General features: G+C 74.5%; 47 protein-coding genes, 2 pseudogenes and 1 riboswitch. Of the genes and pseudogenes, 25 read left to right on the top strand and 24 right to left on the bottom strand.

All coding sequences use genetic code 11. The annotated features are described in order from the left end of the window. Window positions 1–203: 203 nt before the first annotated feature. Window positions 204–1,139 (bottom strand): annotated as a pseudogene (locus ACLIYP_RS07235) (LysR family transcriptional regulator); the annotation flags it as partial. A gap of 362 nt (window positions 1,140–1,501) precedes the next feature. On the opposite strand from ACLIYP_RS07235, the gene snpA reads away from it, so the two are divergent. Next, on the top strand, window positions 1,502–2,158 hold the full coding sequence (snpA, locus tag ACLIYP_RS07240) for a snapalysin (protein ID WP_412712306.1): 657 nt from the start codon (window positions 1,502–1,504) through the stop codon (window positions 2,156–2,158). Between the two features lie 243 nt (window positions 2,159–2,401). Here the strand turns inward: snpA and ACLIYP_RS07245 are convergent, their stop codons facing one another. The 4 genes from ACLIYP_RS07245 to ACLIYP_RS07260 all read right to left on the bottom strand — a co-directional run bounded on the left by ACLIYP_RS07245 (window position 2,402) and on the right by ACLIYP_RS07260 (window position 6,664). After that, window positions 2,402–3,412, bottom strand: a complete 1,011-nt coding sequence (locus ACLIYP_RS07245) for a zinc-binding dehydrogenase (RefSeq protein ID WP_412712307.1) — start codon at window positions 3,410–3,412, stop codon at window positions 2,402–2,404. Between the two features lie 87 nt (window positions 3,413–3,499). Further along, window positions 3,500–4,549 (bottom strand): glutathione S-transferase family protein, encoded by a 1,050-nt coding sequence (locus ACLIYP_RS07250; RefSeq protein ID WP_412712308.1) that lies wholly within the window; start codon window positions 4,547–4,549, stop codon window positions 3,500–3,502. Between the two features lie 227 nt (window positions 4,550–4,776). Then, on the bottom strand, window positions 4,777–5,460 hold the full coding sequence (locus ACLIYP_RS07255) for an FMN reductase (RefSeq protein WP_412712309.1): 684 nt from the start codon (window positions 5,458–5,460) through the stop codon (window positions 4,777–4,779). Between the two features lie 94 nt (window positions 5,461–5,554). Continuing rightward, window positions 5,555–6,664 carry an LLM class flavin-dependent oxidoreductase gene (locus tag ACLIYP_RS07260; RefSeq protein WP_412712347.1) on the bottom strand — a complete coding sequence of 370 codons (1,110 nt, stop codon included), beginning with the start codon at window positions 6,662–6,664 and terminating at the stop codon, window positions 5,555–5,557. Window positions 6,665–6,926: 262 nt separating this feature from the next. On the opposite strand from ACLIYP_RS07260, the gene ACLIYP_RS07265 reads away from it, so the two are divergent. Further along, window positions 6,927–7,115, top strand: a complete 189-nt coding sequence (locus tag ACLIYP_RS07265; protein ID WP_093656357.1) for a hypothetical protein — start codon at window positions 6,927–6,929, stop codon at window positions 7,113–7,115. Between the two features lie 58 nt (window positions 7,116–7,173). Here ACLIYP_RS07265 and ACLIYP_RS07270 read toward each other — a convergent pair whose 3' ends face one another. Further along, a complete protein-coding gene (locus ACLIYP_RS07270) occupies window positions 7,174–7,488 on the bottom strand; it encodes a DMT family transporter (protein WP_093656359.1) in 315 nt (104 codons plus the stop codon). Between the two features lie 41 nt (window positions 7,489–7,529). Then, a riboswitch (guanidine-III (ykkC-III) riboswitch) is annotated at window positions 7,530–7,593 on the bottom strand. A gap of 86 nt (window positions 7,594–7,679) precedes the next feature. On the opposite strand from ACLIYP_RS07270, the gene ACLIYP_RS07275 reads away from it, so the two are divergent. The 3 genes from ACLIYP_RS07275 (at window position 7,680) to ACLIYP_RS07285 (ending at window position 10,487) form a co-directional block, all read left to right on the top strand. Further along, complete coding sequence (locus ACLIYP_RS07275; protein WP_412712310.1) at window positions 7,680–8,993, top strand: endonuclease Q family protein; 1,314 nt, start codon at window positions 7,680–7,682, stop codon at window positions 8,991–8,993. 92 nt (window positions 8,994–9,085) lie between these two features. Continuing rightward, window positions 9,086–9,748, top strand: a complete 663-nt coding sequence (locus ACLIYP_RS07280) for a dienelactone hydrolase family protein (protein WP_412712311.1) — start codon at window positions 9,086–9,088, stop codon at window positions 9,746–9,748. An 85-nt stretch (window positions 9,749–9,833) separates the two neighbouring features. Beyond that, window positions 9,834–10,487: a phosphoribosyltransferase gene (locus tag ACLIYP_RS07285; RefSeq protein ID WP_412712312.1), complete on the top strand. Its 654-nt coding sequence runs from the start codon at window positions 9,834–9,836 to the stop codon at window positions 10,485–10,487. A 55-nt stretch (window positions 10,488–10,542) separates the two neighbouring features. On the opposite strand, the gene ACLIYP_RS07290 is transcribed toward ACLIYP_RS07285, so the two are convergent. The 4 genes from ACLIYP_RS07290 to ACLIYP_RS07305 form a co-directional block, all read right to left on the bottom strand. Further along, a complete protein-coding gene (locus ACLIYP_RS07290; protein WP_412712313.1) occupies window positions 10,543–11,733 on the bottom strand; it encodes a globin domain-containing protein in 1,191 nt (396 codons plus the stop codon). Between the two features lie 109 nt (window positions 11,734–11,842). Continuing rightward, a complete protein-coding gene (locus ACLIYP_RS07295; RefSeq protein WP_412712314.1) occupies window positions 11,843–12,295 on the bottom strand; it encodes an RrF2 family transcriptional regulator in 453 nt (150 codons plus the stop codon). A gap of 12 nt (window positions 12,296–12,307) precedes the next feature. Then, a complete protein-coding gene (locus ACLIYP_RS07300; RefSeq protein WP_412712315.1) occupies window positions 12,308–13,534 on the bottom strand; it encodes an anhydro-N-acetylmuramic acid kinase in 1,227 nt (408 codons plus the stop codon). Window positions 13,535–13,629: 95 nt separating this feature from the next. Continuing rightward, on the bottom strand, window positions 13,630–15,009 hold the full coding sequence (locus ACLIYP_RS07305) for an MFS transporter (RefSeq protein WP_412712316.1): 1,380 nt from the start codon (window positions 15,007–15,009) through the stop codon (window positions 13,630–13,632). 286 nt (window positions 15,010–15,295) lie between these two features. Between ACLIYP_RS07305 and ACLIYP_RS07310 the strand changes: the two genes are divergently transcribed. The 4 genes from ACLIYP_RS07310 (at window position 15,296) to ACLIYP_RS07325 (ending at window position 18,069) form a co-directional block, all read left to right on the top strand. Beyond that, window positions 15,296–15,532, top strand: a complete 237-nt coding sequence (locus tag ACLIYP_RS07310; RefSeq protein ID WP_093656373.1) for a hypothetical protein — start codon at window positions 15,296–15,298, stop codon at window positions 15,530–15,532. Between the two features lie 148 nt (window positions 15,533–15,680). Then, window positions 15,681–17,027, top strand: coding sequence for a 6-phospho-beta-glucosidase (locus ACLIYP_RS07315; protein ID WP_410539528.1), 1,347 nt, complete (start codon window positions 15,681–15,683; stop codon window positions 17,025–17,027). 101 nt (window positions 17,028–17,128) lie between these two features. Next, complete coding sequence (locus tag ACLIYP_RS07320; RefSeq protein WP_412712317.1) at window positions 17,129–17,539, top strand: SRPBCC family protein; 411 nt, start codon at window positions 17,129–17,131, stop codon at window positions 17,537–17,539. Window positions 17,540–17,667: 128 nt separating this feature from the next. Beyond that, entirely contained in the window at window positions 17,668–18,069 is a 402-nt protein-coding gene (locus ACLIYP_RS07325; RefSeq protein ID WP_412712318.1) for an OsmC family protein, read from the top strand. On the opposite strand, the gene ACLIYP_RS07330 is transcribed toward ACLIYP_RS07325, so the two are convergent. From ACLIYP_RS07330 to ACLIYP_RS07340, 3 genes are all read right to left on the bottom strand, one after another. Continuing rightward, window positions 18,038–19,612, bottom strand: coding sequence for a type 1 periplasmic-binding domain-containing protein (locus tag ACLIYP_RS07330; RefSeq protein ID WP_412712319.1), 1,575 nt, complete (start codon window positions 19,610–19,612; stop codon window positions 18,038–18,040). The genes ACLIYP_RS07325 and ACLIYP_RS07330 overlap by 32 nt on opposite strands. A 5-nt stretch (window positions 19,613–19,617) precedes the next feature. Continuing rightward, window positions 19,618–21,591 (bottom strand): hypothetical protein, encoded by a 1,974-nt coding sequence (locus ACLIYP_RS07335; protein ID WP_412712320.1) that lies wholly within the window; start codon window positions 21,589–21,591, stop codon window positions 19,618–19,620. Between the two features lie 162 nt (window positions 21,592–21,753). Further along, the gene (locus ACLIYP_RS07340) at window positions 21,754–22,611 is read right to left on the bottom strand and encodes a 3-hydroxyacyl-CoA dehydrogenase family protein (RefSeq protein ID WP_412712321.1); all 858 of its coding nucleotides are present in this window, start codon (window positions 22,609–22,611) and stop codon (window positions 21,754–21,756) included. A gap of 293 nt (window positions 22,612–22,904) precedes the next feature. On the opposite strand from ACLIYP_RS07340, the gene paaI reads away from it, so the two are divergent. The 5 genes from paaI to ACLIYP_RS07365 all read left to right on the top strand — a co-directional run bounded on the left by paaI (window position 22,905) and on the right by ACLIYP_RS07365 (window position 28,467). Beyond that, entirely contained in the window at window positions 22,905–23,366 is a 462-nt protein-coding gene (gene paaI, locus ACLIYP_RS07345; RefSeq protein WP_412712322.1) for a hydroxyphenylacetyl-CoA thioesterase PaaI, read from the top strand. After that, window positions 23,363–24,721: a phenylacetate--CoA ligase PaaK gene (gene paaK, locus ACLIYP_RS07350; RefSeq protein ID WP_412712323.1), complete on the top strand. Its 1,359-nt coding sequence runs from the start codon at window positions 23,363–23,365 to the stop codon at window positions 24,719–24,721. The genes paaI and paaK overlap by 4 nt, the downstream gene beginning before the upstream one ends. Window positions 24,722–24,868: 147 nt before the next feature. Next, window positions 24,869–25,354, top strand: coding sequence for an MSMEG_6728 family protein (locus ACLIYP_RS07355; RefSeq protein WP_412712324.1), 486 nt, complete (start codon window positions 24,869–24,871; stop codon window positions 25,352–25,354). Between the two features lie 189 nt (window positions 25,355–25,543). Then, entirely contained in the window at window positions 25,544–27,370 is a 1,827-nt protein-coding gene (locus tag ACLIYP_RS07360) for a PP2C family protein-serine/threonine phosphatase (RefSeq protein WP_412712325.1), read from the top strand. Further along, complete coding sequence (locus ACLIYP_RS07365) at window positions 27,367–28,467, top strand: cobalamin B12-binding domain-containing protein (RefSeq protein ID WP_412712326.1); 1,101 nt, start codon at window positions 27,367–27,369, stop codon at window positions 28,465–28,467. The genes ACLIYP_RS07360 and ACLIYP_RS07365 overlap by 4 nt, the downstream gene beginning before the upstream one ends. Before the next feature lie 84 nt (window positions 28,468–28,551). Here ACLIYP_RS07365 and ACLIYP_RS07370 read toward each other — a convergent pair whose 3' ends face one another. The 3 genes from ACLIYP_RS07370 to ACLIYP_RS07380 all read right to left on the bottom strand — a co-directional run bounded on the left by ACLIYP_RS07370 (window position 28,552) and on the right by ACLIYP_RS07380 (window position 33,628). After that, window positions 28,552–29,025 carry a hypothetical protein gene (locus ACLIYP_RS07370; RefSeq protein ID WP_412712327.1) on the bottom strand — a complete coding sequence of 158 codons (474 nt, stop codon included), beginning with the start codon at window positions 29,023–29,025 and terminating at the stop codon, window positions 28,552–28,554. After that, complete coding sequence (locus tag ACLIYP_RS07375) at window positions 29,025–31,553, bottom strand: molybdopterin oxidoreductase family protein (RefSeq protein WP_412712328.1); 2,529 nt, start codon at window positions 31,551–31,553, stop codon at window positions 29,025–29,027. Before ACLIYP_RS07375 ends, ACLIYP_RS07370 begins: the two co-directional genes overlap by 1 nt. 218 nt (window positions 31,554–31,771) lie before the next feature. Next, window positions 31,772–33,628, bottom strand: a complete 1,857-nt coding sequence (locus ACLIYP_RS07380; RefSeq protein ID WP_412712348.1) for a SpoIIE family protein phosphatase — start codon at window positions 33,626–33,628, stop codon at window positions 31,772–31,774. A gap of 368 nt (window positions 33,629–33,996) precedes the next feature. On the opposite strand from ACLIYP_RS07380, the gene ACLIYP_RS07385 reads away from it, so the two are divergent. Further along, the gene (locus ACLIYP_RS07385; RefSeq protein ID WP_412712329.1) at window positions 33,997–35,244 is read left to right on the top strand and encodes an FUSC family protein; all 1,248 of its coding nucleotides are present in this window, start codon (window positions 33,997–33,999) and stop codon (window positions 35,242–35,244) included. Between the two features lie 168 nt (window positions 35,245–35,412). After that, on the top strand, window positions 35,413–36,435 hold the full coding sequence (locus ACLIYP_RS07390; RefSeq protein WP_412712330.1) for a sigma-70 family RNA polymerase sigma factor: 1,023 nt from the start codon (window positions 35,413–35,415) through the stop codon (window positions 36,433–36,435). 57 nt (window positions 36,436–36,492) lie between these two features. On the opposite strand, the pseudogene ACLIYP_RS07395 reads toward ACLIYP_RS07390, so the two are convergent. Then, a pseudogene (locus ACLIYP_RS07395) lies at window positions 36,493–36,807 on the bottom strand (STAS domain-containing protein); the annotation flags it as partial. A 260-nt stretch (window positions 36,808–37,067) separates the two neighbouring features. Here ACLIYP_RS07395 and ACLIYP_RS07400 point away from each other — a divergent pair. After that, window positions 37,068–37,817, top strand: coding sequence for an SDR family oxidoreductase (locus ACLIYP_RS07400; RefSeq protein WP_412712331.1), 750 nt, complete (start codon window positions 37,068–37,070; stop codon window positions 37,815–37,817). A 75-nt stretch (window positions 37,818–37,892) separates the two neighbouring features. On the opposite strand, the gene ACLIYP_RS07405 is transcribed toward ACLIYP_RS07400, so the two are convergent. The 3 genes from ACLIYP_RS07405 to ACLIYP_RS07415 all read right to left on the bottom strand — a co-directional run bounded on the left by ACLIYP_RS07405 (window position 37,893) and on the right by ACLIYP_RS07415 (window position 40,728). Beyond that, window positions 37,893–38,717 carry a MerR family transcriptional regulator gene (locus ACLIYP_RS07405; protein ID WP_412712332.1) on the bottom strand — a complete coding sequence of 275 codons (825 nt, stop codon included), beginning with the start codon at window positions 38,715–38,717 and terminating at the stop codon, window positions 37,893–37,895. A 117-nt stretch (window positions 38,718–38,834) separates the two neighbouring features. Beyond that, window positions 38,835–39,818 carry an alpha/beta fold hydrolase gene (locus ACLIYP_RS07410; protein ID WP_412712333.1) on the bottom strand — a complete coding sequence of 328 codons (984 nt, stop codon included), beginning with the start codon at window positions 39,816–39,818 and terminating at the stop codon, window positions 38,835–38,837. 235 nt (window positions 39,819–40,053) lie between these two features. Next, complete coding sequence (locus ACLIYP_RS07415; protein WP_412712334.1) at window positions 40,054–40,728, bottom strand: DUF4230 domain-containing protein; 675 nt, start codon at window positions 40,726–40,728, stop codon at window positions 40,054–40,056. Window positions 40,729–41,707: 979 nt separating this feature from the next. Between ACLIYP_RS07415 and ACLIYP_RS07420 the strand changes: the two genes are divergently transcribed. The 6 genes from ACLIYP_RS07420 to ACLIYP_RS07445 all read left to right on the top strand — a co-directional run bounded on the left by ACLIYP_RS07420 (window position 41,708) and on the right by ACLIYP_RS07445 (window position 47,477). Next, window positions 41,708–42,358, top strand: a complete 651-nt coding sequence (locus tag ACLIYP_RS07420) for a DUF4360 domain-containing protein (RefSeq protein ID WP_412712335.1) — start codon at window positions 41,708–41,710, stop codon at window positions 42,356–42,358. Window positions 42,359–42,835: 477 nt separating this feature from the next. Then, window positions 42,836–43,510 carry a DUF4360 domain-containing protein gene (locus ACLIYP_RS07425; protein ID WP_412712336.1) on the top strand — a complete coding sequence of 225 codons (675 nt, stop codon included), beginning with the start codon at window positions 42,836–42,838 and terminating at the stop codon, window positions 43,508–43,510. Window positions 43,511–43,853: 343 nt separating this feature from the next. Continuing rightward, window positions 43,854–44,558 (top strand): nucleotidyltransferase family protein, encoded by a 705-nt coding sequence (locus ACLIYP_RS07430; RefSeq protein WP_412712337.1) that lies wholly within the window; start codon window positions 43,854–43,856, stop codon window positions 44,556–44,558. Beyond that, a complete protein-coding gene (locus ACLIYP_RS07435) occupies window positions 44,555–44,842 on the top strand; it encodes a BON domain-containing protein (RefSeq protein WP_412712338.1) in 288 nt (95 codons plus the stop codon). The genes ACLIYP_RS07430 and ACLIYP_RS07435 overlap by 4 nt, the downstream gene beginning before the upstream one ends. Next, a complete protein-coding gene (locus tag ACLIYP_RS07440; protein WP_412712339.1) occupies window positions 44,839–45,603 on the top strand; it encodes a metallophosphoesterase family protein in 765 nt (254 codons plus the stop codon). Before ACLIYP_RS07435 ends, ACLIYP_RS07440 begins: the two co-directional genes overlap by 4 nt. Before the next feature lie 68 nt (window positions 45,604–45,671). Then, window positions 45,672–47,477: a RecQ family ATP-dependent DNA helicase gene (locus tag ACLIYP_RS07445; protein WP_412712340.1), complete on the top strand. Its 1,806-nt coding sequence runs from the start codon at window positions 45,672–45,674 to the stop codon at window positions 47,475–47,477. Window positions 47,478–47,588: 111 nt separating this feature from the next. Here the strand turns inward: ACLIYP_RS07445 and ACLIYP_RS07450 are convergent, their stop codons facing one another. Together ACLIYP_RS07450 and ACLIYP_RS07455 are read right to left on the bottom strand one after the other, a co-directional pair. Continuing rightward, window positions 47,589–48,374 (bottom strand): VOC family protein, encoded by a 786-nt coding sequence (locus ACLIYP_RS07450; RefSeq protein ID WP_412712341.1) that lies wholly within the window; start codon window positions 48,372–48,374, stop codon window positions 47,589–47,591. Window positions 48,375–48,534: 160 nt separating this feature from the next. Further along, complete coding sequence (locus tag ACLIYP_RS07455; RefSeq protein ID WP_412712342.1) at window positions 48,535–49,344, bottom strand: SDR family oxidoreductase; 810 nt, start codon at window positions 49,342–49,344, stop codon at window positions 48,535–48,537. Between the two features lie 236 nt (window positions 49,345–49,580). Here ACLIYP_RS07455 and ACLIYP_RS07460 point away from each other — a divergent pair, with 236 nt between their 5' ends. Then, window positions 49,581–49,916 carry a chaplin gene (locus ACLIYP_RS07460; RefSeq protein WP_412712343.1) on the top strand — a complete coding sequence of 112 codons (336 nt, stop codon included), beginning with the start codon at window positions 49,581–49,583 and terminating at the stop codon, window positions 49,914–49,916. A 113-nt stretch (window positions 49,917–50,029) separates the two neighbouring features. Here the strand turns inward: ACLIYP_RS07460 and ACLIYP_RS07465 are convergent, their stop codons facing one another. Then, window positions 50,030–50,950, bottom strand: coding sequence for a LacI family DNA-binding transcriptional regulator (locus ACLIYP_RS07465; RefSeq protein WP_412712344.1), 921 nt, complete (start codon window positions 50,948–50,950; stop codon window positions 50,030–50,032). After that, window positions 50,951–53,449 (bottom strand): glycoside hydrolase family 2 protein, encoded by a 2,499-nt coding sequence (locus tag ACLIYP_RS07470; protein ID WP_412712345.1) that lies wholly within the window; start codon window positions 53,447–53,449, stop codon window positions 50,951–50,953. Window positions 53,450–53,692: 243 nt separating this feature from the next. Between ACLIYP_RS07470 and ACLIYP_RS07475 the strand changes: the two genes are divergently transcribed. Next, the gene (locus ACLIYP_RS07475) at window positions 53,693–55,918 is read left to right on the top strand and encodes an alpha-galactosidase (RefSeq protein WP_412712346.1); all 2,226 of its coding nucleotides are present in this window, start codon (window positions 53,693–53,695) and stop codon (window positions 55,916–55,918) included. Window positions 55,919–56,064: the final 146 nt, after the last annotated feature.

Consider the following 56,064-nt stretch of genomic DNA (forward strand, 5'->3'; position numbering starts at 1 on the left):
TGGCCCGCGCCATGACCAGCAGCCGGCTCCTTCCGCGGTCCCAGGTGCCGCGGGCGGTGCTCGCCGAGCTGGCCCGGCACCGCGGCCAGGACGTGCTCCGGCAGTCCGTCCGGCAGGTCGCCCCCGGCGCCGGTGAGGCCGGACGGCTGGGCGCCGGGCCGCTCGGCGGCGGACGGACCGGGGCCGCCCTCCGGCGGGGGAAGCAGCGGACTGCCGTGGCGCAGCAGCCACCAGCGGTAGGCGGGACTGGCCCAGGCGACCTCCGCGTAGGCGGCCATGAGGTCGGCGCACAGGCCCCCGGCCTCCGCCGCCAGCGGGCTGTCGGAGCGGCAGGCCAGTAACAGCCGTACCGCCAGCGGGTCGTCGCGCAGCGGGCGGATGACCATTCCCTGTCGCTGCTGCGAGACGGGCTGGCACACGCTCACCGCCTCGCCCCCGGCGATCAGCGCCGCGGCGGTGGTGTTGTCGGGCACGTGGACCATGCGCGGGTTCAGTCCGGCGGTCGCGAAGGCGCGGCGCGTGGCGGCCCACTCGCCGTCCGCCGTGAAGTCGACGATCCACTGGTCGTCGGCGAGGTCGGCCATGTCGACCACCCGGCGGCCCGCCTGGGGGTGGGTCTCGGGCAGGGCGATGAACTGCGGTTCCCTGGCGACCAGGACGTGCTGCTCCACTCCCGGGGGAAAGCGCAGCGGGAAACCCTCCGGCTCGTGGACGAACGCCACGTCCACCTGCCCGTCGGCGACCGTCTGGAGCAGCGAGTTGGCGGAGACGTCGATGTGGATCCCGGTCTCGGCACCGGGGTAGCGGGCCCGGAGCCTGCGCACCCACCCGGCCACGGCACGGCTGGCCGTGCTGCCGATCCGCAGCCGCGCGCCTCCGGCCAGTGCCGCCGCGCTCCTCGCCTCGCTCACCAGGGCCGCCATGTCCGCGACGATCGGACGTGCGCGGCAGAGTACGGACCGTCCCAGTGCCGTGGGCCGGCTGCCCGTGCGCTCCCGGGTGAACAGCCGTCCTCCGATGGCGTTCTCGATACGGCGCAGCTGCGTGGTCAGGGAGGGCTGGCTCATGCCCAGGCTCAGCGCCGCCTTGCGGACGCTGCCGGCGTCGGCGATGGCGCACAGCACGCGCAGATGCCTCACGTCGAGCTCCACCCCTGGAGGATAACGACGCCCCAACAGACGGCACCAGCCGTCCAAACGCCGCCGAAACGGCATGCCCGGCGTTCCCGGCGCACGACTTCGGCCGTTCTCGGACGGGGTTCCTCCGACCGGGCTCCTCCGACCGGGCTCCTGCGGCCGGCCTCCGGGGGAGCGGGCGGCGGGGGATCGAGCGGTGCGATCACGGGCGATAACGCGGCGCTATCACCGGTTGGCATCATCCCGGCGGCGCGGAGGTCGAACACAATCCTGACTGACCGAAGTTCCTCCGCCGGACCCGGCCCCCCTCAGGTTCCGCATCAGGTTCCGCGCCCGGGTTCACCGACGAGAAGGAGACCCCCCACATGAAGTCCTCCAGAGCGGCCCTGGCCGCGGCGCTCGGCCTCGGCATGTCCCTGAGCCTGGCCGCGGTGCCGGCCTCCGCGGCGCCCGCCCCGGCCGACCGGCTCCCCGCCTCGATCGCCGCGTACTCCGGCTCCCCCGCCGACCAGGCCAACACCAGGGCCTTCTTCGAGGCCGTGATGGAGTCCGCGCTCTCCAGGCAGCAGGCCACCGGGGCGCAGGCCGTCACGGTCGTCTACGACGCCAGCCGGGCGCCCTCCTTCGCCACCGAGATATCCCGCAGCGCCCAGATCTGGAACTCCTCGGTCACCAACGTGCGCCTGGTGTCGGGCAGCAACGCCGACTTCCGCTACTACGAGGGCAACGACTCGCGCGGCTCCTACGCCAGCACCGACGGCCGCGGCAACGGCTACATCTTCCTGGACTACCGGCAGAACCAGGTCTACAACTCCACCCGCGTCACCTCGCACGAGACCGGCCATGTGCTGGGCCTGCGGGACAACTACTCCGGGCCGTGCAGCGAGTTGATGTCCGGCGGCGGCCCCGGCCCGTCCTGCACCAACGCCTACCCCAACGCCGCCGAGCGCAGCCGGGTCAACCAGATCTGGGCGTACGGCCTGAGCGCCTTCCAGAAGGAGTCCGCCGCCAAGGCCCGCTGACGGCAGGGCGGTCGTTCGGTGCGCCGGCTCACCCCACGACCGCCGATCGGCGCGGCCACCCGCCGGCCCGGCGTTTTCTCCCCCCACGGACGCCGGTCCGGCGGCCTTTCCCCGGCGCCGGGCAGGAGAGTCGATACCCTGCCCGGCGCCGGCGCCCACGGTTCACCCGGCCGGCACTGCCCGCGCAGCCGGCACTGCCCGCGCAGCCGCCCGCCCCCGCCCCCGCCCCCCACCGCCGGAGCCTCAGGGCCGCAGGATCAGCCGGACCGGGTTGCCCTCCTTGCGCAGCAGCCGGTCCACCGCCTCCTGCGCCTCCGTCAGCGGCAGCACCCCGCTGACCGACCGCGAGAAGTCCAGCCGGCCCCGCCGCACCAGTTCGACGAGCTGCACCACGTGCTCGTCGGAGGAGCCGTAGTGGCCCAGCACCTGCTGCTGGAAGTAGCTGAAGGCGGTGCCGTCGCTGATGGTCAGCGACTTGTCGGTGAGGCCGACCAGGACCAGCCTGCCGCCCGGCCCCAGGCAGCGCACCGCCTGCTCCCGCACCGCCGGCACCCCGGCGAAGTCGAACGCGGCGGCCAGCCCGGCCCCGCCGGTCTCCCCCCGCACCCGGGCGGGCAGCTCGGGGTCGTCCGACGAGAAGGCCGTGTCGGCGCCGAAGGCCAGGGCCCGCTCGCGCGCCTCCGGCAGGGGGTCGACCGCGATGATCGGCGCGGCGCCGACCAGGCGCAGCAGTTGCACGCCGTGCACGCCCAGGCCGCCCGCGCCCCAGACGCCGGCCGGGCGCGCGGGCTCGGCGCGGGCGGTGGCGGTGATGGCGGCCCACGGGGTGGACACGGCGTCCGGGATGATCGCGGCCTGCTCGAAGGGCAGTTCGTCGGGGATCTCCACCAGCGTCGGCTCCGCCGCCACCGCGTACTCGGCCCAGCCGCCGTCGTAGTCCACGCCGCGGGTCCACACCACCCCGTCCCGCTCCTCCCCGGCCTGGAGCAGGACGCGCTGCCCCGGCCGCCACCGGGTCACGCCCGCGCCCGGTTCGGCGACGACGCCCGCGACCTCGTGGCCGAGGGTGACGGTGTCCCCGGGCAGGTACAGCGGGGTGAGGGTGCCGTCGATCAGATGCACGTCCGACAGGCAGACCCCCGCGGCCTCGACCTTGACCAGCACCTCTCCCGGCCCCGGCCGCGGGGTGGGCACCTCCTCCACGAGGAAGGCGCGCGTCTTCACGTTCAGCCGTCCGGCGAGCACGGTGACCACCTGTCTCCCACGTCGGTGCCTGTGATCGTCCTCCGTGCGGCCGGGGTACCCGCGCAGGGCGGGGGGAACGCGGCCCGGCGCCCGGTTTCACGCACCGCCGGTACCGGCCGCCCCGCCGGTGTCGGCCCGGCCCGGGGCCGGGATCTCCTCCGCCGCGGGCGGCGGGCCGGGCGGGGTCCCGTCGCCGAAGGGCCGCCCGCCCAGCTCCTCGCGGTGGTGCGGGGTCAGCCACCCGGACAGGTCCGGGCCGAGCGGCACGATCTGGGTGGGGTTGATGTCGGTGTGCACCTGGTAGTAGTGGCGCTTGATGTGGTCGAAGTCGACCGTGTCGCCGAAGCCGGGGGTCTGGAAGAGGTCGCGGGCGTAGGCCCACAGCACCGGGTCCTCGGTCAGCTTGTTGCGGTTGCACTTGAAGTGGTTGTGGTAGACGGCGTCGAAGCGCACCAGGGTGGTGAACAGCCGCACGTCGGCCTCGGTGATGGTCTCCCCCACCAGGTAGCGGCGGCCGGCCAGGCGCTCGGAGAGCCGGTCCCAGCAGGCGAACAGGTTCCGGTAGGCGCGCTCGTAGGCCCGCTCGCTCTTGGCGAACCCGGCCAGGTACACGCCGTTGTTCAGGTTGCGGTAGACGTCCTCCATCACCTCGTCGATCTCGTCGCGCAGCGGCTCGGGGTACAGGTCGGGCGCGCCGTCGCGGTGCAGCGCGGTCCACTCGGTGGCCAGGTCGAGCGTGATGCGCGGGTAGTCGTTGGTGACGAGCACGCCGCTGGGGACGTCGACGACCGCCGGGACGCTGACGCCGCCGTCGTAGCCGGGCTCGCGGGCGGCGTACGCCTCGCCGAGGAAGGCGATGCCCAGCACCGGGTCCCTGCCGTCCGGGTCCAGGGTGAAGCGCCAGCTCCGCTCGTCCTGCAGGGGGTCGGTGACCGCCAGGGAGATCGCGTCCTCCAGGCCGAGCAGCCGCCGCACCACCAGGGCGCGGCTCGCCCAGGGGCAGGCCCGGCTGACCACCAGCCGGTACCGTCCGGCCTCGACGGGCCAGCCGTCGGCGCCGTCGGCCGTGATGCGGTCCGTGAAGTGGCTCGGGGACCTCTTGTACTCGGCTGTCGTGCTGCCGGGGTTGCCGACGCTGGTCGTCATGGGGCCGTACTTCCTCTCGGGCTCTCGAACTCTCGACCTTCCGGGCGTCCCGGCCCTCCGGCTCCCAGCGGCGGGACACGGGGACGGGACACGGGGACGGGACACGGGGACGGGACGCCTACCCGCTCCGCGTCCCGGCACCCGTACGCCCCGCGGTCCCTGTACGCCCGGCGGCCCCCGTCAGCTCCCGCCGGCCGCGGCGGGCGGGGGCGGGGCGGCCGGCGGTGTCAGTCGAGGCCGAGGGCGGCCAGATGCCGGGCGAAGGGGACGACGGCCTCGGTCTCTCCGGCCCTTCCGGCCCCGTCGGCCTCCTCCTCCCCGTCGGCCTCACCCGTCCCGCCGGGCCCGTCACCGGGCCTCGGCCGGCCTCCGACCAGCTCGGCCAGCTCCCGCGCCGCCCGGCCGATCCGGGCGGACAGCTCGCCCACCCTCTCGTCCACGCCGCCCCAGTCCTCGGAGGCGGCGTAGACGCCGGTGGGGACGGTGACCGCCCGCAGGTAGGCGAACATCGGGCGCATGGCGTGCTCGATGACCAGGGAGTGGCGCGGTGTGCCGCCGGTGGCGGCCATCAGGACCGGCTTGCCGTGCAGCGCGGTGTTGTCGACGACGTCGAAGAAGGACTTGAACAGACCGCTGTAGGAGGCGGTGAAGACCGGGGTGACCGCTATCAGGCCGTCGGCCCCGGTCACTGCCCCGACCGCCTCGGCCAGGGCGGGGCCGGGGAAGCCGGTGACCAGGTTGTGGGCGATGTCGGTGGCCAGGTCGCGCAGTTCCACCACCCGCACCTCGACCGGGCGTTCCCCGCCTTCCAGTTGCCGCCCGGTCGCCTCCGCCAGCCGGTCGGCGAGCAGGCGGGTGGACGAGGGGCGGCCGAGGCCGGCCGAGACGGCCGTGATCCGGATGGGTTCCATGGTGCTTCTCCTGCGCGGGTGGTGTCCGGTGTGCCCGGTGGGGTCCGGGGCCTGGGGCCCGGACCCCGGGGTCGGATGGGATGTGGCGTCGGGGTCAGGCCGTGGTGCCGGGGGCTACGGCGGCGGCTCCGGCCTCGCGGCGGGCGACGAGGGAGGCGTGCGTGGGGGCGTCCGGCACCTGCGCGGGGCGCCTGGCGGCGAACTCCTCGCGCAGCACGGGCACGACCTCCTCGCCGAGCATGTCGATCTGCTCCAGCACGGTCTTCAGCGGCAGTCCGGCGTGGTCCATCAGGAAGAGCTGGCGCTGGTAGTCGCCGGCGTAGTCGCGGAAGGCGAGGGTCTTCTCGACGACCTGCTGCGGGCTGCCCACCGTCAGCGGGGTCTGCTCGGTGAAGTCCTCCAGCGACGGCCCGTGTCCGTAGACGGGCGCGTTGTCGAAGTAGGGGCGGAACTCGCGGACGGCGTCCTGGGAGTTGCGCCGCATGAACACCTGGCCGCCGAGGCCGACGATCGCCTGCTCGGCGGTGCCGTGGCCGTAGTGGGCGTAGCGCTCCCGGTACAGGGAGACCATGCGCTGGGTGTGCTCCTTGTTCCAGAAGATGTTGTTGTGGAAGAAACCGTCGCCGTAGTAGGCGGCCTGCTCGGCGATCTCCGGGGAGCGGATGGAGCCGTGCCAGACGAACGGCGGGACGCCGTCGAGCGGGCGCGGGGTGGAGGTGAAGCCCTGCAGGGGGGTGCGGAAGCGGCCCTGCCAGTCGACCACGTCCTCGCGCCACAGCTTGTGCAGCAGCGCGTAGTTCTCGATGGCCAGCGGGATGCCCTGGCGGATGTCCTGCCCGAACCAGGGGTAGACCGGCCCGGTGTTGCCGCGGCCCAGCATCACGTCCACGCGCCCGTCGGCCAGGTGCTGGAGCATCGCGAAGTCCTCCGCGATCTTGACCGGGTCGTTGGTGGTGATCAGGGTCGTGGAGGTGGACAGGACCAGGCGCTCGGTGCGGGCGGCGATCCAGCCGAGCATGGTCGTCGGCGAGGACGGCACGAAGGGCGGGTTGTGGTGCTCGCCGGTCGCGAAGACGTCCAGGCCCACCTCCTCGGCCTTGAGCGCGATGGCGGTCATGGTCTTGATGCGCTCGTGCTCGGTGGGCGTCCGGCCCGTGGTCGGGTCCGGGGTGACGTCGCCCACGGTGAAGATTCCGAACTGCACTGCGCTCACATCCAATGGTTGATTGTTCAATCACTTTGTCGAACAGGCGGATGTCCCTCCCTATTCCTGCCGCTCCCCACCGAGGAGGCATGGACACCCGCGGCGGGGGAACCGCGTAGCGCGGAATCCCACAACGGGCTTCCCGCCCGCGGTGGCCGCCGGCCACGGACGGGCGGCGGTCCGCCGCCGTCCGCGCACGCGGCCCGTACGGCCCGCACGGACAGCCCGTACACAGCCCGTACGAGGCAGGGAGCGAGGCACCATGTTCAAACGCCGTCGCAAGGAAGAGCGGCAGGAGAAGGACCAGCGGCTCAGGCAGGTCGCCAAGGAGCACGTCCGCCACCTGTCCGGCGAGACCGCCAAGGGACGGGTCGATCCGGCCACGACCGAGCGCACCGGGCAGGAGAAGGGCACCTCCGGCACCTCCGACGAGGGCGACACCTCTCGCTGAGGACTGCTCCGGCCGGACGCGGCGGGGGCCGGCCCGCACGGACCGGGCCCCGCCGCGCTCACTCCAGGATCTTCAGGCCCACGACACCGGCGACGATCAGCACCAGGCAGAGCACGCGCCCGGTGGAGACGGGATCGCCCAGCGCGGCCATCCCGTACAGCGCCGTGCAGACGGCCCCGATGCCCACCCACACCGCGTACCCGGTGCCGATGGGGATGCCGCGCATCGCGTAGGCCAGGCCGCCCATGCTCAGGGCGAGGGCGACGACGAACAGCACACTGGGCCTGAGCCTGGTCAGGCCCTGCGACGCCGAGAGCGCCGCGGCCCACACCGCTTCCAGGAGCCCGGAGACGACCAGTACGACCCACGCCATGACGCGTCCCTCCGCAGGTGATGTTGCCTTGCTGCGTATGACCTGCGCCGTCTTGTCCTGCCGGGTACGACGCGCTCGTCCGGGGCGCGGGGGCGCCACGGCCAACGTAGCACCGCCCGCACCGTGCCCCGGAACCCGCCCCGGACCGCGCCCCCGTCATGCCGCCGCGCTTCCCGGGCACGCGTGGACACATGCGCTACTACGCCGACCTGCACGTGCACTCCCGGTACAGCAGGGCGTGCAGCCGCAACAGCGATCTGCCGCACCTGGCCTGGTGGGCCCGGCGCAAGGGGATCACCGTGCTGGGCACCGGCGACTTCCTCCACCCCGTGTGGGCGGGCGTGCTGCGCGAGTCGCTGGTGCCCGCGGAGCCGGGCCTGTTCCGGCTGCGGGACGACCTCGACCGCGAGGTGCTCCAGACCCTGCCGCCGGCCTGCCGCGGCCCGCTGCGCTTCCTGCTCCAGGTGGAGGTCGCCACCAACTACCGGCGCGGCGGGCGGGGCCGCAGGATCCACCACCTGTGCTACGCGCCCGGCTTCGACGCGGCCGGGCGGCTGGCCCGCGCCCTGTCCCCGTACGGCGACCTCGCCTCGGACGGGCGGCCCGCCCTGGCGATGGACTCCCGTGATCTGCTGGAGGCCGTCCTGTCCTGCGGCGAGGGCTCCTACCTGGTGCCGGCGCACGCCTGGACGCCCTGGTTCGGCGTCCTCGGCTCGAAGTCCGGCTTCGACGGCGTGGACGAGTGCTACGGCGACCTGGCCGGGCACGTCTTCGCGCTGGAGACGGGCCTGTCCTCGGATCCGGAGATGAACTGGCGGGTCTCCTGTCTGGACCGCCTCCGGCTGGTCAGCCACTCGGACGCGCACTCCCCGCCCGTCCTGGGCCGCAACGCCACCGTGTTCGACACCGAGGTGGACTACTTCGCGATCCGCCGCGCGCTGGAGACCGGCGAGGGGTACGCCGGCACCGTGGATCTGTACCCGGAGGCGGGCAAGTACCACCTGGACGGGCACCGCGCCTGCGGAGTGCGGCTGGATCCGGCCGGGACCAGGGAGCGCGGCGGCAGGTGCCCGGTGTGCGGCAGGAAGCTGACCGTCGGGGTGCTCCACCGGGTCGAGGAGCTGGCCGACCGTCCTCCCGGGCGGAGGCCGTCCACCGGCGGCGAGGCCCTGAAGATCGTCCCGCTGCCGGAGATCGCGGGCGAGATCCTGGGCGTCGGGCCGAAGACCAAGGCCGTCGAACGCGCCCTGGAGGGCCTGACCGCCGCCCTGGGCCCGGAGCTGCCGCTGCTGCTCCAGGTGCCGGTGCGCCGGGTGCGCGAGGCGGGCGAGCCGGAGGCGGCCGAGGCGATCGGGCGGCTGCGCACCCACCGGGTGCGGCGCGAGCCCGGCTACGACGGCGAGTACGGCTCGATCTCGCTGTTCGGGCCCGAGGACGCCGGGGGGCGACCGGAGCCGGGAGGACCGGGCGAGGAGCCCGCACCGGCGGACGGGGCGGGCCGGTAGCACGCGACGGCCGCCCCGTCCGCCGACGCATACCGCCACGGCCGGCGGGTACCCCTGCGGCGCACCGATCCCCACAGCACGGGAGGTGGCCGATGCTCCCCCAGACACTGAGGATCCCGACCGACGGAGGAGCCGCCCTGACCGGGGACCTCACCATGCCCGGCGGGGCCCGCGGCGTCGTGGCCTTCGCCCACGGCAGCGGCAGTTCCCGGCACAGTCCGCGCAACCGGGCGGTGGCCGGGGTCCTGCAGGACGCCGGACTCGGCACGCTGCTGTTCGACCTGCTCACCGAGGACGAGGAGCGGACGGACACGGTCACCGCCGAGTACCGCTTCGACATCCCCCTCCTGGCGCGGCGTCTGGTGGCTGCGGTCGACTGGCTCGGCGGCCGTCCGGACACCGCCGGGGTGCCGATCGGGCTGTTCGGGGCCAGTACGGGCGCCGCCGCGGCCCTGGTGGCCGCGGCCGAGCAGCCCGACCGGGTGCGGGCCGTGGTCTCCCGGGGCGGCAGGCCCGATCTCGCGGGCGGTGCCCTGGACCGGGTCGCCGCGCCCGTCCTGCTGATCGTCGGCGGCGAGGACCGGGAGGTGCTGCGGCTGAACGAGCAGGCGGCCTCACGGCTGTCGGCCCCGTGCACGGTGCACGTGGTGCCCGGCGCCACCCATCTGTTCGAGGAGCCCGGCACCCTCGACCAGGCCGCCGCCGCGGCCCGCGACTGGTTCGTCCGCATGACCCGGGAGACGGTGCCCCGGTGACCCGTACCGCCGCCGTACCGGCGTCCGGCCACCGGGCGGCGGGCGGCGGGCGGCGGGACCGCAGGGAAGCGAAGGGAGACAGATCATGCGCTTCCACGACCGCACGCAGGCGGGCCGGATGCTCGCCGAGCCGCTGCGGGACCTCCAGCGCGCCGGAGAGATCAGGGACCCGCTGGTCCTGGCGCTCCCCCGGGGCGGCGTCCCCGTGGGCGAGGAGGTCGCCCGCGCGCTGCACGCGCCGCTGGACGTGCTGGTCGCCCGCAAGATCGGCGCGCCGTTCAACCCGGAGTTCGGCATCGGGGCCGTCGCGGGCGAGGGCCCGCCGCTGTTCGACGAGCAGTCCCTGCGGATGCTCGGCCTGACAGCCGGGGACCTGGCCGGGCAGGTCGAGCGGGAGCGTGCGGAGCTGCGCCGCCGCGAGCACCTGTACCGCGGCGGCCGTCCCGCCCTGGAACTGCGGGGCCGCACGGTGATCGTCGTCGACGACGGGCTCGCCACCGGCGTCACCGCGCGCGCCGCGCTGCACGCCGCCCGCGTCCTGGAGCCGGAGGTCCTGGTCCTGGCCGTTCCGGTCTCCTCCGTGCAGGCGGCCGCGGCGATGGAGCAGGTGGCCGACCGCCTGGTGTGCCTGGAGACCCCGCCGTCCTTCCAGGGGGTCGGGCAGTGGTACGAGGACTTCCACCAGGTGGGCGACGAGGAGGTGGTCGCCGCCCTGAGGGCCTCGGCCGCCGCGCGGTGAGGGGCGCGGCGGCCCGCGCCGGAGGAAGCCCGGCCGGTGTGCTCAGCCGATGTGCTCAGTCGGCGTCGAGGCCCAGGTCGGGGCCGAAGGACTCGTAGTGGATGCGGGAGGCGGGCACACCGCGCTCCAGCAGCTGGGTGCGCACCGAGCGCATGAACGGCACCGGCCCGCACAGGTAGGCGCGGACGTCCTCGGGGATCTCGACGCCCGACAGGTCCACCAGTCCGGTGCGCTCGGCCGGCCACTCGCCCTCGGGACGCTCGTACCAGACGTGGAGGGCGGCGTCGGGCAGCTTGGCGGTGAGCAGTTCCATCTGCTCGCGGAAGGCGTGGGAGGACTCGGTCCGGTCTCCGTGCACCACGGTCGTGCGACGCGGTGAGCCGGTGGCGGCCAGGTGGGCGAGCATGCTGACCATCGGGGTGCAGCCGATGCCCGCCGAGGCGAGCAGGACCGGGCCGTCGCCGTCGTCCAGCGCCACGTCGCCGAAGGGCGCGCCGACGGTGAGCACGTCGCCTTCGCGGACGTTCTCGTGCAGCCAGTTGGAGACCTCGCCGGCCGGGTCGCCGCCGACGCGCTTGACCGATATCCAGCGGTCGTCGCCGTCGGGGGCGCAGGAGAGGCTGTACTGGCGGATCTGCCGCGCCCCGTCGGGCAGGGCGACCTGGACGGAGACGTACTGCCCAGGCCGGAAGGGCGGCACGGGTCCGTCGTCGGCCGGGCGGAGCATGAAGGTGGCCACCTCGGCGGTCTCCTCCAGGCGGCCGACCACCTTCCAGGACCGCCACACGTCGCCGTCGCCGAGGCCGCTCGCGGCGTACAGCCGCGCCTCCATCGCGATCAGGGCCCCGGCCATCAGCCAGTACACCTCGTCCCAGGCCGCCGCCACCTCGGGGGTGACCGCCTCGCCCAGGACCTCGGCGATGGCGTCGAACAGGTGGCGGTGGACGATCGTGTACTGGTCGGCGGTGATGCCCAGGGCGGCGTGCTTGTGGGCGATGCGGGCCAGCAGCGCGTCGGGGCGCCGGTCGGGGTGCTCCAGCAGCATGGTGGCGAAGACGGCGATGGAGCCGGCCAGTGCGCGGCTCTGGGTGCCGTTGGCCTGGTTGCCCCGGTTGAACAGGTCGCGCGGCAGCTCGGGGTGGGCGGCGAACATCCTGCGGTAGAAGACCGGGGTGATGTCGCCGATGGCGGCACCGATGGCCGGCAGGGTGGCGCGTACGACGGCGGTGGACTTCTCGGACAGCATCACTGTCTCCTTAATTCGCATTCAAAATGCGAGTTTCAGGGCGCGCGGAACCACTCCACGGCACCTCGTTCGGTTCGCGGCCGGATCGGATACGGGTCGGGCCGGGCGGCTACGCGGGGGGCGGCGGGCCGGTGAGCAGGCGGAGCATCACGGGCCCCGACGGTCCGCCCACCAGGTCCCGCACCGTCAGCGGGTCGAGCGTCGCGTAGAAGGCCTCCTGGGCCTCGTACAGCGCGGACCGCAGGCGGCACGCGCCGCGCAGCGGGCACGGCGCGGACGGGTCCTCGCAGCCCACCACGTCACCGGTGCCCTCCAACTGCCGGACGAGCCGGCCCACGGAGGCCTCCCGGCCGCGGGAGGTCAGCTCCAGCCCGCCTCCCCTGCCCCGCCGCGCCTCCAGCACGCCCATGTGCTGGAGGCGGCTCACCACCTTGGACACGTGCGTGTACGGCGCGGCCACCGATTCGGCGACCTCCCGGGAGGTGGGGACCTCGCCCTCGTCCATCACCGCCAGGCGCATCACCACGCGCAGCGCCAGATCGGTGAACTTCGTCAGCCGCATGCCATGAAGGTATCAATACGCATCCGTGATGCGAATTTGGGGGTCGTGTGAAGGCCCGGTCCGGGGGCCGCCCCGGGACACCCGGAGCCGTACGGGCGCCGGACCGCCCCAGGGCCGCGGCAGCGGTCCGCCCCGGCCCGGCGTGATCGATCCCAGCACCCGGGCGTGGCGCGCGCCCGTACAGGCCGGGACCGTGCCGGGCAGGCCGAGGGCCGTGAGGAAGCCCAGCAGCGCGAAGGCGTACGCCTCCTTGGCGCCGGAGGGCAGGCCGAGTTCGCCGGAGACGCGCACCGGGATCCCGTCCAGGGCCAGGGCGAGCCGGTCCAGCAGCACGGGGTTGCGGGTGCCGCCGCCCGAGGCGATCACCTCGGTGCCGCCGGCCGCCCGTACGGCACCGGCGACGGTGCGGGCCGTCAGCTCGGTGAGGGTGGCCAGCACGTCCTCGGCCGGCAGGTGCCCGAAGCCGGCCAGGGCGGTGCGCAGATAGGCGGCGTTGAACAGTTCCCGGCCGGTGGTCTTCGGCGCGGGCCGGGCGTAGTACGGCTCGGCCAGCAGCCTGTCCAGCAGCGGCCGGCAGACGGTGCCCGCGGCGGCCAGCGCTCCGTCCGCGTCGTGGTCGGCGCGGCCCGCGGTCAGTTCCCGCACGGCGGTGTCGAGCAGCACGTTGGCGGGCCCGGTGTCGTACGCCAGCGGGCCGCTCTCCCCGTGCGCCACCGTGATGTTGGCGATGCCGCCCAGGTTGAGGGCGACGGGCGCACCCGGCCGGCCGCGCAGCCACAGCACGTCCAGGGCGCTCACCAGCGGCGCCCCCTGCCCGCCCGCGGCCACGTCGCGCGGGCGCAGGTCGGAGACGACCGTGCGGCCGGTGCGCTCGGCGATCCAGGCGGGCTGGCCGAGCTGGAGGGTGCCGCGCACCTGGCCGTCCTCCGTCCAGTGGTAGCAGGTCTGCCCGTGCGAGACGACCAACTCGGCTTCCCCTGAGCACAGTTCGCGGTCGGCGCGGTCGGCCGCCGCCGCGAGGGCCTGTCCGAGGAGGGTGTCGAGCCGGCAGACCGCCGCCATGGTGGTGGACGACGGCGGGAGCGCCGCGAGCAGTTCGCGGCGCAGCCCGCCGGGAAAGGCGCACTCGAGGTCGCCCAGCGGGGTCAGGACGACGGTGTCGCCCTCGATCCCCAGATCGGCGGCCGCCGCGTCGATCGCGTCGCAGGACGTGCCCGACATCAGCCCGATCACCCTCATGCCCGTGCCCTCCTCGCCCTCGGCTGCTTCCGCTTCTCCGGTACCGCCCGTTCCGCCCGCGCCCGTCCGCCCGCGCCCGTTCCGCCCGTACCCGGTCAGTCCCGCAGCGCGCGCCGGTGGTCGTCGCCGCGCAGTGTGAGCAGCGCCGGCAGGCCCACCGCGCAGACGACCACCACGTACAGCGCGGGGACGTCGGCGTCGCCGGTGCGCTTGATCAGCTCGGTGATGATGAGCCCGGCCGAACCGGAGAACACCGCGTTGGACAGCGAGTACGCCAGCCCCAGGCCGGTGTAGCGGACGCTGGTGGGGAACATCTCGGCGAGCATCGCCGGGCCGGGCCCGGCCAGCAGCCCCACCGCCGCGCCGGCCGTGAACACCGCCGCCGCCCTCGCCGCCGCGGAGGCGTCCGGGTCCTGGAGGAGGTTGAGCAGGGGGAAGGCGAGGACGATCAGCGCGACCGTCCCGGCCGCCATCACCGCCCGCCGTCCGATCCGGTCGCTGAGCGCCCCGGCGGGCAGGATGGCCAGCGCGAAGCCCGCGTTGGCCACGACCGTGGCCAGCAGCGCCTGCTGGAAGGAGGCCCCCAGGGTGCTCTGGAGGTAGGAGGGCATCACGACGAGGAAGGTGTACCCGGCCGCGGACCAGCCCATCAGACGGCCGATCCCCAGTCCGACGGCCCGCCAGGTCGCGGCGGCGGACGGCCCGCGCGCCGCGGCGGGCGCGAAGTCCGCTCCCCCGCCGCGCCCCTGCCCGGCGGAAGCACCGGAGGAGCGCCGGAAGGAGGGCGTCTCCTCCAGCCTCAGCCGCAGCCACAGTGCGGCCAGCCCCATCGGCACCGCCAGCAGGAACGGCAGCCGCCAGCCCCACCGCTGGAGGTCCGCCTCGCCGAGCACCGTGGCCAGCAGGGCGGCCAGGCCGGCGCCGGCGAGCAGGCCGAGCGCCACCGTGAACGACTGCCAGGCCCCGTACAGGCCGCGCCGGCCGGGCGGTGCGAACTCCGTCATCACCGACACCGCGCCGCCGAACTCCCCGCCCGCCGAGAGCCCCTGGAGGACGCGGGCGAGGGTGAGCAGCCACGGCGCGGCGGCGCCCACGGTGGCGTACGTCGGCAGCAGGCCGATGGCCGCCGTGGCGGCGGTCATCAGCAGGACCACCAGGATCAGGGTGGGGCGGCGGCCGATCCGGTCGCCGATCCGGCCGAACAGGGCCGCGCCCACCGGGCGGAAGAAGAAGGCCAGCGCGAAGGAGGCGTAGGTCTTCACCAGGGCCTCGACGTCGCTCCCGCCCTCGGGGGTGAAGAACTGCGCGGCGATGATCGTCGCGAAGTAGCCGTAGACCCCGAACTCGTACCACTCGATGAAGTTGCCGACCGATCCCGCCACCAGGGCGCGCCGCGAGGCGGGTGGCGCGTCCCCGCCGCCCCCGCCCCCTCCGCTTCCGGCCCCTGCGTCCCCGGCCTCCGCGGTAGTCGTCATCGTCCCGCCCTCCCGGTCCGTCGGTGCGCGCCCTGCCGGGCCCCGCCATGGGTGTCACGGCCAGTCATGCCCCGCCGGCGGGGAGAAGATGTCCGGAAACCGGACCTTGTTGTCGCGGGCACGTCATGCCACCCGCGCCGTGACGTCCCGGCGCGTCGGCCGGGCGGGTGGTTGCGGTGCGCCGGTCGGAGCCCGGCCGCCGCGTCACGAGGGAGGCGGCCGGGCGCCCGCCGCCATCCTTGCGGCTGACCCACCCAGCGGACGACCGGCGGAAGGGGCACATGTCATGAGCGTGTGCGAGGTGTGCGGCAACGACTACGAGATGGCGTTCGAGGTGCACGCGGCGGGCGCCGTCCACGTCTTCGACAGCCTGGAGTGCGCGGCGCACCGGATGGCGCCCATCTGCGAGAACTGCCAGTGCCGCATCCTGGGCCACGGCTCGCAGTCGGCGGACGGGCGGTTCTTCTGCTCGGCCCACTGCGCGCGGACACAGGGGCACGTGGCGCTGGTCGACCACGGCTGAGCGGCCGGACGACGGCCCCGTACCCCGGCGCGGGGCCGGTGTGAGACGGTGGCGGCGTGAGACATGACGTCGTGACGACCGTGCCCCGAACAGTGCCGCGAACAGTGCCGCGAACCGCTTCGGGAGCGGCCGCCGGAGGTGGCCGGGCATGAGGCTCACCGTGCTGGGCGGCGGCGGGTTCCGGGTGCCGCTGGTGCACCGGGCGCTGCTGGAGGACTCCGGGGACCGGGCCGGCCGCGTCACCGAACTCGTCCTGTACGACACCGACCGCACCCGGCTGGACGCGATCGGCGCGGTCCTCGCCCACCAGCGCGGGCGGCACACCGGCCCGGCCCCCGCGTTGCGCGCCACCACCGACCTGGACGACGCGCTGCGCGGCGCCGACTTCGTCTTCTCCGCCATACGGGTCGGGGGCCTGGCCGGCCGGGTGCGCGACGAGCGGATCCCGCTCGCCGAGGGGGTGCTGGGCCAGGAGACGGTGGGTGCGGGAGGCGTGCTGTACGGCCTGCGGACCCTGCCGGTGGCCGTGCGCGTCGCCGAGCGGATCGCCGAGGTCGCCCCCGGCGCGTGGACCATCAACTTCACCAACCCGGCGGGGATGGTGACCGAGGCGATGGCCGCCGTCCTGCGCGAGCGCGGCCTGGGCGAACGCGTCATCGGCATCTGCGACTCGCCCGTCGGGCTGTGCCGCCGCGCCGCGCGCGCCCTGGGCGCCGACCCGGACCGCGCCGGCTACGACTACGTGGGCCTGAACCACCTGGGCTGGCTGCGCCGCCTCACGGTGGACGGCCGCGACCGGCTGCCCGAGCTGCTGGCCGACCCGGCCGCGCTCGCCTCCTTCGAGGAGGGCAGGCTGTTCGGCGCCGACTGGCTGCGGACGCTGGGCGCGCTGCCCAACGAGTACCTGCACTACTACTACTTCAACCGCGAGGCGGTCGCCGCCGTCCGCGGGGCCGGGGAAACGCGCGGCGAGTTCCTCCACGGCCAGCAGTCCCGCTTCTACGAGCGGGCGCGGCCGGACGACCCCGCGCAGGCGTACGGCGAGTGGGAGCGCACCCGCCGCGAGCGCGAGGAGACCTATCTGGCCGAGAGCCGCGAGGCCTCCGGCGGCTGGGAGCGCGACAGCTGCGATCTGGAGGGCGGGGGCTACGACCGGGTGGCGCTGGCCCTGATGCGGGCGATCGCCCGGGACGAGCGCACCACGCTGATCCTGAACGTCCCCGGCCGCGGCGCCGTCCCCGGGCTGGACGGCGACGCGGTGGTCGAGGTGCCGTGCCTGGTCGACGCATCCGGTGCGCACCCGCTGGCGGCCGGCGCCGTGGCGGCCGACCAGCTCGGGCTGATGCTCACGCTCAAGGCCGTGGAGCGGGCCGCGATCGAGGCGGCGCTCACCGGTTCGCGCGAGGCGGCGCTGCGGGCGCTGGCGCTGCACCCGCTGGTGGACTCGGTGGGGGTGGCCGGGCGGATCCTGGACGCGGCGGGCGGGTTCGGCTGACCGTTCCGGAGGTGGGCCGGCCGGGGGACGCGGGGATGCCCGGCCCGGATGCGGGTACGCAGTGCCGGGTCCGATGCCGTACGACCCGAAAGTGGGACCCGGTGAGCGAGTACGAGCGTTCCCGCACCATGCCCGCCCTGCCCGAGCTGGTCTTCGACCAGGTCAGCGATCTGGAGCGGCTGGACCGCTGGCTTCCGTCGGACCTCCACGCCCATGTGGAGGACCCCCCGGCCGTGACCGTGCACGAGGACCGCACCGGGCACGACGTCCGGGCCCTGTTCCGCACCCGGCCCGACCAGTTCCGGGCGGAGTGGGGCACGCGCGACGAGGGCGCGTACGCCGGCTGGCTCCAGGTGGCGGGCATCGGCAGCGGCGCCAGCGAGGTGACGGTGCACCTGTCCTTCTTCGACGAGAGCCACGCGCCCTCGCGCGAGGAGATCGACGCCTCCCTCGAGCGGAGCCTGGACAGGCTGGCGGAGGAGGTGCGGATGCGCGCCGAGGACGCGGGCTGAGACGGAGTCCCTGTGCGAGGGCCTGTGCGAGGCCATGTGCGAGGGCCCCGGGAAGCCGGGCGGGGCGCCCTCGGTGCGTCACGCGTTCGGGGGCGCCTCCCGCCGGAGGGCACGGGTAGATCTCCCCCATGGCCCCAACCCAACAGGATCTGTACACCGCCCAGGCCCGCTCCCTGCACGGCACCGGCCGGGTGGACGTCTCCGGGAGGGCCGGCCTCCCGGTCGGCGCCCCCAGCGAGCTGGGCGGCAGCGGGCACGGGTACGACCCCGAGCAGCTGTACGCGGCCGCGCTGGCCACCTGTCTGCACCAGGCGCTGGTCATCGCGGCCACCGAGACCGGTGTGGACCCCTCCGGCAGCGAGGTGACCGCCCGCGTCCGGCTCAGCAACGGCGGCGCCCAGCACTACCGCTTCGACGCCACCGCCGACGTCTCGCTGCCCTCCGCCGAGGGGGAGCGGCGCAGCCGCGTCATCGAGCAGGCCCTGCGCATCTGCCCGATCAGCGACCAGCTGGACCCTCCTCCGGCATGACCTCGACGACGATCGTCTCGATGTAGTCCAGGGAGCCGTCGGCGCCCAGTTTCAGGACGGGAATCGCCTTGCTCTCCCGGTTCCCGTCGCTGTCGAACGACAGCGGGCCGGTCGCTCCCCGCACCTTCTTGGTCCCGTGCATCCTGCGGAACATGCGGCCGACGTCCCTGCCGGTCATTCCGCCGCCCCCGAAACTGGCCAGCCGTACCCCCTCGACGGCGACCAGTACCGCGTCGTGCGCCATCATCGCCTGACCGTCCTCGTGCGACTCGGGCGGGAACCATCCCCTCAGCCCGGACAGGAAGGCCTTCCGCAGTTCTCCGGGCACGGTGTCGGGCCGGTGTTCCCACATCAGGGGATGCGCCAGGGCGGTGTAGTACACGTCGATCCCGCGGTCGGCGGCCTCCTTGGCCTGCTTCCTCGTCAGGTTGGACGTGTCGTCCCCGGTCACCAGCGTGAAGTCCCACTCGTCCAGGCACGTCCGCCGGGACGCCGCCCTGAGGAAGTGGCCCAGGTGCTGTCCGCGGCCGGCGAAGTAGACCACGTCGGATCGGTGGAGGCACAGCTGGTCCATCATCAGGTGCAGTTCGTTCCGCCAGCTTCCGGGAACCGACGAGTCGAACTCCTGGGGCCGGGCGACCAGCCCGTACCCCTCGTCGTCCTCGGGGAACTCCCTGGAGAAGGCCTTGCCCAGGGTCCTGGCGTACAGGTTCCCCTTCGCCGTGTCCTGGACCACCAGGGCGTCGAGGGACTCCTCCTCCCCGCCCTTTTGCGCCTTCCCGCGCTCCGAGCACCAGGTGCCCTCCGAGGGCTCTCCCCTTCCCCCTCCGTACCCGCCGGACTCCGCGCACTTGAGGTATCGCGCAGCCGCCACCGCCTCGTCGTCGTTGGTCGGGGTGACTCTCACGAACCCCTCCATCCCGCCGATGCTGGTGGCGGTCATCGTGCTGGCGACCGTGGCCAGTCCCCGTTTGGACAGCCTCTTCACGGCGGCCAGGTTGCGGTCCGTGCTCGGCCCCAGCCCCGCCACCGCCACCAGCCGCCCGGGCTCCGTCCCGCCGTCCCCCGCGAGCCGCACCAGTTCGTCCACCGTGTGCTCCCAGTGCCGGGAGTTGCTGCCCGTGTTCGCGATCAGCAGCCTGACCTTCGGCGACCCGTTCCTGTTGTACTGGCGCTGTGCCACGTGAGCGCCCTGGAGCTCGTGCCGTACGGACTCCTCGGGGTTGCTGTCGGTCTCCTCCAGCGTGAAGGAGGTCATGTAGGCGACGCTGACATAGGGGTCGCCGCTGCCGACGACGAGGTCGTTCTGCTCCTTGATCTTGTCCGTCACGTTCTTCAGGTGACCGGCGAAGACGTGCGAGCCGTCGGTGACGCCGACGCACTCCCCCGCCGGGCCCATCCTCACCACGCCGTCCGCGCACCGGGAGCGGCGCTCCTCCCACCAGCCGTAGCCCAGCGGCAGCGCCACTGCGAGGACGGCCAGCACCACCGCGGCGACGGCGGCACGCTTGACGGTGCGCAGGGACACCCTGGAGCCGGCCATGCCCCTCACCACCCGTCCGTGGTGGTCAGCGGGTGGCGCCAGTGCCGGTAACGCTCGGCCTCGTCGTACAGAGCCACGATGTCACTCCCCCTGAGTTCGGACAGCCGGTCGTACTTGCCTGCTATCACGTGGTTCAGCCGCATCCCCGGGTCGCCGAGGGGATCGCTCCACAGCCAGCGCGCGCAGACCAGCCCCCGGATCACCAGGGTGTCGGTGATCGAATGTGCGGGTGCCTCGGGTGCGAGCTCCCCCAGCAGCGCCAGGGGCGGCCGGTCGGCGGGCAGCCGGTTGGGCGCCGAGGTGACGGCGTTGAACGTCTCCAGCCAGTCGGCCGCGCTCCGCTCGTGGAACCGGACGGCCAGACGGCCCACCACCTCGTCGATCCGGTGCGCGGCCAGCCGGTGGTACAGCGCCTCCTTCTCCCGGCCCTCCTGCTCGAAGTGATCACCCAGCAGGTCGTGGGCGGCGTTCCAGGCGTCCGGATCGGCGGCCAGCCGCCACAGCAGCAGCCTGCGCAACCAGGGGTGCATGCACGATCCCGGCCGTTCCGGGTCGAGCAGCCAGCGCGAGCGCACCTCGTTGAAGACGGGCTCGTGGGCTCCCCCGGGCGCCGCCGCGCCCAGCACTCTGCTGCCCACCGCCAGGTCGCGGGCGGCCGAGTACTTGACGAGCGCGGCGCGCTGCCCCGGCGAGAAGTCCTCGAGCAGGTGTCCCAGCGCGGCGTCGGCCAGGGTGCGTTCCGGGACGCCGCGTAACCGCCTGTCGGGCAGGGAGCGCAGCCACAGGTCGAACTCCCCGTCGCCGCGGCGGGGCACGTCGGCCCGGTCCAGTATCTCCGTCACCTGCTGCACCGCCGCGGGCAGGCCGTTGGTGAGCCGGTGCACGAACGGCGCGAGATCCGAGCGGCGGGGCGAGACCAGCTCGATGGTGGTGCGCACCTCGTCGAGGGTGAGGTCGCGCAGCCTCAGCGGGTACCACCATGCGTCGTCGCTGTCGTGGGTGGGCCGGTGCCGGCGCCAGTCGGCGAGCGACGCCCGGTCCGGGGCGCGCAGCCGCCAGGACCACTGGTCGCCGTTGGAGGGGCCCCAGTTGTCCGGCCAGCGGTTGGAGCTGCCCACCACCGTCATCGGGTCGCAGGGGATGCCGGAGAGCGCGGCGTCACGGCGGGCGCCGATCAGCAGGTCCAGGAAGACGCCCCCCTGCCCGGTGTGGCAGTTGTCGAGCAGGACCAGGCAGGAGGGGGCCGCGAACCAGCGCTGGGCGCCGTGGCGCAGGTCGTCCAGGAAGGCGGCGAACAACACCCTGTCCAGGGTCCTCTTCTCCTGCGCCGTGCCGTTGTGGCGCCACATGTTGAGTTCCAGCAGCGCGTCCCACGGATCCCGGGAGGGCACCAGCGGGTGGTCGCCGAACCACTGGGGGGCGCCGGAGAACAGCCGCCCCGGCAGCCCGCGTCCGCCACGCCGGGCCGCGTCGCCCAGGATCGCGGCGATCACCGCCGGGGTGCCGCCGGGTGCCCCCAGCGCACCGCCCGCGACCTCCAGGAAGGCGGCGAGGTAGTTGCCGTGCCGGGCCTCGGCTTCCTGCCGGAACCGGTCCAGTTGCTGACGGACCGCCCGCCGTCCATCCGAGCGGCTGGAGATCCGCAGTTCGTTGTCCGAGGCGAGCAGCCCCATGGTGAGCCGGGGGAAGCGCATGAGGCGGTACTGCGGCAGCCTGCGCTCCAGCTGCCGGGCGATGAGGGCGAGGGCGTAGCGGGGCAGCAGTGCCTGGCCGGAGGCGAAGTTGAGGTACGCGAAGGGGTGCTCGACCCCGAACCGGCCCATGATGACGCCGTGCGTCTCGCTGGCGCCGCTGCCCCTCGGCCCGACCAGCATCGTCACCGGCCGTTCGGTGCCCGGCGCCTGTGCCAGGCACTCGTCGGCCAGGGCGAGGACGCCCCCGCGTCCCCGCATCCACAGCGCAGCCGCCGTCTCCCCCACCCGGTCCCGCCTTCCCCCGTGACAACGCAACCGCCGGCATCAGGAGGATGCCACTTTCCGTGCGCGAGCGACAGCGGTAGGCGACGGTTTTCCCGGGCGCCGCGCGGGACCCGGGCCCGGCGGGCACCGGGCCCGGCGGGATCCGGGCCCGGCGGGCGGGCGTCAGTCCTCCCAGGTGTAGAAGCCCCGGCCGGTCTTGCGGCCCAGCTCGCCGCGGGCGACCTTCTCCCGCAGCAGCTCCGGGGGCGCGAAGCGCTCGCCCAGGGTGTCGTGGAGGTACTCGGCGATGGCCAGGCGCACGTCGAGGCCGACGAGGTCGGTCAGGCGCAGCGGCCCCATCGGGTGCTTGTAGCCCAGGCTCATGGCGGCGTCGATGGCCTCGGGCTCGGCGACGCCCTCCTCCACCATCCTGATCGCCTCCAGGCCGAGGGCCACGCCCAGCCGGCTGCTGGCGAAGCCGGGCGAGTCCCTGACGACGACGTCCTTCTTGCCCAGGGCGCGGACCCACTCCAGGGCCGTCCGCACGGTGTCGTCCGCGGTCCGCGCGGCCACGACCAGCTCCACCAGGGCGGAGGCGGGCACGGGGTTGAAGAAGTGCATGCCCAGGAACCGCTCGGGGCGGGCCAGCGCGGTGCCGAGCTCGGTGACGGACAGGGAGCTGGTGTTGGTGGCCAGCACCGTCGCCTCGCCCACGGCCTTCTCCGCGGCGGCGAGCAGCCGGGCCTTGAGGGCCGGGTCCTCCGGGACGGCCTCGACGACCAGGTCGGCGTCTGCGGGCAGGTCGTCCACGGTGGTGACGGTGGCGACCCGCGCCAGGACCCGCTCGGCCGGCTCCTCCAGCCTGCCGCGCTCGGCGGCCCGGCGCAGGCCGGTGGCGACGCGCTCCAGGGCCGCCGCGGCGGCCTCCTTCCCGCTCTCCACGACGACCACCGCCGAACCGGCCGTCGCGAAGGACTGCGCGATGCCCGCGCCCATCCGCCCGCCGCCCACCACGCCGACGGTTCCCGGTGCCGCTGCCATGAGCTCTCCTCGTGTCTGTCGCGTCTGCCGCTGCGTCTGCCGCCGTGCCCGCCGCGTCCTGTGCCCCGCGCCCGCGCGTGCGTGCACACGCGCCGTACCCGCGCCGGGACGCGCGCAGGGAACAGGGCGACCGTACCGGCGGGCGTCCCGTCCCTTGACAGGCGGTCCGGATGTCGGTTTACCTGGCGTCGCCGCAAAGCTAACCGAATGGTCGGTCGGGCTCAAGGGCCGCGGGCCGGCCACGGCGCCCCGCGGTGTCCTCAGGCGGCCCACGACCGAAGTGGTGGAGGCGGATGACACAGCTCACGGAGACCGGACAGGGCCCCGCCCAGCGGATGTTCGCCGCCGACCGGGCCTCCCGGGGCCTGGGCATGGAGCTGCTCCGGGCCGGGGACGGCTCGGCGGCGGTGCGGATGACGGTGACCGCGGACATGGTCAACGGCCACGGCGTCGCCCACGGCGGCTTTCTGTTCACGCTCGCCGACACCGCGTTCGCCTGCGCCTGCAACAGCCACGGTCCGGTGACGGTGGCGGCCGGCGCGGACGTCGTCTTCACCGCTCCCGCCCACGAGGGCGACGTGCTGCTGGCCGTCGCCGAGGAGCGCACCCGCTTCGGCCGCAGCGGCGTCTACGACGTGACCGTCCTGCGGGACGCGGACGGCCGGGTGATCGCCGAGTTCCGCGGACGCAGCCGCACCGTCGGCGAACGCGGCACGGGCGGACGCGGCACCCCGGCGGGGAAGGAGGCGTCATGAGCGGCGGACCGGCCGATACCGTGCCCCCGGCCGCTACTGCGGCCCCTCGGCCGGGCCGGGCGCCCGCACCCGCCGCGCCGGACGCGGCCGAGCTGATGGACCGCGACGAGCTGCGCGCCCTCCAGCTCGACCGGCTCCGCTCCACCCTGCGGCACGCGTACGACAACGTGGAGCACTACCGGCGCGCCTTCGAGGACGCGGGCGTCACCCCGGAGGACTGCCGCTCCCTGGCGGATCTCGCGCGCTTCCCCTTCACCACCAAGGCCGATCTGCGCGACACCTACCCCTACGGCATGTTCGCCGTCCCGATGTCGCGGGTGCGCCGGCTGCACGCCTCCAGCGGCACCACCGGACGCCCCACCGTGGTCGGCTACACCGAGGACGACCTGGAGGTGTGGGCGGACGTCGTCGCCCGCTCCATCCGGGCCGCCGGCGGCCGCCCCGGGCACAAGGTGCACATCGCCTACGGCTACGGCCTGTTCACCGGCGGGCTCGGCGCGCACTACGGGGCCGAGCGGGCGGGCTGCACCGTCATCCCGGCCTCCGGCGGGATGACGGCCCGCCAGGTGCGGCTGATCCTGGACCTCCGGCCCGAGATCATCATGGTCACGCCCTCCTACATGCTCGCCCTCCTCGACGAGTTCGAGCGCCAGGGCGTCGACCCGCGCGACTCCTCCCTGGAGGTCGGGATCTTCGGCGCCGAGCCGTGGACGGAGGGGATGCGCCGTGAGATCGAGGAGCGCGCCGGGCTGCACGCGGTGGACATCTACGGGCTGTCGGAGGTGATGGGCCCCGGCGTCGCGCAGGAGTGCGTGGAGACCAAGGACGGGCTGCACATCTGGGAGGACCACTTCTACCCGGAGGTCGTGGACCCGGTCACCGGCGAGGTGCTGCCCGACGGCGAGGAGGGCGAGCTGGTGTTCACCTCGCTGACCAAGCAGGCCCTGCCGGTCGTCCGCTACCGCACCCGTGATCTGACGCGGCTGCTGCCGGGCACCGCGCGCCCCGCCTTCCGCCGCATGCAGAAGGTCACCGGGCGCTGCGACGACATGATCATCCTGCGCGGCGTCAACGTCTTCCCCACCCAGATCGAGGAGATCCTGCTGCGGGTCCCCGGTGTGGCCCCGCACTTCCAGATACGGCTCACCCGCCGGGGCCGGATGGACCACATGACCGTGCGCGTCGAGGCCCGCCCGGGCACCGGGCCCGGGCGGCGCGCGGCCGCCGCGGCGGCCATCGCCCGGGACGTCAAGGAGGGTGTCGGCATCACCGTCGACGTCGACGTCGTCGATCCGGAGACCCTGGAGCGCTCGGTGGGCAAGATCCGCCGCGTCGTGGACGCCCGCGAGGGCTGATCCGGCGGTGGCCCGGCCGCGGTCCGGGTGCGGCCCGGGTGCGGCCGGCCGTGCACCCGGTCGGCCGCACCCGGACTGCGGCCCTCGGCGCGGGCTGCGATGATCGCAGTCCGCGCCGAGGGGGACGGAAGGGATGGATGGGACACCGTGCAGACGTTCCTGCCGCTCCCCGACTTCGCCGGGACCGCCCGTGTGCTCGACGCCCGGAGGCTGGGGAAGCAGCGGGTGGAGGCCCTGCAGGTGCTGCGCGCCCTGACCGTGCCCGGTTACGGCTGGGCCCGGCACCCGGCCGTGCGCATGTGGACGGGGTACGAGGAGGCGCTGGTCCGCTACGGCATGGAGATCTGCCGCCACTGGCGCCTGGCGGGACGCGCCGACACCTGCGAGGCGACGATGCTGACCGATCTGCGGCACGCCACCGGCATCGCCGTCCCCCGCCCCCAGGAGGAACTGGAGGCGGCCGGCGAGCTGCCGCCCTGGCTGGGCGAGCCGTCCTTCCACCGCAGCCACCGCTCCTCCCTGGTCCGCAAGGACCCCGACCACTACGCGCCCCTGTTCCCGGACGTGCCGGCGGACCTGCCCTACGTGTGGCCCGCCTCCGACCGCGGCCCCCGCTCCCGGGAACCGGGATGAGGGCCCGGCCCGGGTGCGCGGGAGGCGGGTGGGGGCGAGCGGGGGCCGCGCGGGCGGGGGCGCGGTGGGGCGGGTTTGCGCCTGTCGCCCCCTCCGCGAGATCGTTGGCATAGAGCAACCGTCCATCTGTGCCGACCGTCGAAGGGGGGACCGGGCGGAGCACCGCGAGTGCCGCGCCCCTGTTCTTCTGTGAGCAACCCTCCCATCCCTCCAGACGTCTCCGGGGACGCGCACGCCCGGACCGGCGGCGGTGGCGGGCATGCCGCCCCGCACCACCGCGCTCCGGCCGGACCGGCGGTCGAGTCGGCGCCGGCGCCGCTCGTCGCGGTGGACCGGCTGGGGCGGGTGTCGCTGGTGAACGCCGCGGCGCGCGTGCTGCTGCCCGGCCTCCTCCCCGGGGTCCCGCTGGACGACGGCGTGGCACCCGGCTGGCTGGTCGCCGCCGTACGCGGCGGACACCGCGGACAGGACGCCGAGGCGGCCGGGACGGAGGAAGCGGGCGGGGCGGCCGGGGCTGCGACGGCAGCCGCGGCGCACGGGTCCCTTCGGGGACGCGCCTTCACCGCGTACGCCGCTGCCCTGCCGGACGGGCACACCGCCTGGTGGCTGTCGGACGTCACCGGCCGGGAGGACGCCGAGCGGTCGCTGCGCTCGGAACGGGAGAGCACCGCGTTCCTGGCCCGGGCCTCCGCCCGGCTCCAGGCGTCGCTCAACCCGCGCAGGTGTGTGGTGGCGACCGCCCGGCTGGCGGCCGGCCACCTCGCCGACGCAGCCGTCGTGGTCCGCCTGTCGCGGGACCGCCGCCCGGAGGTGACCCGGGCGGTCTCCGACGGACGGCTGGAGGAGGAGACCCTGTCCGCGTCCCCGGAGGAGATGCCGGGGCTGGCCGAGGCACTGGCCGGCTTCCCCCCGGTGTCCGTCCGCCCGGTCGATCCGGGCCGGGTCCCCGCGTGGCTGCTGCCCTCCGGGTTCGGCCGCCCGGCCTCGCTGACGGTCGTCCCGCTGCCGGGCAGCGGCGGGATCGCCGGCGCGATGGTGCTGCTGCGCCGTGCCGGGGGCGAGGACGCCGGCCCGGACGGGGGCACCGCTCCGGGCGGGGGCACCGGCCCGGACGGGGGCACCGGCCCGGACGGGGGCACCGCCCCGGGCGAGGATGCCGTGACCCGGATCTTCGCCGCCCGTGCCGGTGCGGCGATCTCGGCCGCCGCGCTCTACGCTGAGCAGGTGGCCACCGTCGCCGTGCTCCAGCGCGAACTGCTGCCGCCCGCGCTGCCGCACCCGGAGGGCGTGGAGCTGGCCGGGGCCTACCGCCCCGCCCAGAGCGCCCAGAGCATCGGCGGCGACTTCTACGACGTGCACCCGGCCGACGGGCCCGGCCGGGACACCGACATCGTGCTCGGCGACGTGGCCGGCAAGGGCCCGGAGGCGGCCGTCCTGACGGGGAAGATCCGCAACACGCTCACGGCGCTGCGACTGGTCGAGTCCGACCACGTACGGCTGCTGGACCTGCTCAACCGGGCACTGATGAAGGGCCCCCAGGACCGGTTCGTCACCCTGGTGCTCGCCTCGTTCGGCGCCCCGGACCCCGCCACCGGCCGGGTCGCCCTGCGCCTGACCTCTGCCGGGCACCCGCCACCGCTGCTCCTGCGGCTCGACGGGACGGTGGAGGCCGCCCGCACCTCGGGCACGCTGATCGGCGTGCTGCCGGAGGCGTCCGCGACCACCTGCTCCACCGTGCTCCTGCCCGGGGAGACCTGCCTGCTGTACTCCGACGGCGTCACCGAGGCCCGGGGCGGGCCCTACGGCGAGATGTTCGGGGAGGAGCGCCTGGCCGAGGCACTGGCCTCCTGCGCGGGGCTGCACGCCGAGGCCGTCGTCGAGCGCATCGGGATGCTCACCTCCGAGTGGCTGGCGGGCCGGGAGCACGACGACATCGCGCTGGTGGCCGTCACCGCGGCCCACCGCACCCCGCTGAGCGCGGTGGGCGGGGCCGTCCGCTCCGGGGAGGAGCGGTGAGCCCGGGGGCGAAGCCCCTGAGGAGCCGGGCGGAGAGCTTCTGGGCGGCGCTGGAGAACGCGGACGAGCACTCCGCCGTCGCCCAGGTCAACGAGGCCCTGGACCACGGCTTGGCACCCGAGGACGTCCTGCTGGAGGTCATCGCGCCCGCGCAGCGGCGGGTCGGTGTCCGCTGGGCGGAGAACCGGCTCACCGTCGCCCAGGAGCACGCGGCCACCGCCGTCAGCGACCGCGCCGTCACCGCGGTCGCCGCCCATCCGGCCGCCCGGGTCCCCGCCCGGCTCGGCCGGGTCACCGTGGCCTGCGCAGACGGGGAGTGGCACACGCTGCCCGCCCGGCTCGTCGCGGAGGTGCTGCGGCTGCGCGGCTGGCACGTGGACTTCCTCGGGGCCCATGTGTCCACCCGGCAGCTGGTGTCCCATCTGCACTCCACCGGCCCCGACGCGGTGGCCCTGTCGTGCTCCCTGCCCGTGCGGCTGCCCGTCGCCCACGCGGCCGTCACCGCCTGCCGGGGCGCCGGAGTGCCCGTGCTGGCGGGAGGCGCCGGGTTCGGCCCGGGCGGCCGCTACGCCCGTCTGCTGGGCGCCGACGCCTGGGCCGGCAGCGCCCGCGGCGCGGCCGAGCGTCTCGCGGCGGGCATCGCGCCGCCGTCCGTGCTCCCCCAGACCGCCGAGGAGGCGCTGCCGCACCTGGCCGACCGCGAGCACGCCCTGGTCGAGGAGGCCAGCCGGAGGCTCGTCGACGAGGTCATGGCGGTGCTGCCCGAACGGTTCCCGCGGTCGCGGGAGTGCACCGGACGCCGGCGGGAGTACACCGCGGAGGACCTCCACCGCGTCGTGGAGTACCTGGTGGCCGCGCTCTACGTCGACGACCCGGGGCTGTTCGAGGGCTTCACCGTGTGGACGGGCCGGATCATGGCCGCCCGGAACCTTCCCGTCCAGGCCCTGTCCGCGGTGCTGGAGACCATGGCCGGGGCCTTCCGCGAACTGCCCCGCGCCTCGGCGTACATCGCCGCGGCACGGGCCGCGCTCGGCCGCGAACTCCGTTCCTCCTCACCGGAATCCACCCCGGGGAGGGGGAACGGGTCCGCCGGCTAGCGCGGCGGAGGTCCGGCGAGGCCCTCCGATGTCCGGCGGGGTCCGGCGGGGTCCGGCGGAGGCGGCTCCCCGGCCCGCCCGGTGTCAGGTCGCGGCCAGCAGCGCCTGCGGGGCCGCCGCCTTCAGCCGGGTGTTGAGCCAGGACAGCTGGCGGCCCGTCTCCCCCTCGCAGGCGTGGGCGAGTTCCAGCAGCTCGCGGTCGCGCGCTCCCTGGGCCGCCTGGGCGACGGCGGTCCAGGTCGTCTGGACGAGTGTGCCCAGCACGTACAGGTCCTGGAGGTCGCGCAGCAGCCCGACGGGCCCCTCGCGGACCCCGGCGAGCCCGTCGGCGTGCAGCCGCTCGGGCTCCTCGACGTCCTCGCCGGCGGCCTGCTCGCCGTAGCGGCGGGCGATGGGCGCCAGGCGGCGGACGTGCTCCTCGCTCATCTTCGCCAGGGTGTCGCAGGTGTGGTAGACATCGCCCTCCGCGGCATGCCCCTCCCCCACCGTGCGCAGGGCCTCGGCCAGAGTCTGCTCGCTGTGGTGGAGCAGACCGACGTAGACGGCCAGATGGGGCATCAGGACCTCCCCGGTGCGGCGACCTCGGCGATGTGGCCGGGTGCCTCGTGGGTGACGGCGGGATCGCACGGATAGTCGGGGGTGGCGGTGGGCTCGGCGGAGGTGTCCGCCTCCGGCCCGCCCCGGGTCGGCGGTACGGAACCGCCGGCCGGCTCGGAGGCGGTCGTGGTGGGCGCGGGTGCGGGGCCGTCGCCGTCTGCGACCTTCACCACACGGCAGGCGGCCGTCTTGAAGTACGGCTGCTTGGACACCGGGTCCCAGATGGTCATGGTCAGTTCGTTGGCCTGCCGGGGCGCGCCGTCGGCCGCCACCTCGTCCGGGTCCCAGCGGCCGTAGTGGAAGGGCGCGAACACCGCGCCCTCCCTCACGTGCCCGATCCGGGCGCGTACCTCGATCGCTCCGCGCGGCGACTCCACCCGCACCCGGTCGCCCTCCGCGATCCCCAGCCGCCGCGCGTCGGGGACGGACAGCTCCACCCAGGCGTCGGGCGCGGCCCGGTTCAGCTCGCGGGAGCGGCCGGTCTTGGTACGGGTGTGGAAGTGGTAGACGGTGCGCCCGGTGGTGTACAGCAGCGGGTACTCATCCCCGGGCTCCTCGTGGGGCGGCACGTAGGCCGCGCCCTTGAGGTGGGCTCGCCCGGCCGGGGCCTTGGCCCGGTACTCGACGGGGGTCACCGTGCCGCCGGTGAGCAGGTCGTGGCCGTAGGTCTCGCAGTACTCGGGGTCGGTGTTGAACACGCCGTCCGCGTAGAGCCGGTCGGTGCCCTCGGGGTGCTGCTCGGTGCAGGGCCAGGGGATGCCGGTTGGGCCGCGCAGCCTGTCGTAGGACAGGCCGCTGTAGTCGCAGGGGCGGCCGCGGCTGCACTCGCGCCAGGCGTCGAAGGCCTCCTCGGGGGTGCGCCACTTGACCAGCGGCGCGCCGTCCCTGTCGCGGAAGTCCATGGCGTCGGCGTACATCAGGAAGATGTCCAGGTCGCTCCTGGCCTCGCCGGGCGGTTCGACGGCCTTCTCGGACAGGTGCACGACGCGGCCCGCGTTGGTGTGGCAGCCGGTCTTCTCGCCCCAGCCGGCCGCGGGCAGCACCACGTCGGCCAGCTCGGCGGTCTCGGTGAGGAAGAGGTCCTGGACGACCGTGAAGCACTGGTCGCCGCCGAGGATCCTCCGGATGCGGGACGACTCGGGCATGGAGACGACCGGGTTGGTCGCGGAGATCCACAGCAGCCCGACCGAGCCCTGTTCGGCGTAGCGGAAGATCTGCATGGCGTGGGTGGGCGGAGCCCAGTGCGGGATCGTCAGCTCGTCGACGTTCCACAGCTCGGCCAGTTCGCGGACGTGCGCGGGGTTGCTCCAGTTGCGGAAGCCGGGCAGGTCGCCGTCGGCGCCGCACTCGCGGGTGTTCTGCGCGGTGGGCTGGCCGTTCATCTGGAGCACCCCGGCGCCCGGGCGGCCGATCATGCCGCGCAGCAGATGCAGGTTGTGCACGGCCACGGCGGCGGCGGTGGCCTGGTGCGACTGGTAGAAGCCCTGCAGCACGGTGGACAGCACCCGCTCGCTCTCCCCGAAGATCCGTGCCGCGCGCCGTACGTCGCCGGCGTCCACGCCGCAGATCCGGGCGGTCTCCTCGGGGGTGCAGGGCTCCACCGTCTCTCGCAGCTCCTCCACGCCCAGGGTGTGGCGCCCCACCCACTCCTCGTCCACCCAGCCGCCTGCGAAGAGTTCCCGGGTCAGGCCGTTCATCAGGGCCGTGTTGGTGCCGACCCGGGGCGCGAGGTGGACGCCGCCGGTGCGTTCGGCCTCCTCCGCGACCTTGGTCCGGCGCGGGTCGACGCACACCACCCTCGGCGGGTCGTCGGCGCGGGTGCGGTCCAGTACGCGCGTCCACAGCACCGTCTGGGTCTCGGGCATGTTGTGGCCGAACAGGAAGATCGCGTCGCAGTGCTCGATGTCGGTGTAGGAGCCGGGCTGCCCGTCGGTGCCGAACGACTCCTTGAAGGCGGCGGCGCTGGTGGCCGTGCACAGCCGGGTGTTGCCGTCCATGTGCGGGGTGCCCAGGCCGGCCTTCCCGATCACGGCCAGGGTGTAGTACTCCTCCAGGAAGAGCTGGCCGGAGGTGTAGAAGCCGTGGGACAGGGGGCCCTTCTCCGCCAGCAGCCGCCGGGAGACCTCGGCGATCCGGCCCATCGCGGTCTCCCAGTCGGTCTCGGTCAGGCGGCCGTTCTCGCGGACCAGGGGACGGGTGAGCCGGTCGGCGCCGTTGGCCCAGGCCCAGCTCCCGTACAGGCCCTTGGGGCCGAGCCGCCCGTGGTTGACCACGTCCGTGGCCACTCCGCGCACCCCGACCATGCGCCCGTCCCGGACGGCGATCTCGCAGCCGCAGCCGTTGCTGCACAGCACGCAGGCGGAGCGCACCCAGCGCTCGACGTCCTCCTCTGCCACCCCCTCCTCCAGATGGCGGTCGACCCGGGCGGGCCACACCGTTCCCCTGGCGTGCGGTGTGCGGGGTCCCCAGATGTCGGCGATCCGGTCCATGCGCGTCCTTTCCCTGCCTGCTCCGTGCCGTGCGTGCCGTGCGTGCCGTGCGTGCCGTGCGTGCCTGCCGTGCGGCCGTGCCACGCGGTACCCCGGGAAGGCGGCGGGAATGCGCACCCGGGGCGTCTTCCCCCCGGGGGAGGGGCGGCGGAGGGCGACGGGCCCCGCGTCCGGGTGCCCCGCGCCCCGGCCTCCCGCACGGTCGCGGGACCGGGGTCTCAGGGCAGCGGCGGCCGGTCGGGGCCGCGGGGCGCCTGGGCGAAGACCTCGTCCGCGTCCAGCGCCTCGGCCCCCGGGGCCGACCTGGACGGGTCCGCCGGGCTGCGCACCGGTTCGCCGCGCGACGGCGGCGGGGTGCGGTCGCCGGGAGCCCCCTCCCCGTACCGCGGCAGCCGCAGGGCCAGCAGGGCGACGTCGTCGCCGCGGGGGGCCATGCGCTCCAGCAGTTCGTCGCAGAACTCCTCCAGGCCGTGACGGGCCAGGGCGGAGGCGTGGCGGCACAGCAGCTCCATGCCGGTGTCGATCGGCCTGGAGCGGCTCTCCACCAGGCCGTCGGTGTAGAAAACCACCGTCGCCTCCGGCGGCAGGTCCTCGTAGGCGTCGGACCAGTGCAGCCCCAGGTTCAGGGTCGCGCTCATGCCCAGCAGGGGGCCGTGGCCGGCCTCCAGGAAGCGGGTGCCGCCGTCCGGTGCGACCAGCAGCGGCGGGGGGTGCCCGGCGTTGACCCAGTGCAGCCGCCAGGGCCCGCCCTCACGGCCCTCGATCCGGGCGAAGACGACGGTGGCCATGGGCGCGTCGCTGGTGTTGGTCATCGCCTCGTCCAGACGGCGCATGATCACGCTGGGCGGCTCCCTGCGGTCCCAGGCCAGGGCGCGCAGCATGTTGCGGACCTCGGCCATGTGGGCGGCGGCCTGGAGGTCGTGGCCCACCACGTCCCCGATGACCATCGTGGTGACCCCGTCCTCCAGCAGGAAGGCGTCGTACCAGTCCCCGCCGATCTCGGCCGCCACCTGGGCGGGCCGGTAGCGGGCGGCCATCAGCAGGTGGTCGACCTGGGGCAGCGGGGTCAGCAGCTGGCGCTGCATGCTCTCGGCGACGTGCCTCTGCTGGTCGAAGAGGCGGGCGTTGTCCACGGCCAGCCCGGCCCGGCGGCCGATGTCCGCGAGCACCATCACCTCGTCGTCGGTGTACGGGGGCGAGTCGCCGGTGCGCGCCGCGGTGAAGGCGCCGAAGACCCGTCGGCGGCTGTGCAGCGGCACCACCACGGCGCTGTGCCCGCCGAGCCGTTCGAACAGTCTGCGGTGGGCCGCGATGAGCGGTGCGTCGGGTTCGCGCGCGAGGTCCCGGGCGTCCAGCAGGACCGTCTCGGCGCCGCGCAGGGCGCGTACCAGGCCCGCTCCCGCGGACTCCGACAGCGGCGGCAGGACTCCCTCCAGTTCCCCGGCCGCCGCCGGGTCCGCCCCGCTGTGCACGGCGATGCGCCGTACCTCGTCCGGCTGCTCGGTGAGCATGTCCACCGCCGTCCAGTCGGCCAGGCCGGGCACCAGCATCCGGCCCAGCTTCCGGAGCACCCGGGGGACGTCCAGGCTGGAGATGAGGACGGAGGAGACCTCCGACACCAGTGTCAGCCTGGTGGTCAGGGCCTCCAGCGCCTCCAGGTAGGCGGCCGTCTGCCGCTCGGCGGCCCTGCGCACGCTGAAGTCGTGGAAGGCCAGGACCAGGCCGGCCGGCTCCCCCGGCAGCTCCAGCGGGGCGGCCGACCAGATGACCGGGAGGGTGGTGCCGTCGCCCCGCAGCAGGTACTCGTCGCCCCCCTCGCGCGGACGGCCGTCGGCGAGGACCGCGAGCATCCGGCAGTCCTCCCGGGGGATCTCCGCCCCGTCCGCGTCGCGGTGCAGCAGATCGTGCATGTCATGGCCCAGCATCTCCGCCGACGGCCGCGCCACCATCCGCTCGGCCCGGGGGTTGGCGGCGATCAGGCGGCCCGTGGAGTCCGTGGCGTAGATGCCCGCGCCCAGGCCGTCGAAGACCGCGCGCAGGACGCCGGGCTCCCGTGTCCGGTCGGCCTCGCTCATCGCCCCGCCGTCCCTGGTGGTCCCACTGCCCTTCACCGCCTCCTCGCCCGGCCGTCCTCCCGCGTCCCGCTCCGCCCGTACCGGCGCCGTGCGCCCGCGTACGCCCGGTACGCGGCACTGCCGACTACCCGGTTCCCGCCTTCCCAGACATTCCGCGCCGCCGGACGGACGGGCGTACTCCGCCGGGGTGGGGCGGACGGCCGGGGCGCGGTCGGGCTCTGCGGCGGACGGAGCTGGGCGAGGAGCCGCGGGAGGACGGCCGGGCGGGACGGCGGGAGGACGGCCGGGCGGGACGGCGGGAGGACGGCAGCGTGGGGCGGTGGGAGGACGACCGGTATCGATCTTCCACGGACGGGAAGGGCCGTAGTGTGCCTGAAGTTCCCGAACCCGTGATCGAGCTGGTGCGGCGGCGCAGGGAGCCGGTGGTCGTCCAGGCCCTCCGCTCCACGGCGGCCGCGACGCTCGCCTACGCCGCCGCCCTCTGGCTGACCGACGCCCGGGCCCCGCTGCTGGCCCCGCTGACCGCGCTGCTGGTCGTCCAGGTCACCCTCTACGCCACGATCACCAGCGGCATCACCCGGGTCAACGCCGTGGTGGCCGGGGTCACGGTCGCCGTCGGTTTCAGCGCCCTGGTGGGCCTGAGCTGGTGGAGTCTGGGCCTGCTCATCCTCACCTCCCTGGCCGTCGGGCACCTGGTGCGGGCCGGCGACTTCATCCCCGAGGTGGCGATCAGCGCCATGCTGGTGCTGGGGGTGTCCCACGCCACGGACCTGGCCCTGAGCCGGGTGCTGGAGACCCTGATCGGCGCCGCGGTCGGCCTGCTGTTCAACTTCCTGTTCGTGCCTCCGGTGTGGGTGCAGCCCGCCGAGGAGGCGCTGGTGGACCTGGCCGACCGGATGCGGCGGCTGCTGCTGCTCATGGGCGAGCAACTGGGCGTCCCCACGCCGGTGCACCGGGCGGCCGCCCGGCTCCACGAGGCCCGGCGGCTGGACAACGACATCACGCAGGTCGACGCCGCGCTCGTACAGGCCGAGGAGAGCCTGCGCCTGAACCCCCGGGTCAAGGAGGCGCTGCTGTCCCGGGTCGTGCTGCGGACGGGCCTGGACACCCTGGAGATCTGCACCACCGTGATGCGCGCGATGTCGCGGACCCTCACCGACCTGGCCAGGGCCCGCGAGGAGGAGCCGCTGTTCCCGCACGAGGTGGCCGAGGCCGTGGAGGAGCTGTTCGGCAACGTCGCAAGGGCGGTGCAGAGCTTCGCCGTCCTGGTCACCAGCACCGACAGCGCCAGTTCCGAGGAGGCGGAGGACCGGCTGGCGGCCGAGATGGAGGCCGGGCGCGCCGGGCGCGAGCGGGTCGCGCACCTGCTGCTCGCCCGCGTCCAGGAGCATCCGCGCCAGTGGCACCTGCTGGGGGCGCTGCTGTCGGAGTTCGACCGGGTGCTGGACGAGCTGGACGTGGAGAAGCGCTCGACGCGCCTTGCGGAGGAGCTGGACCGCTACACCCGAGAGGAGCGGGACAGGCACCCGGTGCTGTACGAGTTCAAACGGCGCTTCCGGCTGCCCCGCCGCCGCCGTCGCCGCCGCAGTCCCGACGCCGAACGGGCGGAGGTCTGAGCGCACCCGGGTCGCGTCGGGGCGGTGCCCGTGCCGCGTCGGGGCGCGATTGTCAGTGGCCGGTGGTTTGCTGGGAAGCGGTCGGCCGGAATCGGCTGGCCGGTCCGGAAGTGTGCCGCGCCCCCTGCCGCCGGGCGGAGGGCCGGACGAGGGTCACAGGGGGCCTCGATGAGTGACGTCGCGACGGCGAGCAGTACGAAGGGCGCGGCCGCGCGCGAGCCCGCGGAGCCGGAGCGGGCGGAGCTGCGGCTGGAACGGCACCGGGTGGAGCTGACGGGCTACTGCTACCGGATGCTGGGATCGGCCTTCGAGGCGGAGGACGCCGTACAGGAGACGATGGTGCGCGCCTGGCGCGCCCTGGACCGCTTCGAGGGCCGCTCCTCACTGCGGTCGTGGCTGTACCGCATCGCCACCAACGTGTGCCTGGACATGCTCGGAGGCAGCCGGCGGCGCGCCCGCCCCATGGACCTGTCGTCCCCCTCGGGGGCGGAGAATCCGCCCGGGCCCGCCCTCCCGGAGGCCACCTGGATAGAGCCGATGCCGAGCGGCCGGATCCTGTCGGACGGCGGCGATCCGGCCGAGACGGCCGTGGCGCGGGAGTCGGTCCGGCTGGCCTTCATCGCGGCCCTCCAGCATCTGGCGCCCCGGCAGCGTGCGGTGCTGATCCTGCGCGAGGTGCTCGCCTGGCGGGCGAGCGAGGTCGCCGAACTGCTGGGCACCACGGTCGCGTCGGTCAACAGCGCGCTCCAGCGCGCCCGCGCCACGCTCGCCTCCGGTGAGATCACCTCCGACGGGAGCACGGAGTCGATGGGCGAGGAGCAGCGCGCGCTCCTCGCCCGCTACGTCAGCGCCTTCGAGTCCTACGACCTCGACGCCCTCACCGCGGTGCTGCACGACGACGCGACGCTGTCGATGCCGCCCTACGGGCTGTGGCTGCGCGGCCAGGCCGACATACGGGCGTGGCTCAGCGGGCACGGCGCGGGCTGCCGGGGATCACGCCTGGTGCCGGTCGCGGCGAACGGCTGCCAGGCGTTCGGGCAGTACCGGCCGGATCCGGACGGCGGCTTCTCCCCCTGGGCGCTGCAGGTCGTCGAGGTGTCCGGCGGCCGGGTCACCGCGCTCAACGCCTTCCTGGACACCGCGCGGCTGTTCCCCCTGTTCGGACTGCCTCCGCGCCTGGCTCCCCGCTGAGCGCCCCCGGTCCGGCGCCGTGCCGGTGCCCGCGCCGGCGGTGAGCAGCTCCCCGTCCAGCCCGGTCCAGGCGAGGAGCCGCAGCAGCCCGCCGCCGGCGTTGGCCAGCCGTATCCGGCGGCCGAGGCGGCGGGCGGTGAGCTGCATCCGGGCCAGTGCCTCGACGGTGACCATGTCCGCCGCGCAGAACTCCCCGGCGTCCACGACGACCGGGTCCGCCCGGGTGCGCTCCAGTACCCGGCGCAGCCGCTCGCACAGCAGCGGTATGTCCGCGCGGATGACCGGGCCTTCGGCGGCCAGTACGAGCGAGGCCGCCTCCCCGCCGGGCGGTCGCGGTTCCTCATGAGCTGCCAAGACCGGTCCTCCTGCCATGGGGGCGCCCTGCCGTGGGGGCGCCCTGCCGTGGGGGGCACGGGGACAGACCGGCCGGACGGGCGGAACTCATCGCCCCGCCGCGCGGCCGACGGCGCGGCGCCCCTCCCGGCGGCGCCCCGTCCAGCGGTGCTCCGTCCGGGTGAAACGGGCACCGCCCGCCCGCCACCGCCCGGCGGTGCCCGTTTCGGGCACCGCCCAGGGGGCACTCCGGCGCGGACGCCACAGCGGCCGCAGCGGCCGAGTGAGGAGGCAGCACCGTGGGCGGAGCGGTACGGCTGAATCTGGAGGGCAGGAACGCGCTGGTGACGGGCGGCGCCCGCGGTCTGGGCGCGTCCATCACCCGCCGTCTCGCACGGGCCGGGGCCGCCGTGCGGGTGGTGGACGTACGCCGCGAGGAGGGCGAGAAGTTCTGCGCCCGGCTCAGCGAGGAGGAGGGTGCGGACGTCCGCTTCCTGGAGCTGGACGTCCGCGACCCGGAGGCGGTCGAGGCGGCCTTCCGGGGGCTGGACGAGGCCTCCTGGCCACTGGACATCCTGGTCAACAACGCCGCGGTGGACGTCTCCAAGCCGATCGAGCACCTGTCCGCCGAGGAGGTCACCAAGGTGGTCTCCACCAACCTGCTCGGCCCGATGTACATGTGCCTGGAGACCTACCGGCGCATGGTGGCACGCGGCGGCGGACACATCGTCAACATCCTCTCCACGGCCTCCAACCGCACCTGGACCGAGGCCGGCCCGTACTCGGCCGGCAAGTCGGGGCTGCGCGCCTTCACCCACACCCTCTTCAAGGAGGCGCAGCGCGACTGCATCGGCATCGGGATCACCGGGGTGATCGCGGGGGGCATGGAGACCCCGTTCGTGACGGAGCGCTTCCCCGACGCCGACACCTCCAAGCTGCAGAGCCCCGACATCGTGGCGGACGCGGTCATGTGCGCGCTGTCGGTCCCCGAGGGCAGCGTGATGCCCGAGGTGGTCGTGGTGCCGCGCAGCGAGTCCTCCTGGCCGTGACCGGCGCGCGGGTGGGCCGGTGCCCGCTCCCGTCCCCGCGGCGGGGACGGGAGCGGGCACCGCCGTCGTACGGGGTCAGGCCGGTGTGATCGGCTCCTGGAGCTCGGTCACCCACTTCTCCCTGTCCTGCGGGCACTCCAGGTACAGCTCCCGCGCATAGCCGGCCGAGCGGTGGCCACTGGTGCCGATCCAGCGGGCCAGGGCCTGGGCGGTGGGCATGATCCGGTCCATGGGGCCGCGGTGGACGATGGTGGCGGCCTGCTCGATTCCGGGCAGGTCCACGATCTCGAAGTCCTCTCCCCCGCGGGCCCCGGCCGCGACCGTGATGCCGGCGTGGACGACGACCGCGCCGCCCCCGCCGGGGGCGTCCTCGTACCGGGCGATGCCCGGCCCGGCCGGTTCCACCCCGGCCCGCTCCAGCCGGCGGCACAGCTCGTCGTACAGCGGCTGGATGACCGGGCCGATGTGCTCGGGCCCGAAGCCGTCGGCGATGCCGGTCAGCTCGGCCACCCGCACCGGCGGAATGCTCTTGACCACGATGTCCTCGGTGGGCATGCGTCCCTCGCTCTCGATCGTCCGGAGCCTCGCCTCGACCCGGGCCAGCCGTGCGGTGGCGGCCGCCACCGCGTCCTCCAGTTCCGCCCGACGCATCCTGAGCATCCCGCTCAGTTCCGCGGTGCCCAAGCGCTCGTCGAGGATCGACCTCACCTGTTCGAGGGTGAAGCCGAGGTCCTTGAGCGCGATGACGCGGTTGAGCCGGGCGAGCTGGCCCGCCTCGTAGAAGCGGTAACCGCTGACCGGATCGGTCCGGGCGGGGCGCAGCAGCCCGATCGCGTCGTAGTGCCGCAGCATGCGGACCGACACGCGGCCGTGCCTGGCGAAGTCTCCGATGGTGAACATGACGCCTCCCACTCCAGGGCCTCACACGGTGTCAGGGTCAAGCCCGGACGGCACGGGTGTCCCGAGGGGGTCCGGACGTGGCCTTCGTGAGGTCCCCCCGGGGTCCTCGCAGGGCCTTCAGGCGCCGCGCCCCGCGCCGTCCGCTCCCGCGCCCGGGGAGACCGCGGAGGCGGTGGAGGCGGTGGAGGCGGTGGAGGCGGCGTGCGCGGCGGCGGGGGCTTTGACGCGGACGTCCGCGCGGGCGGCGTTGCGTGCGATGGCGTCGGCCAGGAGCGGCCAGAGCTGCTCGGGAAGGTCGTGTCCCATGCCGGGGACCACCAGGAGTTCGGCGCCGGGGACCGCGGCGGCCGTCGCCTCGCCGCCTCGGCGGTCGATGAGGGGGTCGTCGGCGCCGTGGACGACCAGCGTCGGAGCGGTGACGGCCCGCAGATGCGGCGTGCGGTCGGGCGAGGCCAGGATCGCGGCGTACTGGCGCGCGAAACCGTCGGACCGGGGGGAGCGGTCGTAGGCGGCCTCGGCACGCTCGCGCAGTTCCTCGGGGGCGACCGGGTATCCGGGCGAGCCGATGACGGAGAACGAGCGCACGCCCCGCTCCCCCGCCTCCCGCCGGTCGCGGGGCGGCGGCGCGGCCAGCGCGGCCAGCGCCGCGGGAGTTCCCCGGCCGACGGAGCGGTCCCCGGTTGTGGACATGATCGAGCACAGCGAGCGCACCCGCGAGGGGTGGTCGATCGCGAACTGCTGGGCGATCATGCCGCCCATGGAGGCCCCCGCGACGTGCGCGGCGTCGACTCCCAGGGCGTCGAGCAGGCCCGCGGCGTCCCGGGCCATGTCGGCGATGCGGTAGGGGGCGGAGGAGGTGTCTCCGGCCAGGACGGCTCTGATGTCCGGGGGCGGGCAGTCGTCCAGGAAGGTGGACAGCCCGCAGTCGCGGTTGTCGTAGCGGACGACGTGGAAGCCCCGGTCGGCGAGCGTGCGGCAGAACTCCGGGTGCCAGGCGGTCATCTGGGCGCCCAGGCCCATGATGAGCAGCAGCACCGGCCCGTCCGGGTCGCCGAAGGTGTCGTACTCCAGTTCCATCCCGTTGGCCAGGGCGCGTGGCATCGTGTTCCTCCTCGGCGGGGCCCGGCCGGGGCCGGGCCGGTCGGCTTCTGCGGCGTCGGGCGGTCGGCCGGGCGGGGGCTGCCTACCAGCCGGTCGGTACGATAGCGGGGCCGCGTCCGGGAGGGAACGGAGGAAGCCCCCGGCCGGGACGCTCCCGGCGACGAGTCCCGCGACGGACCTCCGCCGCGGCCCCGCGCCGGCCCCGCAGCGGGGGGGAGCACGCCGGCGCCCGCGCTCAGCCGCGCCCGCCGCCCTCCTCGCCGAAGGTCACCGAGACCCGCTCGAACCCCAGGGAGCGCAGCAGGTTCTCCAGCATGTCCTCGGTGTTCGCCTCGGCCCGCTTCGCCAGCCCGCTCTCCTTCGCGGCCTCGCCGATGTGCTCGACCGCCAACAGGTGGACCTCCCGCTCGTCGCCGGGGTTGTCGGAGAAGACGTCGCCGAGCCGGTCGAGCAGGCCGCGCTCCTTGGTGACGGCGTACGAGCGCTCGGCGTCCAGCGCGGGCTTCTCCAGCCTGGCGTGCGGCAGCCGTACCGTGGCCTCCCTGCGGTCGTCCGTGACCGTGACGGCCTCCTCGCCGAGACCGCCCAGGTCCACGTACGCGCCGACGCTGCCCGTGCCGACGAACAGCGTCCGGCTGCCGCGCACCGCGTCCGGCAGGAACTTCGCGTCCTTGTCCAGGTCGACGACGACCTGGAAGGTGCCGGAGGCGCCCTCGTAGCGGCTCATGTCCCTGAGGGACTTCAGCACCGCGGGGCCGGTGCGGTCCTCGGTCTCGGTGGCGAACGGGTTCCCCAGTTCGGGCAGGATGCGGAGCTGACCGGCCAGCAGCGCTCCGGCCAGCACGAGGACCACCAGCAGGAGCGGGGCCATCCACCTCGGGGAGGGCGTGGACCTGTCGGACCGGACCATCTGCGTGCACCTCCGTCGGCGGCGGGAGACTCCGTCAGATGGGGTGTTCCCCGAAACTTCCGCCATATGACAGGGAGTTGGCGCCGCGCCGGAGGGGGGCGGGGCGCCCCCGCGGGTCTGCGGGGCACGGGCCCGCGGAGCCGCCGCGAGCACACCGCTCCCCTGGAAAGGGGTTCCGTTCCGCGCACCGGGCACCGCTCCGGCGAGCATGTTCCACCGGCAAATCCGGAAGCCCCCGGCGGATTCACCCGTAAGCCGGCCGGGGCGGGGAACACGGATATCCGCCTCCCGTCCGCCCGCCCGCGCCCCCTTCCCCCGGTGTTCCCCGCATTCCCCCGTGGCGTGAATCCGTGGGCGCGGCCTGTCGGCCCCTTCGGCGGGAAAGAGCGCTCCGGGCCGCTTCCGGTACACCGTTCGCTAAGTATCGGACAACATCGGCGCACCCGCCTCGCCGGCCCGGTGAAATCGGACCGGAAAACCGCTGAAAGCGTTCTCGGTTCCAGTGTCCGCCGGGGAATCCGAACAATTTCCACAAGCGATGTTCGGTGAGACCGATTCCCTGCATCGGGCACCGGGGCTTTGTTTCGGCCTTGTTATCCGGCCGTTGTCCGCACCCTTGCCCGGCCGTACGCCCCTCCCTATGTTGGGAGCGCTCCCACCTCCTGTTCGCGAGCCGGCGGAAGAGGGGCGCCTGCCGACCACCCGGTCGTACGGCGCCGCACCGCCCTTCCTCACCGCGGACGCACGCCCCGACCACTCGCACCGTCCGCGCGGGCCGCGGACCGCTCCGGCCGCGATCCGGCCGCGATCCGGCCGAACGCGCATCCCCCGCGGACACAGGGCACCGGGCGCGGCGCGTACGGCCCGCCGAGGAGCCCGGGAGCCCGGATGGCACCACCCCGCACACCCCAACTCCCGTGGACCGGCGGAGCCGGGAGCGTCCCCTTCCCCCGCGTCCACGACGAACGATTGGAGAATCATGTCCGGAGTCCTCCTGGCCGGCGGAGCGGTCGCGGCGTTGATCGCCTCGACCCTCTCCGGCGCCGCGCTCACCGCGGAACCGACCTCCACGGTCCCCGACGAGAAGATCCAGGTCGGCATCAACACGGTCAACGGCTCGGGTTGCCCGGCGGGGACGGCGGCCGTGGCCGTCTCCCCCGACAACACCGCCTTCACCGTGACCTACAGCGACTACCTCGCCGCGGCGGGCGTGGGCACGCAGCCGACCGATTTCCGGAAGAACTGCCAGCTCAACCTGGACGTGCGCGTCCCGCACGGCTTCACCTACGCGATCGCCAGCGTCGACTACCGCGGCTACGCCTACCTGGAGGACGGCGCCACCGCCACCCAGAAGGCGCACTACTACTTCCAGGGCCAGGCCGAGAACACCTCGTCGTCGCACCGGATCTCCGGTCCGTACGACAACAACTGGCAGACCACCGACAGGGCCGAGGTCGGCGAGCTGGTCTGGGCGCCCTGCGGCGTGGTCCGCAACTTCAACATCAACACCGAACTGCGGGTGGACGGCGGCGCGTCCGCGGACAAGACGACCAGCTTCATCGCCATGGACTCCACCGACGGCGCCGTCAACACCGTCTACCGGATCGCCTGGAAGAAGTGCGAAGGCTGATCCCCGCGGTCGACGCGTAGCCGCGTCCGGCCCGTCCGCGAGCGGGAGGGCGCGCGCTCTCCGGGAGCGGTCGCGCTCCGCTCCGGGCACGCCGTGCTCCCGGCACACCGGTGCGGGTGGCCGGGAGCGGGCGGCAGGCGGCCACCCGCGCCGGAAGCCCCGGAGGGAGGGGGATCCCGTAAAGCCCGGAAGTCCGCCGCCCCGGGGCCGGCGGGCCGGGCCGCACGGGCCCGCGCCCCCGTCCCCGCGGGATCCGCCGCGCCCGGCGTACGGGACTCCGCGGGGCCGATTCCCCCGGGCTCCCCCGGGTTCCCCGAGTTCCTCCTCCTGCCCGCCTTCCGCACCGTACGCGCTCTCACGCGCGTCCTGCCCGCGGTGCGTACCGGTCACGCGGTCACGCGAATCGGTCAGTTCCATTCGGCAAACGCGTCGGGTTTTCCTTTCCCGTCGCGCCCCACAACGCTTGATTGGAGAACCATGTCCGGAGCACTTGCCGTGGGCGGTGCGATCGCGGCGTTATTCGCCTCGTCGCTCTCTTCGAGCATCGTCGCCCCGAACCCGTCGTTCGAGGACGCGCCGACCGACAAGATGGTGATCGACGTCGTCACGGTCAACGGCTCGGGGTGTCCGCTGGGGACGGCCGCCGTGGCCGTCTCCCCCGACAACACCGCCTTCACCGTGACCTACAGCGACTACCTCGCCCAGGTCGGCGTCGGAGCCAGACCGACCGATTTCCGGAAGAACTGCCAGCTCAACCTGGCCGTACGCGTCCCGCAGGGCTTCACCTACGCGATCGCCAGCGTGAACTACCGCGGCTACGCCTACCTGGAGGACGGCGCCACCGCCACCCAGAAGGCGCACTACTACTTCCAGGGCCAGGCCGAGACGAACGAGGGCATACACCGCTTCAACGGCCCGTTCGACGACAACTGGCAGGCGAACGACGTCACCGAGCTCGGCGCCCTGGTGTGGGCTCCGTGCGGCGAGATCCGCAACTTCAACATCAACACCGAACTGCGGGTCAGCGGCGGCACCTCGAACACCGCGGAGACCACGAGCTTCATCGCCATGGACTCCACCGACGGCGCCGTCAACACCACCTACCAACTCGCCTGGAAGAAGTGCGAGACCGGCGGCGAGGACGGCGCGTGACGCCCCCTGCCCCGACCGCCTGCTGACACACGGCGGTGCGCGGAGTCCGGTCCGGACTCCGCGCACCGCCCGCAGCCGGCCCGCCCCCGCGGCGGGCCGCCTGCCTGTCCGGTCCGCGTGCCCGCCTCTCCGCTCCGGTGCGCCCGGTATCGGCCGGTATCGAACGGACGACGGCGGGTACCGGTGCTCTCGTGGAAGCCTCCGGCCCGGTCGGCCTTACGACCGAGGAGGCCGGGCCGGCACCCCGCGCCCGCCGACCGCGGCCCCCCGGTGGTCCGCCAGGGCGGCGGCACGGTGTACCGGCGGTGGGGAACGACGAGACGACCTGGAGAGCGGAGTGACTGTGACCGAGCATCCGGGCGAGGCGGCACCGGCCGAGCGGAATGCGCCGGCCGCCCCGCGCCCGGCCACCGGGACCGGCGGCGGGCAGGACCGCCGGGAGACCGACGAGGGGCTCGAGGAGCTGCCCCCGAACCTCACCCAGGCCATTCTGGAGGCCACCAAGCAGGTGGCCTCCCTGCTGAAGGGCGCCGGGTACCCCTTCGCCCTGGCGGGCAGTGTCGCCGTCTACGCCCACGGCGGCCCGGGGAACCTCCAGCACGACGCCGACTTCTGCATCCTCCCCGAGGACGCCGACACGGTGGCCGCCACGCTCCGCGACGCCGGGCTGGAGGTGTACACCCCACCGGAGGACTGGCTGCTCAAGGCCCGGTGCATGGGCCAGGACATCGACCTGATCTTCGAGCTGGCGCGGCAGCCGGTGACCCGCGAACTGCTGGGGCGGGCCGAGGAACTGCCCGTGGAGTCGGTCCGCATGCCCGTGCTGTCGGTGACCGACCTGCTCGCCAGCCTGCTGAACGCCTTCACCGAGCACCACTGCGACTTCGGCGCCGTGCTGCCGATCGCGCGGGCCCTCCGGGAGAAGGTCGACTGGTCCCGGGTGCGGCGCGAGTGCGGTTCGGCGCCGATGCCGGACGCCTTTCTCTACCTGCTGGAACGCCTGCAGGTCATCTCGCCGCAGGACGACGACCGCGGAGGAACGCCATGACGGGACCCGACACCGGCCGGGGGGACCGGGCGAGCGGCGCGGACAACACCGAGTACCGCATCGCCCACCTGCAGGAGAGGCTCGTCCGCGAGGAGGTCGCCGAACTCGGCATGCGCATCGAGTCCCGCGGCGGCACGGTGGTCGTCAGCGGCACCGTCCCCACCGCCGAGTGCCGCGACACCGTCGTGCGCGTCGCGGAGGAGGAGCTGGGCGGCACACCGGTACGGACCGACATCGTCGTGGCCGACCCCACCGCCCCCGACCGCCCCGAGGAGCTGGCATGATCCGCATCGCAGCCGTCGGAGACATCCACATGGGGCCGGACAGCAGGGGGGTGCTGCGCCCCGCCTTCGAGACCCTGCCCGACTGCGCCGACCTCCTGCTGCTCGCCGGGGACCTGACCCGCCACGGCACGCCCGAGGAGATGCGGGTCGTCGCCGAGGAGGTCGCGGGCCTGCGGGTGCCGGTGATCGCGGTGCTGGGCAACCACGACCACCAGGACGAGCGCCCGGAGGAGGTCACCGCGGTGCTGCGGGACGCGGGCGTGACCGTCCTGGAGGGCGAGGGGACCGTCCTGGACGTGAACGGCACCCGTGTCGGCGTCGCGGGGACCAAGGGGTTCGGCGGAGGGTTCGCCGGGCGCAGCGGCGGCGAGTTCGGCGAGCCGATCATGAAGGAGTTCATCCGCTACACCCGCCGCTGCGCTGACGGTCTGCGGGCCTCGCTGGAGGAGCTGGACCGGCGCGGGTGCGCCGTACGGATCGCCCTGACGCACTTCTCCCCCGTGCCCGACACCCTCGCCGGCGAGCCGCTGGAGATCTATCCCTTCCTGGGCAGCTACCTGCTGGCCGAGGCGGTGGACGCGGCGGGCGCCGACCTGGCCGTCCACGGGCACGCCCACGCGGGCACCGAACACGGTATGACCAGCGGCGGAGTGCGGGTGCGCAACGTCGCCCAGCCGGTCATCCGGCGCGCCTTCGCGGTGTACCACCTGGAACCCGGCGCGGAACGCGGGGCCGGGGCGCTGGCCGAGGCCTCCCGCTGAGCCGCCGGTGCGCCCGCCGCCGCGGCGGCCCGCGCACCCGCACCGCGCGTACGAGAGGAGAGCACGCCGTGCACGACGCCACCGGGGCCGGCCGCGGGAGCCCCTCCCCGGACGGCCGTGACCGGGCCCGGCTGGGGCGTGTCGCCGCGGAGGTCTTCGGCTGGAGCGAACTGCGCCCCGGCCAGGCCGAGGCCATGGAGCAGGTGCTGCACGGCCGGGACACACTGGTGGTGATGCCCACCGGTGCGGGGAAGTCCGCCGTCTACCAGGTGCCCGCGGTGCTGCTGCCCGGCCCCACCGTGGTGGTCTCCCCCCTCATCGCGCTCCAGCGGGACCAGATCGAGGGGCTGTCGGAGGGCGGGGGGCCCGAAGCGCCGAAGGCCGTCGCGGTCAACTCCGCCCAGGGCGCCGGTGAGACCGCCGAGGCCTGGCGGGCCGTGCGCGAGGGGGACGCGGAGTACCTGCTCCTCTCCCCCGAGCAGCTCGCCAAGGACGAGGTGGTGGAGAGGCTGGCACGGACCGGGCCCTCGCTCTTCGTGGTCGACGAGGCCCAGTGCGTCTCCTCCTGGGGCCACGACTTCCGCCCGGACTACCTCCGCCTGGGGCACGTGGCACGCAGGCTGGGCCGTCCCACCGTCCTCGCCCTGACCGCCACGGCCGCCCCTCCCGTGCGCGAGGAGATCGTCGAGCGCCTGGGCATGGAGCGTCCCGCCCGGATCATCGCCGGCTTCGACCGCCCCAACCTCCGCCTGGAGGTGCGCGGTTTCCTGGAGGAGGCGGACAAGCGCCGGGCCGTGGTCGAGCGGGCCGCCACCGAGGCCAAGCCCGGCATCGTCTACACCGCCACGCGCAGGGAGGCGGAGGAGTACGCGGAGCAGCTGGCGGAGCTCGGCCTGTCGGCCCTCGCCTACCACGCGGGCCTGCGCTCGGCCGAGCGCTCCCGCGCCCACGAGGCGTTCCTCGACGGCGGGCTGGACGTGGTGGTGGCCACCTCCGCCTTCGGCATGGGCATCGACAAGCCGGACGTGCGGTTCGTGCTGCACGCCTCCGTGCCCGGCTCGCCGGACGCCTACTACCAGGAGATCGGCCGGGCCGGCCGCGACGGCGCCCCGGCGTCGGCCGTACTGCACTACCGGTCCGAGGACCTGGGGCTGCAGAAGTTCTTCTCCTCCGGGCGCCCCGACACCGGGACACTGGCCGACGTGGCCGAGGCGGTGCGCGGCCGCGGCGCCCCGCTGCCCGCGGCGCGGGTGCGCGAGCGGACCGGGCTGTCCGCCAGCCGGCTCACCGCCGCCGTCAACCTCCTGGAGGAGGCCGGGGCGGTGGCCGTCACCCCGGACGGCGAGCTGGTGCCGACCGGGGACGCCGACCCCGAGGAGGCCGCCGACCGCGCGGCGGAGCTGGCCGAGGCGCGGCACAGGCTGGAGCGGTCGAGGGTGGAGATGATGCGCGGCTACGCCGAGACCACCGGCTGCCGCCGCCGTTTCCTGCTGGGCTACTTCGGCGAGGAGTACGAACCGCCCTGCGGCAACTGCGACAACTGCCTGGCGGCGGAGGAGGAACGGAACCGGGCGCGGGACGGGGAAGGCCGCGAGCCGGAGCGGTACGAGGAGCGGGGGGCGCGCGGCCTGCCCGACCGGCCCGTGCCCCGTGTCGAGGAGGGACCGCGACCGGACGCGGGCCGGTTCCGCACCGGGGCGCGGGTGCGCCACCGCGAGTGGGGCGAGGGCCTGGTGATGAGCGAGGAGGAGGACCGGATCACCGTCCTGTTCGACACGGTCGGCTACCGCACCCTGTCGCTGGACGCCGTGGTCGGGCAGGGGCTGCTCGCCCTCGACGAGGAGGCGGGCGGCTCCGGCGGGGAGGGCGGCTGACCCGCACACCCCGCTCCTCGTACCGCTCCGGCCCACGAGGCGCACCCCCGTGTACCCGCCGTGTCCGCCGTGTCCCCGCCGTACCCCTCGTGCCCGCCGTGCCCCGCGGGCTCAGGGCGCCCGGTTCTCGACCGAGAACAGGGCGCCCTGCGGGTCCCGGACGACCGCCTGCCGCCCCGAGGGGGTGTCGGCCGGGGCGGAGACCACCTCGGCTCCCAGCGCCTCCGCCTTCACCGCCGCCGCGTCCACGTCCTCGACGCGGAAGTGGACGTGCCAGTGCGGCCGCACCCGCGGATCGGGCGCGTCCTCCACCGCTCCGCCGCTCAGCCCCGCCACGGTGCGCTTGTCGATGCGCAGGATCACCCGGTCGTGCTCGTAGCGGATGTCGTAGCGCTCGGGGTCCCCCTTGTCCCAGCCGAACACCTCACCGTAGAAGAGCGCGGCGGCGAAGGCGTCGCGGGTCAGCAGCTCCAGCCAGGAGGGGGCGTTGACCCTGCTCCCGGCCTGCCACTCCGGGTAGATCCCGCCCTCCCAGATCCCGAAGACCGCCCCCGCCGGATCGGCCGCCCACGCCACCCGGCCGGAGGCGAACCGCACCGGTCCCACGGCGACGGTCGCCCCGCGTTCGCGCACCCGTCCGGCCGCTACGTCGACGCTGTCGGAGGCGAAGTACGCGGTCCAGGCGGTGAGGGTGCGCAGGCTGTCCTTGGCCTCGCCCAGTCCGGCGACCGGGACGTCACCGGCCAGCGCGACCACGTAGTGGCCGAGCCGCTGCGAGCCCGGCCGGTACCGCCAGCCGAAGAGTTCGCCGTAGAAGTTCTGCGCGGCCTCCAGGTTGGGAGCCAGCAGGGTGACCCAGCAGGGCGCGCCCTGCGGCACGCGCTCGGTCTCCGTCACGGCCGATCACCACACCGTCTCTCGTCCGGGCCGTCTTGTCGGGCCGTCTCCTCCGGGCTGCCGCGGCTCCCTTCCGCGAGACCGATGCTGCCCTCTCGCGGCGCCGGTGGGAAACCGGCGTCCACCAATCGGAGCAACGGCCGTCCCCGGCGGGGGCAGTTCAGGGGCGGCGCCAGGAGTCGCTCTCCAGGTGGGAGCCGGCCTGCGGGCCCATCCGCAGCATGCCGCCGTCGACCGCCCAGGACGCGCCGGTGACGTAGGCGGCGTCCGGCCCGGCGAGGAAGGCGACCACGGCCGCCACCTCGCGGGCGTCGCCGGGCCGCCCCGCGGGGATGCCGGGCCGCTTCTCGGTGGTCACGTCGGTGTCCTCCTGGCCGGTCATCGGCGTGGCGATCTCGCCGGGTGCGACGGCGTTGACGGTGATCCCGTCGGCGGCCAGTTCCAGGGCCATGACCTGGGTGAGCAGGCCGAGTCCGCCCTTGGCCGCGCAGTAGGGCGCGGCCCCCACCCGCGGCTGGTGCTCGTGGACGCTGGTGATGTTGACGATCCTGCCGCCGCCGCCCTGCCGGATCATGCGGCGGGCGGCGCGCTGCCCGCACAGGAAGGGGCCGACGAGGTCGACGTCGAGGACCTGCCGGACGGTGTCGAGGCCGATGTCGAGGAAGGGGGTGGCGGTGCCGGTGCCGGCGTTGTTGACCAGGACGTCGATCCTGCCGAGCTCGTCGGCGAGGCGGTCGACCGCGTCCACCGCGGTGGGCAGGTCGGTGAGGTCCATCCGCTCGACGGCGGCCCGGCGTCCGTGGGAGCGCACCTCCTCGGCCGTCTCCCGCGCGCCCTCCTCGTCCTCGTGCCAGGTGATGCCGACGTCCATCCCCCGCTCGGCCAGGCGTACGGCGGTGGCGCGGCCGATCCCCGAGTCCGCGCCCGTGATCACCGCGACGCGGACGGGGGGTTCGCTGTGTGCGTTCATCAGACCTCCTGGATCGGTTCCCGGGCCGCGTTCCGGTACCCGGGCGCCTTGCGGCGAAACGGCCTCGTCACCCGGCGGCGGGGCCGCTCAGACCGCCTCCGGACTGGCTCGGGGCTGGCTTTTGACCACCATTCGGCCTAATCGCGGTGACCTCCGGGGCGGTCGGGCGTTGGTCACGGCACCACCGCCTCCAGTCGGGCGGATGGCTGTTTGTTCGCTATAAGGAGTGACTCTTCATGTCGCGTATTGCCAAGGCTGTCGCCGTGACGGCCGCCGCCGGTGCCGCTCTGGCCGGTTCCGCCGGAGTCGCCGCCGCCGACGCCGGGGCGCAGGGCGCCGCCATCGGCTCCCCGGGCGTCATCTCCGGCAACGTCGTCCAGGTGCCGGTCCACATCCCGGTCAACGCCTGTGGCAACACGGTCAACCTCGGTGGCCTGCTGAACCCGGCCTTCGGCAACACCTGCATCAACGGGAACCAGTTCCAGGCCAAGAAGGACCACGGCAAGAAGCACCACGGGAAGAAGCACTACGACAAGAAGGACCACGGCAAGAAGCACCACGGCGGCCGCTGACCGCGCCGCCGGCCGCGTCCGGATCCGGAAGAACCTCCGGGGAGGAGGCCCGTGCCACGGGTCTCCTCCCCGGAGGTCTTCGCTGCCCGCGGCACCGTCCGGGCGGCCCGGCGTCAGGCGGTGGAGGGGACGGCGCAGCGCGCGGTGCTGCCCCGGGGCACGCACCGGGCGGCGGGCGACCACCGCTCGGCGACCGGGAGGCCGTCGACCAGTTCCAGCACCGACTCGGCCACCAGCACGCCGTACTGGTGCACGTCCACGCTCATGGTGGTCAGCGGCGGCGACGCCAGGCGGCACATCGTCGAGTCGTCCCAGGCGATCAGGCTGAGCCGCTCGGGGACGGCGACGCCCATCTCCTTGGCCGCGCCCAGCCCGGCGACCGCCATCACGTCGTTGTCGTAGAGGATCGCGGTGGGCGGCTCCGGCCGGCGCAGCAGCTCCGCGGTGAGCCTGGCCCCCGACTCGTCGGAGTAGTCGCCCTCGACGACCACCGGTTCGACGCCGGCCTCCCGGCACCCCTCGACCAGCGCCTCGGTGCGGGCACGGGTGTGCAGCAGTCCCGCCGGACCGCTGACCCGGGCGATACGGCGGTGGCCGAGGTCGAGCAGGTGCGCCAGCGCCTCGCGCACCGGACCCGCGTCGTCGGTGCGGACCGCGGGCATGGGTGTGTCCCCGCCGCCCGCGTCCGGCCCGCCTCCGGGGGCGTCACTGCCCGCACCCGCCAGGACGGCGGGCAGGCCCAGTTCGCGCAGGACCGGCAGCCGCCGGTCGTCGACGGTGCGGTTGACCACCACGACCGCCTCGACCAGCCCGCGTTCCGCCCACCGGCGGTAGGCGGCGATCTCCGCGTCCTGGTCCGCCACGACGTGCAGCAGGAGGGACAGGCCGCGCTCGGCGAGCCGTTCTTCGATACCGGCGATGAACTCCATGAAGAACGGCTCGATGCCCAGCAGCCGCGCGGGACGCGCGAGCACAAGCCCGACGGCTCCCGAGAACCCGGCGCCCGCCGTCCCGGTGTTTTCCGAAGCGTCCACTCAGTACCGCACCACCGGAGCGCTCAGGGCGTTGGCGGAGCGCAGCACCGGCGGCTCCGTCAGCACGGCGGGGTCGATGTCGGCGCCGGTCCGCACGGTGAAGGAGCGGCTCTCCCCGGCCGGCAGGGACACCAGCATCTCGTCCACGACCGCGTCGGGGGCGACCCGGTCGGCCAGGATCGCGATGTCGCGCGCGAACGACGAGGCCCTCACGTCCACCCGGTAGCCGCCGGGGACGGCGACGGCCTCGGCCTTGAGCGGCGCGGGGTCGTAGTCCAGCTCCACGTCCTCGGCGAAGAGGTGCACGGCGCGTGCGTCCGGCGCGGTGGCCACCAGCACCTCCCTGCGTGCGTCGTCCGGGCTGACCAGTGACGTGTCCAGTTCGGTACGGGCGACCGAGCGGGGCGGCACGTCGAGGGAAAGCTTAACGCTCCGCAGTGCGATGCCCGCGAAGGTCTGCCGCTCCAGGAGCAGCTCGCCCCTCCACGGCTCGTCGTGGTCGTTGACCGCGATCAGGACGGGCCGGCCGTCGCGGGGCTGGACGGTCAGCAGCCGGGGCGCGTAGGCGTGGCGCAGCCCGTACCACAGCGGCTTGGGCCGCTCGTCGCCGTCCACGGCCGCCCAGGAGGTGACCGGCCAGCAGTCGTTGAGCTGCCAGACGACCGCCCCGGCCGTCCGCGGCCACCAGGAGCGGAAGTGCTCGATGCCGAAGGCGACCGCGCGGGCCTGGTTGAGCTGGGTCGCCCAGTGCCAGTCCTCGAAGGTCCTCGGTTCGGGCAGGTGGGGTGCCATGCCGCGCGCGAGCTTGTCGTTGCCGTCCTCGGCCTTCTGGTGCAGCAGGAAGGCGGGCGAGGTCGGCGTCATCGGCTCGTCGTGGATCCACTTCGTCAGGGTCGCCCAGGTCGGGGGGCCCTGGAAGCCGAACTCCGAGCAGAACCGCGGGATGTGGTCGCGGTAGTGGGTGTAGTCGACGCGGTTCCACACCTCCCACTCGTGCCGGGTGCCGTGGTCCTGGTCGTTGGGGTGGGTCCCGTCGACCGGCGCGCCGGGGTTGTAGGGGCTGTTGGCGCAGTAGAAGCGGGTCGGGTCGAGTTCGGCGACGATGGAGGGCAGCAGCTCGGTGTAGTAGCGCAGGCCCCAGGTGCGGCCCTTCAGCTGCTCGGGCCAGCCCCAGTCGCGGAAGCCCCACATGTTCTCGTTGGCGCCGTTCCAAAGGGCCAGGGAGGGGTGCGGAGTGAGGCGGGCGACGTTCTCGCGGGCCTCGGCCTCGATCTCGCTCCACAGCGGTTCCTCCTCGGGGTAGGAGGCGCAGGCGAAGGGGAAGTCCTGCCAGACCAGGACGCCGCGCTCGTCGCAGACGTCGTAGAAGTCCTCGGTCTCGTAGATGCCGCCTCCCCACACCCGCAGCAGGTTCATGTGGGCGCCGACGGCCTGGTCCACGCGGCGTTCGATCCGCTCGCGGGTGATCCGGGTCAGGAAGTGGTCGTCGGGGATCCAGTTGGCGCCCTTGACGAAGACGGGCCTGCCGTTGACGACGACGGTGAAGGGGGTGCCGATCTCGTCGGGTTCGGTGTCCACGGTGACGGTCCGGAAGCCGATGCGGCGCTCCCAGGTGTCCAGCGGCTCCCGGGAGCCCGCCTCCCCCAGGGCGCCGAGGGTCACGGCGAGGCCGTACAGGGGCTGGTCGCCGTATCCGGCGGGCCACCACAGGCGGGCGCCGGGGACGGTGACGGTGACGGTCGCGGCCGTCTCGCCCGCGGGTACGGTGACGCGCTCGGTGCGGCCGTCCACGGTGGCGGTCAGCTCCAGGGGGACGTCCCCGCCGGCCCCGCCCCGGCCGGAGCGCTCGACGTCGACGTGGATCTCGGCGCGTCCGGTGCCGTCCGCGTCCACCGTCACCAGCGGGCGCACCCGCGCCAGGCGGGCGGTGTGCCAGCGCTCCAGTCGCACCGGCTTCCAGATGCCCGCGGTCTGCAGGTCCGGTCCCCAGTCCCAGCCGAAGCTGCAGGCCATCTTGCGGACCATGTTGAAGGGGTGCGGGTAGACGTGGTCGCGGCGGCCGAGGCTCCGCTCGACCTCCTCGGCGTACTCCAGCGCGGAGCGGAAGGAGACGGCCAGCTCCTGGGTGCCGCCGGTCAGGACGTCGCGGACGTCGAAGCGGTAGGCGCGGTGCATGTTGGCCGTGCTGCCCAGCAGCTTCCCGTCCAGCTCGACGGTGGCCACGGTGTCCAGGCCGTCGAAGACGAGGTCCACCCGCTCCCCGGGCCCCGCGGCGTCGGCCGTGAGGGCGAGCGTGTAGCGCCAGTCGGTGCGGTGGGCCCAGGCCAGCTCCTCCTCGGCCCGGTCCAGGTAGGGGTCGGGGATCAGGCCGGCCGCGAGCAGGTCCAGGTGGGCGCCGCCCGGCACGGCGGCCGGTACGGTCCGGCCCGCGACGTCTGCGGGGACCGGCCCTCCGGTCGCCGACAACTGCCAGCCGTCGTGCAGGGTTTGGCGGATCATCGGCGCTCACTCCTTGGTCGGCTCCGCGGCGCGGAGCGGCTGTTCTGGGAAGGCGTCCGGGAGGGGACGGGAGGGACGGGCTCGGGTGGGGAGGGCAGTCGGGGGCGGACGGGAAAAGGCGGCCGACCGCCGGTGGATTTCTCCCTCACGGGCCGAGTATCGTCGCCCGAGATTCTTACGCCACCGAACAAAGTAAGTCAACGGCGCCTTCGGCACCGGTTTGGCCAGGACGGAGACACAACCGTGGCATCACGTTCCGCTCCCCTCCCCCTCGATGTGACGCATCTGCGGGCGGCCGGCGTCAGCCTCGTACTGGACCTGGCCGGCGGCACCCTCCCGCGGGTCCTGCACTGGGGCGCCGACCTCGGCCCGCTCGGCGCCGGGGAGCTGGGCTCCCTGCGGCTGGCCGGGGCGCCGCAGCCCATCGGCTTCTCCGTGGACGGCCCGGTCGAGGTCTCGGTGCTGCCCGAGCAGTCGGCCGGCTGGCTGGGCACCCCCGGCCTGGTGGGCAACCGCGGCGGCCGGGACTTCTCCACCGCGTTCGCCGTCCGCGGGGCCACCCTCGCCGGGCCCGCGGAGGGGTCCGGCTCCTCCGGCGGCGCGGGCGGCGCGGGCGGCGCGGGCGGCGCGGGCGGCTCCACCGTCACCGTCCTCGCCCGCGACGAGGCCGCGGCCCTGGACCTGGAGCTGGTGATCGAGCTGACCGCGTCCGGTCTGGTGCGCCAGCGTGCCACGGTCGCCAACCGCGGCTCCTCCCCCTTCACCGTCGACGCCGTGAACCTCACGCTGCCGGTGCCCGCCGAAGCCGTCGAACTGCTGGACTTCACCGGGCACCACCTGCGCGAACGCAGCCCGCAGCGCACCGCCTTCACCCAGGGGCTGCGGATGCGGGAGAACCGCACCGGCCGCACCGGCTACGACAGCGCCTACCTGCTGGCCGCGGGCACCGCGGGCTTCGGCAACCGCTCGGGCGAGGTGTGGGCCGTGCACACCGCATGGTCCGGCAACCACCGCACCTTCGCCGAGCGCACCTTCCACTCGGTGTCGCTGCTGGGCTCGGGCGAGCTGCTGCTCTCCGGCGAGGTGGTGCTGGAGCCCGGGGAGTCCTACGCCTCCCCCTGGCAGTACGGCTCCTACGGGCGGCACGGCCTGGACGAGGTCTCCGCCCGCTTCCACCGCTGGCTGCGCTCCCGCCCGCACCACCCCGCCACTCCCCGGCCGGTCACCCTCAACACCTGGGAGGCGGTCTACTTCGACCACGACCTGGACCGGCTGCGGGCCCTGGCCGACGCGGCCGCCGCGGTGGGCGCGGAGCGCTTCGTCCTGGACGACGGCTGGTTCGGCTCCCGCCGCGACGACCGGCGGGCCCTGGGCGACTGGTACGTCTCGGACGAGGTGTGGCCTCACGGGCTGGGCCCGCTGACCGGTCATGTCACCGGCCTGGGCATGCAGTTCGGCCTCTGGGTCGAGCCGGAGATGGTCAACGAGGACTCCGACCTGGCCCGCGCCCACCCCGACTGGATCATGGCCGCCGGCGACCGGCTGCCCGGCGCGGCCCGCCACCAGCAGGTCCTCGACCTGGCCCGCCCGGAGGCGTTCGCGTACATCCTCGGGCGCCTGGACGAGCTGCTTCAGGCGTATCCGATCGCGTATCTGAAGTGGGACCACAACCGGGACCTGGTGGACGCCGGGCACCGGCCCACCGGCCGCGCCGGCGTGCACGGCCAGACCCGGGCGGTCTACCGGCTGATGGACGAGCTGCGCCGCCGCCACCCCGGGGTGGAGATCGAGTCCTGCTCCTCCGGCGGCGGGCGGGTGGACCTGGAGATCCTCCAGCGCACCGACCGGGTGTGGGTCTCGGACTGCATCGACGCCCTGGAGCGCCAGACCATCCAGCGCTGGACGAACGCCCTGATCCCCCTCGAACTCATGGGCACCCACGTGGGGTCGGACGTCGCGCACACCACCGGGCGCCGCCACCCGGTCGACTTCCGGGCGGGTACGGCGCTGTTCGGGCACTTCGGCATCGAGTGGGACCTGACCGCCGCCGCGCCGGAGGAACTGGCGCGGCTGGCGCGCTGGGTGGACCTCTACAAGGAGCTGCGCGGCCTGCTCCACACCGGCGTCCGCGTCCACGCCGACCACCCGGACCCGGCCCACCGGCTGCACGGCGTGGTCGCCGAGGACGGCTCGGACGCGGTGTACGCACTCGTCGCCACCGCCTCCTCCGCGATGTACCCGGCCGGTGCGGTCCGGCTGCCGGGGCTGGACGCGGACGCCGTCTACCGGGTGCGGCCGCAGGCGCCCGGCGACCTGCCGGACGGCAACGCCCACCACTGGGGCGTCCCTCTGCCCTGGTGGACGCCGGAGGGCGTGCGGCTGCCGGGCCGGGTGCTGGCGGCCGCGGGGCTCCAGGCCCCGGTGCTCCACCCCGAGCGGCTGGTGCTGCTGCGCGCGACCCGGGTGTGAGCGGTGCGCTCCGGGAGGGACCGGCGAAGGCCGGTCCCTCCCGGAGCGCCGGCACGCGGCCGGGGCACGCCTCACGGACGGCGCGGCCGGACGCGGTACGCCGCGCCCGGGGACCGGCGGGGCGGGCACGGGCCGTGCGTACGGGA

Origin of the sequence: Streptomyces nanhaiensis (assembly GCF_046614825.1) — a bacterium.
GTDB classification, from domain to species: Bacteria; Actinomycetota; Actinomycetes; order Streptomycetales; family Streptomycetaceae; genus Streptomyces; species Streptomyces radiopugnans.

Excerpts from the sequence above, each read along its gene's own strand:
- snpA (WP_412712306.1), top strand. The coding sequence starts at position 1,502 with ATGAAGTCCTCCAGAGCGGCCCTGGCCGCGGCGCTCGGCCTCGGCATG.
- ACLIYP_RS07250 (WP_412712308.1), bottom strand. The coding sequence starts at position 4,549 with ATGACGACCAGCGTCGGCAACCCCGGCAGCACGACAGCCGAGTACAAG.
- ACLIYP_RS07255 (WP_412712309.1), bottom strand. The coding sequence starts at position 5,460 with ATGGAACCCATCCGGATCACGGCCGTCTCGGCCGGCCTCGGCCGCCCC.
- ACLIYP_RS07265 (WP_093656357.1), top strand. The coding sequence starts at position 6,927 with ATGTTCAAACGCCGTCGCAAGGAAGAGCGGCAGGAGAAGGACCAGCGG.
- ACLIYP_RS07270 (WP_093656359.1), bottom strand. The coding sequence starts at position 7,488 with ATGGCGTGGGTCGTACTGGTCGTCTCCGGGCTCCTGGAAGCGGTGTGG.
- ACLIYP_RS07275 (WP_412712310.1), top strand. The coding sequence starts at position 7,680 with ATGCGCTACTACGCCGACCTGCACGTGCACTCCCGGTACAGCAGGGCG.
- ACLIYP_RS07280 (WP_412712311.1), top strand. The coding sequence starts at position 9,086 with ATGCTCCCCCAGACACTGAGGATCCCGACCGACGGAGGAGCCGCCCTG.
- ACLIYP_RS07285 (WP_412712312.1), top strand. The coding sequence starts at position 9,834 with ATGCGCTTCCACGACCGCACGCAGGCGGGCCGGATGCTCGCCGAGCCG.
- ACLIYP_RS07290 (WP_412712313.1), bottom strand. The coding sequence starts at position 11,733 with ATGCTGTCCGAGAAGTCCACCGCCGTCGTACGCGCCACCCTGCCGGCC.
- ACLIYP_RS07295 (WP_412712314.1), bottom strand. The coding sequence starts at position 12,295 with ATGCGGCTGACGAAGTTCACCGATCTGGCGCTGCGCGTGGTGATGCGC.
- ACLIYP_RS07300 (WP_412712315.1), bottom strand. The coding sequence starts at position 13,534 with ATGAGGGTGATCGGGCTGATGTCGGGCACGTCCTGCGACGCGATCGAC.
- ACLIYP_RS07305 (WP_412712316.1), bottom strand. The coding sequence starts at position 15,009 with ATGACGACTACCGCGGAGGCCGGGGACGCAGGGGCCGGAAGCGGAGGG.
- ACLIYP_RS07310 (WP_093656373.1), top strand. The coding sequence starts at position 15,296 with ATGAGCGTGTGCGAGGTGTGCGGCAACGACTACGAGATGGCGTTCGAG.
- ACLIYP_RS07315 (WP_410539528.1), top strand. The coding sequence starts at position 15,681 with ATGAGGCTCACCGTGCTGGGCGGCGGCGGGTTCCGGGTGCCGCTGGTG.
- ACLIYP_RS07325 (WP_412712318.1), top strand. The coding sequence starts at position 17,668 with ATGGCCCCAACCCAACAGGATCTGTACACCGCCCAGGCCCGCTCCCTG.
- ACLIYP_RS07330 (WP_412712319.1), bottom strand. The coding sequence starts at position 19,612 with ATGGCCGGCTCCAGGGTGTCCCTGCGCACCGTCAAGCGTGCCGCCGTC.
- ACLIYP_RS07340 (WP_412712321.1), bottom strand. The coding sequence starts at position 22,611 with ATGGCAGCGGCACCGGGAACCGTCGGCGTGGTGGGCGGCGGGCGGATG.
- paaI (WP_412712322.1), top strand. The coding sequence starts at position 22,905 with ATGACACAGCTCACGGAGACCGGACAGGGCCCCGCCCAGCGGATGTTC.
- paaK (WP_412712323.1), top strand. The coding sequence starts at position 23,363 with ATGAGCGGCGGACCGGCCGATACCGTGCCCCCGGCCGCTACTGCGGCC.
- ACLIYP_RS07370 (WP_412712327.1), bottom strand. The coding sequence starts at position 29,025 with ATGCCCCATCTGGCCGTCTACGTCGGTCTGCTCCACCACAGCGAGCAG.
- ACLIYP_RS07375 (WP_412712328.1), bottom strand. The coding sequence starts at position 31,553 with ATGGACCGGATCGCCGACATCTGGGGACCCCGCACACCGCACGCCAGG.
- ACLIYP_RS07380 (WP_412712348.1), bottom strand. The coding sequence starts at position 33,628 with ATGAGCGAGGCCGACCGGACACGGGAGCCCGGCGTCCTGCGCGCGGTC.
- ACLIYP_RS07390 (WP_412712330.1), top strand. The coding sequence starts at position 35,413 with ATGAGTGACGTCGCGACGGCGAGCAGTACGAAGGGCGCGGCCGCGCGC.
- ACLIYP_RS07405 (WP_412712332.1), bottom strand. The coding sequence starts at position 38,717 with ATGTTCACCATCGGAGACTTCGCCAGGCACGGCCGCGTGTCGGTCCGC.
- ACLIYP_RS07410 (WP_412712333.1), bottom strand. The coding sequence starts at position 39,818 with ATGCCACGCGCCCTGGCCAACGGGATGGAACTGGAGTACGACACCTTC.
- ACLIYP_RS07415 (WP_412712334.1), bottom strand. The coding sequence starts at position 40,728 with ATGGTCCGGTCCGACAGGTCCACGCCCTCCCCGAGGTGGATGGCCCCG.
- ACLIYP_RS07420 (WP_412712335.1), top strand. The coding sequence starts at position 41,708 with ATGTCCGGAGTCCTCCTGGCCGGCGGAGCGGTCGCGGCGTTGATCGCC.
- ACLIYP_RS07425 (WP_412712336.1), top strand. The coding sequence starts at position 42,836 with ATGTCCGGAGCACTTGCCGTGGGCGGTGCGATCGCGGCGTTATTCGCC.
- ACLIYP_RS07435 (WP_412712338.1), top strand. The coding sequence starts at position 44,555 with ATGACGGGACCCGACACCGGCCGGGGGGACCGGGCGAGCGGCGCGGAC.
- ACLIYP_RS07440 (WP_412712339.1), top strand. The coding sequence starts at position 44,839 with ATGATCCGCATCGCAGCCGTCGGAGACATCCACATGGGGCCGGACAGC.
- ACLIYP_RS07455 (WP_412712342.1), bottom strand. The coding sequence starts at position 49,344 with ATGAACGCACACAGCGAACCCCCCGTCCGCGTCGCGGTGATCACGGGC.
- ACLIYP_RS07460 (WP_412712343.1), top strand. The coding sequence starts at position 49,581 with ATGTCGCGTATTGCCAAGGCTGTCGCCGTGACGGCCGCCGCCGGTGCC.
- ACLIYP_RS07470 (WP_412712345.1), bottom strand. The coding sequence starts at position 53,449 with ATGATCCGCCAAACCCTGCACGACGGCTGGCAGTTGTCGGCGACCGGA.